This is a genomic window from Bacillus cereus group sp. BfR-BA-01310, assembly GCF_022664325.1.
Classification (GTDB): domain Bacteria; phylum Bacillota; class Bacilli; order Bacillales; family Bacillaceae_G; genus Bacillus_A; species Bacillus_A paramycoides.
Genome location: NZ_JAKUHD010000010.1, coordinates 57,672 through 115,342, shown reverse-complemented (window position 1 = coordinate 115,342; position 57,671 = coordinate 57,672). Strand labels below are relative to the sequence as shown.

Sequence of the window (57,671 nt, the reverse complement as noted above, 5' to 3'; positions counted from 1 at the left end):
GCAGCACCAGCAACGACTTTAGCGATTGTTATGGCATTTATAAGAGGGCTTGCTGGAAAAGAACTTGGGAACTTCTTCGTTGATTTTACGAGAGCTTTAACGAGAGTTTTTCTTCCAATTGCATTTGTTGCGGCGTTAGTCTTTGTCGCACTTGGTGTACCACAAACGTTAGATGGGGCAGTTACAGCACATACGATTGAAGGGGCAAAACAAAGTATATTACGTGGACCAGTTGCATCATTCGTTTCAATTAAGGAGCTTGGGAATAATGGTGGTGGTTTCTTCGGAGCAAACTCAGCGCATCCATTTGAAAATCCAGGTCAAATCAGTAATATTTTACAAATGATGCTTATGATGTTACTGCCAACAGCACTGCCATTTACGTACGGACGAATGGTTGGAAATAAAAAGCAAGGACGTATCCTTTTCGTGTCGCTGTTCATGGTCTTTTTACTAGGATTTATAACGATTACGACATCCGAATTACATGGGAATCCAGTGTTGAACCAAATGGGTATTGAACATGTGCAAGGAAGTACAGAAGGAAAAGAAGTACGATTTGGAACCGTATTTTCTTCACTTTATGCGACAGTAACGACAGCTGCTGAAACAGGGGCGGTTGATACGATGCATGATACATTAACACCAATTGGTGGTTTAGTTCCACTCGTAAATATGATGTTGAATACAGTATATGGCGGCGTTGGAGCAGGCTTTATCAATATTATCATGTATGCAATTATTGCAGTCTTTATATCTGGATTAATGGTCGGACGGACACCAGAGTTTTTAGGTAAAAAGATTGAAGGTAAGGAAATGAAATTAATTGCAGTAACGATATTATTTCATCCATTGCTCATTTTAGGATTTTCAGCATTAGCTCTTTCAACAAATCTAGGAACAGATGCCATTTCGCATTCAGGTTTCCACGGTTTAACGCAAGTTGTATATGAGTATACATCGTCAGCTGCGAATAACGGATCTGGATTTGAAGGTTTAGGGGATAATACACCGTTTTGGAATATTACGACTGGTTTAGTTATGTTTTTAGGACGCTATTTCAGCTTAATTACGATGCTAGCTGTTTCTGCTTCACTGAAGGAGAAAACGGTCGTACCAGAAACAGTCGGAACGTTCCGTACGGATAATAGTTTATTTGGTGGTATCTTCATCGGAACGATTGTAATCGTCGGTGCGTTAACATTCTTCCCGATGTTAGTATTAGGCCCAATTGCAGAATTTCTTACATTGAAGTAATGGAGGGTAAATGATGAAGCCGGTAGTAGTAAAAGAAAAACAAGTGGACGAGTCACAAATATATGTTATAGAAGATGAGGTTAGACAAGCGAAAACGCTGGATCGTGATATCGTGACGCATGCGATGAAACAATCCTTTGCGAAATTGAATCCGAAAGTAATGATAAAGAATCCTATTATGTTCGTTGTGGAAATTGGATTTATAATTACGTTAATTTTATCCTTTCTTCCAAGTAGTTCTAGTAGTGTACCAGGATGGTTTAATATAACAGTTTCTCTCATTCTATTATTTACAGTTTTATTTGCTAACTTTGCAGAAGCGTTAGCAGAAGGGCGTGGTAAAGCGCAAGCCGATTCTTTAAAACAATCGAAGAAAGATGTGTTTGCAAATGTTGTAAAAGAAAATGGAGACATCGTTCAAGTTTCAGCAACTGAGCTGAGAAAAGGTGACGTTGTTATTGTAAAACAAGGAGAAATGATTCCAAATGATGGTGAAGTAATTAAAGGATTAGCGTCTGTAGATGAATCTGCAATTACAGGGGAGTCAGCTCCTGTTATAAAAGAAGCAGGTGGCGATTTTTGTTCAGTAACAGGCGGAACGATGGTCGTAAGTGATGAGATTACAATTGTAATTACAAGTAATCCTGGTGAATCATTTATTGATAAAATGATTTCTTTAGTAGAAGGAGCTGCTCGTCAAAAAACGCCGAATGAAATTGCTTTAAATACAGTATTAACGAGTTTAACTCTAATTTTCTTAATCGTTGTTGTGACGTTGCCAATCTTTACAAATTATTTAGGATTTCAAATTGATACAGCTGTACTTGTGGCATTGTTAGTTTGTTTAATTCCAACGACAATTGGTGGGTTATTATCAGCGATTGGTATTGCCGGGATGGACCGCGTGACAAAGTTTAATGTATTAGCAATGTCAGGGAAAGCAGTAGAAGCTGCGGGCGATATTAATACAATCATTTTAGATAAAACAGGTACGATTACTTTCGGGAACCGGATGGCACATACACTACTCCCTGTAGGAAATGAAACGATTGAGCAGGTAGGGAAATGGGCTGCGATTAGTTCTGTTTTAGACGAAACGCCAGAAGGTCGATCTGTTATAGAGTATGTGCAAGCAAAATCAATATCATATAATAGAGAACTTGCAGAACAAGGTGAATTTGTTCCGTTTAAAGCAGAAACGAGAATGAGCGGTGTTGATTTACAGGATGGAACGAAAGTGAGAAAAGGTGCTGTTGGTGCCGTTATTGAATGGGTTCAATCACAAGGCGGAACGATTCCAAAAGATGTGAATCAAAAAGCAGATTTAATTTCAAAAGAGGGTGGAACACCGCTTGTAGTTGCAGTAGATGATCGTATTTACGGTTTAATTTATTTAAAGGATACAGTAAAACCTGGTATGCGTGAACGTTTTGAACAATTGCGCCAAATGGGGATTAAAACGGTTATGTGTACAGGTGATAACCCATTAACAGCAGCAACAATTGCAAAAGAAGCAGGGGTAGATGAATTCGTTGCCGAGTGTAAACCAGAAGATAAAATTGCGGTTATTAAAGCAGAACAAGATAAAGGGAAACTTGTAGCAATGACAGGTGATGGTACAAATGATGCTCCGGCATTAGCGCAAGCCGACGTTGGATTAGCGATGAATAGTGGTACAACAGCTGCGAAAGAAGCAGCAAATATGATTGATCTAGATTCGAATCCAACTAAAATTATTGAGGTTGTAGGAATCGGTAAGCAATTGTTAATGACACGTGGTGCGCTAACGACGTTTAGTATTGCGAATGATATTGCGAAATATTTCGCGATTATTCCAGCGATGTTTACACTTGCGATTCCGCAAATGGAAGCATTAAATATTATGAAATTAACATCACCGCTTTCAGCAATCTTATCAGCATTAATATTTAATGCAGTTATTATTCCGTTACTAATTCCGTTAGCGATGAAAGGTATTGCATATAAACCGATGAGTTCTAATGCACTGCTTAGCCGAAACTTACTCATTTACGGGCTTGGCGGAGTTATCGTTCCATTCATTGGAATTAAAGTAATTGATATGATTGTCGGCTTGTTCATATAAGGAAGAGGGGAAGAAAGATGGCGAAAAAACAAAGTATACTTTCACCAATTATTCGTATTACTTTTACATTCTTAGTCTTGTGTGGACTTGTATACCCGCTAATTGTAACTGGTATTGCGCAAGCGGTAATGAAGGATAATGCGGATGGAAGTCTTATATATAATGATAAGAATGAAGTAGTTGGTTCAAAATTAATCGGTCAAAATTTCACAGATCCACGTTATTTTCATGGGCGTGTCTCTAGTATAGAATATAAAGCAGAAGCATCAGGATCTAATAACTATGCACCGTCTGATCAAGATTTAGCGAAACGAGTAGAGAAAAGTATTGCAGATTGGAAGGTACAAAATCCAAGTGTGCCAGTTACAGAAGTACCGATTGATTTAGTAACAAATTCAGGTTCAGGACTTGATCCGGATATTAGTCCACAGGCAGCTTACGTACAGGTGGATCGTATCTCGAAATTAACAAATATTCCGAAAGAAAAGCTTGATCAGCTTATTAAAAATCAAACAGAAGGTGCTGCACTCGGTTTATTTGGAGAGGACCGTGTAAACGTCTTAAAGTTAAATTTAGAATTACAGAAACTAATAAAATAGTAACAGTGCTACCTCAATCTAATGGATTGAGGTAGCGTTGTTTCAAAAGAAAGGTTGTGCGTGTCTTGTATGCAGATGACTATAAACCAACGTTTCAAAGGCGAACACCGGAAGAGTATTTAGAATACATTCGTCAGCAAAATCGCGGAAAGCTAAAGCTATACGTAGGGGCTGCTCCAGGAGTAGGGAAAAGTTATAAAATGCTCTTTGATGCTAGAGAAATGCAAAAAGATGGTATTGATATTGTAATTGGTTTAATTGAAACACATGGAAGAAAAGAGACGGAAGAAGCAATTGCTGATTTAGAAAAAGTTCCTTTAAAAGAAATAGATTATAAAGGGAAAGTATTTTATGAACTGGATGTAGAAGGAATTATAAAGCGAGCACCACAAATTGTTGTTGTTGATGAACTCGCGCATAGTAATATTCCTGGTTCTAAACATAAAAAACGGTACATGGATGTTCAAGAATTGCTAGAGGCTGGTATATCAGTATTATCAGCGTTTAATATTCAACATTTAGAAAGCGTTCATGACATTGTAGCTCAAATTACGAATGTCAAAGTACGAGAACGTATTCCGGATTTTATTTTGCAAAAAGCAAATGAAATTCAACTCGTTGATGCAACACCTGAGGTATTAAGGAAGAGATTAATAGATGGAAAGATATATAAGGAAGAAAAAATTCAGCAAAGCTTACAAAACTTCTTTACGCTTAATAATCTAGGGGCACTAAGGGAATTATCGCTTCGTGAAGTTGCAGATGATATGGATGAAAAAATTAGTCAAACAGTTATAGAGCCGATTGGCGTGAAAGAAAAAATTCTCGTTTGTGTACAATACAGTTCAACAGCAGAGAAATTAATAAGAAGAGGATGGCGCATGGCTGATCGGTTAAACGCTGAATTGTATGTCTTAAATGTAGAAAGGGAAAATATAGATTCTATTTCAGCAGGGAAAAAGCAAACAATTGAAGAGTGGAAATCCTTGACGAATCAATTTGATGCGAGCTTTGTATTAGAAGAAGCGAAAGGGAGAAAGCCAGCTGATGTTATTATTGAAGTCGCGAACAGACTACAAGTAACGCAAATTTTACTCGGGCAATCAGCAAGAACACGGTGGGAAGAAATAAGAAAAGGTTCTATTGTAAATGAAATTATGAGACAAACGAAGCATATTGATATCCATATCGTTGCTGATCAAAGAGCTTAAAATAGAGACATCCTTTCGGGAAGTCTCTATTTTGCTTTTTACTTATTTTCTTTTTTGTAGAGTATGGGGATTTTATTCCCGTGAGAGAAAGACATTCACTTAGAAGTAGACCTAGGTTAAGAGAATGAAAATAATATAAACGAAGCCCCTCAACGTGGATGTATATTTATCTATCTTGGCGAAATATCTATTCCATATTTTTCTTATAATTGAGTTTTAATAAACTTTTAAAATCTAACTCAGCAATTAATACACTTAATAATATGAGAGTTGCACCTAAGTAGCCTTTAAGTGTGAGTGTTTCACCCGTGAAAAAGAAGGCAAAACCTGCGGAAAAAACAGGTTCTAATGAAAAAATAAGACCTGTATGTGTGGGAGTGGTGTATTGCTGGGCAATAACTTGAACAATGAATGCGACTGCTGTGCAAAATATACTTAAGGCTAAGGTGATTAGCCATGAGTCAATAGTGCTTGGAAGTTTTGGGGTTTCTATAATGAATGAAAAAATAAGACTAAATAGGCCAACAAAGCCGAGTTGTATTACCCCAAGAGCAATTGAATTCACATGTTTCGTTACTGTGCCCGTAATGATGACGTGAATCGCATAAAATAAAGCAGACAATATGCAAAATATATCGCCGTTACCGATCTTAAATTCACTATTTAATGTTAATAATCCGATTCCTATTATCGTTAAAACAATTCCTAATATAACTTTCTTTTCAGGAATGTGCTTTAAAAATATAGATGATAATATTGGAATGAAAATGACAGTGAGACTTAGTAAGAAACCTGCATTAGAAACACTTGTATACTTTGTACCGAAAGTCGCAAAGATATAAACTATAAATAAAACAGAAGCTAATATAAAAGCATATTTTACAGTTTTAAAATCAATTTTGAATAAGTGTTTGTAAAATATTAAACCTGATAAAAGAAAGGCAATAATAAATCGTAATGCGATTAAATTATATTCTTCTATGTCATCAAGGCCAACTTTTGTAAGTAGAATGGATGCACCCCAAAAAAATGTAACCAGTAGTAGCATTAAATCAGCTTTTAATTGTAATTTCATCCCTATTCCCTCGTTATCTATAATTTGTAATTTCATCCCCATCATCTTATTATATATTTTAATTTCAATTCTGAATATTTAAAATTAAAAAAATCTGGGATTATTTATAATAATTCATTTAAAGAAGTCGTAGGGATATTTTGTTAGCCTGATAGTGATGTGGTGCTATCGTTAGGAAGAAGAAATTCTTTTTCTCAAGCCTTTTGAATATTGTTTCTGAAAGAACTCATATATAATAGAAAAAGATACTTAACATAGTGAATAATTAAAGAGTCAATATATAGAAAGAGGAGAGAGTAACATGCTTGAAAATACGGGCTTAGTATTAGAAGGCGGCGGTATGCGCGGAGTATATACTGGTGGGATACTAGAATACTTTATGGAACAAAATTTATATTTTCCATATGTAATCGGTGTATCAGCTGGTGCTTGCCATGCAGCGTCGTATCTTTCCAGACAAAGAAATAGAAATAAAACAGTAAATATTGATTATGCATCACATCCACAGTATTTATCGTATAAAAACTTATGGAAAAAGCGTCAATTATTTGATATGGATTTCATTTTTCATGAAATTCCAGAAAAGCATGTACCGTTTGATTTTGAAACATACTTTAATAGTCCAGAGCGTTTCCTTGTAGGAACAACAGATTGTGAAACTGGACAACCTGTTTATTTTGAAAAAGAGGGAACGAATGATGATGCGTTAAATTTATTGCAAGCGTCTAGTTCATTGCCATTTATTGCACCGGTAGTAGACTACAGAGGTAAGCAATTATTAGATGGCGGGATTTCTGATCCGATTCCAGTTCGTAAAGCACAGGAAGATGGATTTGAAAAATCAGTCGTTATTTTGACGAGAAATCATGGTTACGCGAAGAAAAAATCAAAGTTTGGCTGGGTTGCAGCAAAGGCTTATAAAAAATATCCCAACCTTGTAAATACGATGTTGACTCGTTATGAAGTATATAATGAAACACTTCACTACATTGAAAAAGAAGAACAAGCGGGTAATTTATTTGTTATTCGTCCAGAAGTGCCGCTTCAAGTAGACCGTATGGAAAAAGATACAGCAAAACTACAAAATCTATATGAGCAAGGCTATGAAGATGCGAAGAGACAATTTGCAGATTTACAGGCGTTTTTGCAAAGGTAATATACGATTAGAACCTCTATATAGAGAGTTTTATTAGGCTGTGGAGAAAATTTTCTCCGCAGCCTTTTTTTATAAATGTATAAAAGTTGTGTAAATAATGGGTACTTGCCGATGAACCTACTGGTGCTCTTGATCAAGAAAACGGGAAAAAAATCATGAACATTTTAACTGAAATTAATAAACAAGGAAAAACAATACTAGTCGTTACACATGATCAAAAAGTGGCCGACTATTGCCACAGAACGATACATTTGCTTGATGGTAACATTCAATGGATATAAGAAAATTCAACTAATGATTTAGGTGGAAGGGGAAATTTTACTTATATGGAATACGTAATAAATAACTCTAAGGAGGGATTTATTTGTTTTTTGAGATAACAGTACAAATTCGTGTTCCTACTATTAAAGAAGGGCATAGCTGGTATAAAACTTTACTAAGTAGGGAACCTGACTTTATACCTCACGAAGGATTTATAGAATGGGAGCTTATACCAGGTTGTTGGCTACAAGTAGCAGAAGGGACACCTTCAGAAGGAAGTGGACCTCTTCGTCTAGCAGTAAAAGATATTGAAGTAGAACAAAAAAGAGTGGTTGAAGAATTGAATATTGAAAAATTCGAGATATTTTCTCGTGATGAAGTGCCTGTAAAATGGGGGACTTTCACAGATCCTTGGGGGAATCGTCTTGGTTTCTTTGAATATCTGGATAAGAATGAACAAAATGAACGTATCAAGACTATTTTAGGGCTAACTGAATCATTATAAATCAACCAAAGGATCTCATACAGGGGTCCTTTAACTTTGTAATAAAGCAACATTCTTTAAAAATATCGCCTTTTTAAAATAAAAAAACCCCTCACAACGAGGGATTTTAATGTGGTAAGAATATCAATTGATAAGCGAACAAGATTCCGAATAAATACACAAGTGGGTGAACCGAACGGAATTTACCTTTTGCCACTTTCATAAGTGGGTATGAAATAAATCCAAGTGCAATACCTGTTGAGATACTTGATGTAAGTGGCATGCTTAAGATTACTAAGAATGCTGGGAATGATTCATCAAATGCATCCCAATCAATGTGGCGAACAGAGCCCATCATAAGACTACCAACGATAATTAGTGATGGTGCAGTAATAGCTGATACACCAGAAATGGCACTTACTAATGGTCCGAAGAACGCTGCTAATGCAAATAGAACAGCTACTGTAACTGTCGTTAAACCAGTACGACCACCGGCAGCAACACCAGCAGATGATTCAATATAAGCTGTTGATGGTGTTGTTCCGAACATAGAACCGATTGTTGCTGAGAATGAGTCAGATAGAAGAGCTCGTCCTGCTTTTGGAAGCTTTCCGTCTTTCATAAATCCACCTTGTTGTGCAACGCCAAGTAATGTACCTGTTGTATCGAATAGTGTAACAAGGAAGAATGAGAAAACAACGCCGTATAATCCGTAGTTAATTACATCAGATACAGCAGTAATTGGATTTGAAACAATAATTCCTTCTGGTAATCCAGGCATTGATGTAACACCGTTTGAGAATGTTAATTGTCCTGTGAAGAAAGCGATAATACCAGTTAATAGCATTCCGATAAATAGCGCGCCATTTACATTTAAAGACATAAGGACAATTGTAATTCCAAGTCCAGCTAATGCTAGTAGTACTGGAGCAGAGTGAAGATCTCCAAGTCCAACTAAGTTTGCATCATTTTTTGTAACGATACCTGTTAAACGTAAACCGATAAAGGCGATGAAAAGACCGATACCAGCAGTAATTGCATGTCTTAAGTTTTCAGGAATTGCTTCCATTAATTTTGTACGGAAAGATGTAAATGATAACAAAATTAAAATCATACCTGCTACGAATACAGCAGAGAATGCAATTGCGAAAGTCATGCCTTCATGAGCTTTTACAACAGAGTAAGAGAAGTAAGCATTTAATCCCATACCTGGTGCAATTGCAATTGGTAAGTTTGTAAAAATTGCCATAAATAATGTTCCGACAACAGCTGCAATAATGGTCGCTGTAAATGCTTGTTCAAACGGAACACCTGCATCCCCAAGGATGACAGGGTTTACGACAATGATATATGCCATTGTTAAGAAGGTAATAATACCTGCCATAATTTCAGTTTTAATAGAAGTTTTATGTTTTGAAAGGTTAAACATATAAACATCCTTTCTTTTTACGAATAATTGCCACAACAGTTATATATAATATTCGTTTTTTATCTATTTTGCAATAGTTTTACATAAAAACTTTAGAACAATTCATATTTTATGTCTTAAATTCGAATATTAATCGTGAAGATGCGTGTGAATTACAGTTTTTTAATGTGTAAGTAGTTTTTATTATTGTGCACATTATAAGGAAAAGGAGTTGAAGGAAGTTATGCCACAGCAAAAAAACTTTTTAACAATGCCAGCGCAACATCAAAACAAACAGCCTGGTATTGAATCGTTAATGAATCCTCTTCCGCAATTTGAAGATCCAAATTATAAAGGAAGCGAAAAGTTAAAAGGAAAGAATGTATTAATTACAGGGGGAGATAGTGGCATTGGGCGAGCTGTGTCCATTGCTTTTGCAAAAGAGGGAGCAAATATTGCGATTGCTTATTTAGATGAGGATGAAGATGCAAACGAGACGAAACAACTTGTTGAAAAAGAAGGCGTAGATTGCATATTACTGCCGGGGGATTTGAGTAGTGAACAACATTGTAAAGATATTGTGGAAAAGACTGTTTCACAGCTGGGGAGTTTAAATGTTCTAGTGAATAACGTCGCACAGCAATATCCGCAGCAAGGGTTAGAGTATATTACAGCGGAACAGCTAGAAAAAACGTTCCGTGTTAATATTTTTTCTTATTTTCATGTTACAAAAGCAGCACTCTCTCATTTAAAGCAAGGGGATGTAATTATAAACACGGCATCTATCGTTGCGTATGAAGGAAATGAAACGTTGATCGATTATTCTGCAACGAAAGGAGCAATTGTCGCCTTTACAAGATCACTCTCTCAGTCCCTTGTACAAAAAGGAATTCGTGTAAATGGTGTTGCGCCAGGGCCAATTTGGACGCCGCTTATTCCATCAAGTTTTGATAAGAAAAAAGTATCACAGTTCGGGAGCAATATCCCGATGCAAAGACCTGGTCAGCCGTATGAATTAGCACCTGCATATGTATATTTAGCGTCTAGTGATTCGGCTTATGTGACGGGACAAATGATACATGTAAATGGGGGCGTTATTGTAAATGGATAGTTTTCATTTATAAGAGCAAAGTAAAGCTAATTGCATTTATTATGATGTTAGTGCTAGGGAGGATTTAGATGAAGAAAGTCTGGTTTATCGCAATCTTATTTTTCTGCCTACCAGCTAGCGCTTTTGCTAATACAGATCATCTAATATTAGTTAACCTTACGACGAATCAGCTATCTTTTTTTGAAGATGGAAACTATACGAGGACATTTCCGATAACGACAGGAAGAGACAGTACCCCGACGCCTGAAGGTAATTTTTGTATTATAAGTAAATATAAAAATAAAGACTACCATCGTAAAAAAATAGCTGGGGGTGCACCGAATAATCCTCTCGGTACGAGGTGGCTAGGTTTGGATAAAAAGGAATATGCGATTCATGGAACAAATCGGGAATGGACGATTGGAAGCCGGGAGTCGAATGGTTGTATTCGCATGCATGATCGGGACATACAATGGTTATATGATCGGGTACAATTACAGACAAAAGTAATTATTTCTCGTTTTTATACGAGTCCTGAATATGAAGCGTATAAGCTTGGTTATCGTGTTGTGAGCTGGAATGGCCGTAAAGTAGAAGAGGAACAAATCGGGAATCTTACGTTAGTTGATCGTTTAAATATATATTGGCAAGAGCCAAATGGACAGCTTTCGAAAGTAAAAACAGTATTGCCAAATGAAAGATATGTAGTATATTCGAAACGGAAAAATGGAGTATATTATATAGGGAATAATTTGTATATAATAGATGAAACTGGAGAAAAAATTCGTTATGAACAATTACCGTATTCGATTTTGAGTAACATCTATAAAAGAAAATATAATGTCCCGTAATAGCTACCGTAAATAGACGGTAGCTTATTTGTGCTTTGATTTTAACTGCAACTATTGTTTTTTCATGAATATAATACAGTACGGATTGGGGGGCGGTTATATTATGAAAAGTGAATTTGCATTTAAAATTTTCTTAGTAACGATTTGTTTATTTATCGTGTATTTGTATGCGTTACTCGTATTTTCCTTTTATGTTCCGTATATTGATTTAATATTGTTCGTCGGATTTATTTGGGCGTTTGTTAAAGCAAGGGAAGGAGAGAGGAGTATATATCGGCGTATCACTTTATGTGGGACGGTCATTCTCGTCGTTTTATACTTTTTTATGATGCATGATTCTTGGAGGGGAATGTAAAAAAGCATACGACTAATCGTATGCTTTTGTGTTTAATATTTTGGCTTGAATGTTTGACAACAAGTTTCTACACTCGTCGTTACAGAGCTTTCAAGCGTCTCATTTGTTAAAGTTGCGCTTGTATAAGAATCGTTTTCAATTTGATCTGCTTGTTGTGCATCGGGTTGAACAACGATTGCACTTGCTTGACAAAAGTTACCTTGTCCCCAAAATGAGCAATTGGAAACAGAGCATCTTACTTCTGGCATAAAACCCCCTCCTTATACATTAGTGTGGGATTTTACACCCATTTCATGTATAGAAGGAGTTTCCTATTCTTGTTTTGTTTTTTCGAACCATTTTGTAAATGCTTCTTTTGATTGTTTTCCGCTAACACGGCTCACTTCTTTACCGTCTTTAAAATGAATAATTGTTGGAGTGCCTTGAATTTTATAATCATCCCAAGGAGCGTCCAATTTTGCGATATCCATAACTTTCATATCGATATTTAAATCTTTTGCAAGTGGTACGACAATAGGAGATATTTTTTGGCAATGAACGCAAGTTGTTTGATAAAAGTATACTGTTTGTTCTTTTTTCTCTTCTAAATTTTTCTGAAGATCTGGAAGAGAGATTTTATTTGTATAGTAGTCCGTACCGTTTGTTTGGCTAGTACTATTATTATTAAGCTTTTGACTTGTCGATGCGTTTTTTTCTTCCATTTGTGTTACACCATAGATTGCTGCAAATAAGACGATAATAATACCGCCAAATATAAGCATTTTTTTCATTTTTTCAGCTCCTTATTTGTTTTTAATTACAATAAAGCTACAAATAGCGATTGTGATAAAGCCGATTAGTGCTAAAAACGGGATTGTCACAAAGCCGAACCAGTTTATGTATTCTCCCGTACAAGGTACGCGTCCGCAAGCTGCTCCTGCAGCTGATAGTGCTGAAATTTTTTGGATTGCATAGTGATATAAAGAAATACAAGCACCAATACTTGCAATTGGTAAGGAATAACTTGCAATACGATAATCTTTTTTTACTACAGCAATGCCGAGCCATAAAACGAATGGATACATAAAGATGCGTTGATACCAACAAAGGACACAAGGCTCAAATTTCATGATTTCGGAAAAGTATAGGCTGCCTAGCGTAGCAATAAAAGAAGCTCCCCATGCAGTAAATAAAGCATATTCTTGCTTTTTTTCTCGTTCCATATTTTATACCTCTCTTATAATAGTTACATACTAAATTATAGTATGAAGTGGTAGAGAAAAGAAAGAGAAAATATGTTTATCAATAAAAGTTTTGTAAAAGGAAACTTTTATTGATATGAAAATGTTCAAAAAAGCGCCATCCTCTTAGAGAGAATAGCGCTATATTTTACATTTGAATTTGCTCTACTTCTTCTACATGTGACTTTTGTGATGCATGGTCAATATATTGAAATAGAAGCTGCAATTGTTTATCAACTTCAGGTAATTCTTTGCTATATTGGTAAGCGTGAAGGAAATGTTCAATACGCTTAGAAAATAACTGATCATTCGTTTGAACCATTAGAACGAGTAATTTATCCCAATTACAACAATACGTGTAATAGAGCGCTTTGTCATAGTCGTTATATGTTTGCACTGTGTACCCTCCTTACCGAGGAGTTATATATAGTGTGTGACAAGCAAGGAGAAATACACTTGAAAGAATTTGTTAAGAAAAAAAGTGAATGAAAAGAAAAAACGAGGTATCTCCTCGTTTTTAAGCTTTTGGCATTGGCGTAGGGGTTGGTCTTCCATATCCTTCTTTATATTTATTATCAATGTATTTACGAATTTCAAGCGTTGATTTTCCTTTTTGTTTCATCGAAGCGGATTCAACTGCAATTTCTAGGCAATTTACACAAGTTGTTGCATGGGAATCCCAAACAACTTCACCATTCTTTTTGATTTCACGAATAAAGCAATTTTTATTATTTTTATGTCCTACACTTTCGCCGCAACCGCAGTAACAAGGAATCCAATCTAATAATTCAGTATTTTGTCCAGCGACAGTGTAGATGTCTTTCATTTGTGGATCAAGCTTGTCTAGGAAGGTTGGGAGTGTGTCGACTCCTTTTGTCTTTTCTTGAATGTCAGTTTGCTGAGTATGTGATGCGTGGTCATGCTCTTCTTTTGATTCAGAAGACTTTTTTTCATTTGTACCAGTACTCCCGCATCCAGTAAGAATTAGGCTCAGTACTGCAAGTAAAGAAAATACATATTTTTTCATCTGCTTGTCCCCTTTACAAATGTATTAATAAAATTGTATCAGACTGAAGCACACCTAGGGAGAAGTTTTTTTGGAACGATTTTTGAAGTGCCATTGCAGTGAATGGAATAGAAATAAAATCGGTATATAAACGTATACGATATATAAGCCAGCCTTTGATAGTACTGTATTTAATGTATTAATACTCTCACGGTTTGTGAAAAATAAGGATGAGATAAATACAGTTGCAATAAAAAGTGGCAATGTCATTTTAAATGGTATATGAAAAGAACGCTTAATAGTACGACAAGAAGACCAAATCGTTAAACAAAGGTTAGGTAAAATAATAAGGAACCATACGAATATAATTATGTATTCAAATCGCTGAATAAAGGGAATTTTAATGATTTTTAGCATCGTTAATGTAGGCCAAATTGTGTGGTGGAGTTGCCCTTGACTATAGTACATAAGGGAAACGACTGCTAATAATACGTATAAAATAGTTGTAAAAGCAATCCCGCCATGCGCCCATTTCTTTAGAGATTTATCTTTTTTAATAAGCGGATAAAAGATAAGTATTGCCTCGAACCCAAGGAATTCTAATGCTGATGCTTTAGCTGAAGTTAGAATTTCTACAGGTGAATGTGTGAAAATAGGTAAAATGTTACGGACATGTGCATATTTCATTGGGAAAACTAAGAAGAATAATACGAAAATAGGTATGATGACGCCCCAAAAACACATTCCTGTTACAGAGCGAAATCCACCTTTTATTACATAATAAATCACGAGTAAAAATAATAAAGTTAATTTCCAAGGCTTAATTGTAGGAAAGACCCAAACTTGAATGACTTCAATATATGTACGAAGAACAGTAAGGCAAAATAATAGAAGGTATGCGGCAAAGCATACGGAAAAAAAGGTTCCGATCCATTTCCCGAAACATGTCGTATGAATATTCATTAAATCATTATCTTTTTCTAACATTTTTAGCATGCAAAATAGCGCGATATGAGTCGCAATACCAGCGACAATAAGAGAAATCCAAGAATCGTAACCGGCATATTGCGCAATAATTCTTTGGTATCCTAGTACACCTACTCCGATTTGAAGGGAGTGTAATAAAAGAAATGCGAAATAAGGGGAAACAGTATTTGTTTTATTTTGCTCAGCCATTTTAGCACCTCATTATTCTCCGATACCAGATTGTACGATATTAATTTGCACATTAACCGCAACGTCTAGGCTAGGATACATTTCTTGAATTTGTTTCATACTCCATTTTCTCGAGTGACTACGAATTTCTTCACGTAGACCTATCGGATCAATTTCTTTTTCTTGAAATTGTTTTATTAATTCGTTTAAATGTTTTTCAAGTGTTTTTTCGACATGTTTTTTGACGTAAGTTATACTTTCATTTTTCGATAAATCAAGCCAATCTGGTGCGTTTTTTATGAGTCCGTTTAGTTTTAAACGGATGTGAACTTTCGGGATATCACCATCTTGAGTAACGTCACAAACACTATCTCCAGATAAGTTTTGAGTGGCGATTAATCCTTTATGTTTACCTTGGCGTATTGGAACTTCATAACGCCCATTTTTAGTGGGATTAATGAGTAATTTTAATAAAAAAGATCCTTGTTTATCTGTATACATAGCTACTTTATCCTTTTTTAAAAAAGCGAGACCTTTAATGGAAGCTGATTGGTCTTCATCCACTTGAATGTAAGGAAGAAATGAATCGCATCCTGATGAATAAAAGTTATATAGAAAAATATTTAAAGCGGTCCGAGGAATCGTCTCATTTTCTATATTTTGTTCAAGTAAATCAGAAAGATATAGTGATCCATTTGCTTTGACGTGTTTGAGAAGTTCTTCTGTTGAACCATCTACAAGTGCTAGCTGGACATCCCGGCCAATGTTAGGGTCACGCTGTAAGTTATTAATAACGTCACTAATTCCACGTTCACCAAATGATTTTCCAAATAGGACAACACGCATTTGACCTACAGCGACAGTATGTGGTGATTTGGCATTTAAGCGTGAAGATATTGTTTCAATTGTGTCTGCAGTTGTTGACTGAGTTTGTGGTTTTGATTGCACACCCTTTGTATAATCTGGATAGAGAATTGTCCCGCGGAATTGTTTATCTTTCGTTATATCGAATCCGCCCACATGAATAATTCGCTGCGTATCAACTATATTCGGTTGCGTACAACCTGATTGGAAAATAAAAATGATAATAGTAAAGCATAGTAAAAAAAATTTCATTTCTTTTCACCATCACGTTTCCTTTTTGCGTTGTTTGGATCATAGCGCCACTTCTTTTTCGGTCTCAGAAAAGAGGCACGCCCTGCAGTTTGGCTAAATGGTAAGCGCAGTAGTCCTTCTGCAGTACCTAAACCTCGAAATGGATATAACGGTAATAAATAAGGTGAGCCAAGTGATTTTAGACGAATTAAATGCGCTAAAATAAATACGAATCCGACAATAAGACCTAAGCCTCCAAATGCCCCGGCCAAAATAATGAGCGGAAAGCGCAATAACCGAATAGTAGAAGACATTTTTACCGTCGGTGTTGTAAAAGAAGCAAGTGCGGATAATGCAACCGCAATTAATAAAATGGTACTCGTTAAAGCAGCCTCTACCGATGCTTGCCCTATTACAATTCCCCCAACAATACCGATTGTTTGTCCAACTTTTGTCGGTAATCGTGCCCCGGCTTCGCGAAGTAATTCAATTGTAATTTCTAAAAAAAGAGCCTCTAAAACAGGTGGGAACGGTACGTTAGCTCTAGAATAAATAATTGGGCCAAGTAAATCAGCTGGAATCATTTGATAGTGATACGTTAATACAGCTGTATAAATAGCTGACGAAAATAAAGAGAATGCTGCTCCAAAAAAACGAACCATCCGAAGAAAAGAGCCCGCTATCCATGGTAAATAATAATCTTCTGGAGAGACAAAGAAATCGAGTAACGTCGCTGGTCCAGCTAATGCGTAAGGGGAACCGTCTGTTAAAATGACAACCCCTCCATTAATGAGTGCATAAACAGAACGATCTAAGCGCTCTGTAGGTAGTAAAACAGGGAAGGGAGAGTTACTGTTATCGCTAATAAATTGTTCAATCATAGTCGCATCGAAAGGAACATCAAAGTCAATGTCTTGTAGGCGCTGCATTGCGGTATTAACGTGCTGTTCATTCGTAATGCCTTCGATGTAAGCAACTACGACTTTTGTTTTTGATATAGAGCCAACTACAACTTCTTTGAAAACTAATTGCTCCGTTACAATATTTCGGCGAAGTAAGTGTGTATTCGTATCAATATTTTCAACAAATCCGACTTTTGGACCGATTACACTATATTCATTTTCGGTATCGTTATATAATCGTGTACCTACAACTGAACTTTCGGCACGAATAAGTGCATATTCTGCTGAGCGAGAATCATTTTTTAGCTGTATGAGTACATACCCACTTAATAATTTTTCACGAATATCATCAATAGAAGGGCCGGTGATAATCTCCTCAAGTGTGACGATATTTGCTATGTCACCTATATTTTTAATGTGATCTAATTCTCTTTTTATAGGTGTTAAAATGAATCGATTAATGAGGAGTGATTCAGCTGTAGATTTATAATAAAACAAACATAACGTCCCATCTTCTACGATGTTATAAGAAACGAAATCACTAGACCCTTTCATAGTGTGGATAAATTCTGGAATGGAACGGATTGTTTTTTTATTCTTTTTAGACGAAGAACGAAACATTTTCTCACCTCTTACATACATCATTTACTTATGTTAGTTTTTGGGAAAGGCGGGAATTTATACTTGAAAATTAGAAAGAAAAGTTAAAAGGAGCAGACTGATATAAAAAAAGGAAGAGTAATGAGTACCTCTTCCTTTTTGTCGTATTAATTTGTTTTCTTTTCTTTAATAGACTTCACTAATTTAATCATTTCTGCTCGTATATCTTCTTTTTTTACATTTAATTTTTCTGCAATTTGTTTAATGTTCATTCCATCTTTTTTCATTTTCAGTACATCATCGAGAGGGGTATTACTTTTTTGAGCGATGATTGTTAACACCGCGAGATGACGTAAGCCGATGTTATACTCTTTCATTTTTTGTTTTAGCTGATCCGGTGTAGATTTGTGTATGTTTGCTAGCTCTTGTAGCAATGCTTTTTTCGTTTCTTTATTCATATGATGCTTTTTCAATTTACTTGGGTCTACACCGAAATGCTGTGCCGTTTTCTCCCAAGATTTATTTTGTTTATAGTAAGTTAAAACGTCTTTAATTTCTTTTTTGCTTATTCTTGCAATGTGGGCAGCTTTCCATATTTCATGTTTGTTATAGCCGAGTTTTTCGAGTGACTTCATTTCTTCCTCTGAAATTGGTTTATGATGATGCATCATCGCTTCTTTTGATGGAACTGGCGTAGCAGCAGAAACAGGGAAGATAGATACTCCGCATAATAATGCTGCCATAGTCATACTTACTGCGATTTTCTTGTACATATAAACTCCTCCTAGATGGATAGTGGAAAACTTTACACTTATCATTTCCATAAAATGTGAAAAACTTGTGAACAAGTTAAGTTTTTTTATTCACAGTAGAAAAAGAATTTTTTATTAGTTTTCCAACATAAAACATTGATTAATAGTGAAAAACTAGGTTATAATCGAAATTGAAAATCAATATCAATAATAAACTTATACATATAGATAAAAATAAGGGAGAGAAAAATATGACTACATATACTTCCATCGCAAGCGTTATTAAAGAAAGACGTTCTGTTCGTACATTTACAGATAAAGCAGTAGAAAAAGAGCTATTAATTGAACTATTAAACGACGCAACATGGGCACCAAATCATAAACATCGTGAGCCATGGAATTGTAAATTATACATTGGAGAAGGCCGTCAGAAATTAGTAGACGCAGTATTAAACTCTTTCACAGAAGAAGAAAGAGCGAAACGCGGCAAAATTTTATCTGACCGTTTCTTAAGCACACCTGCACAAATCGTTGTTTACATTGATGAAGATCCACGTCAAATTCAACGTGACGAAGATTACGCTGCAACATGTGCATTTATGCAAAACTTCCAGTTGCTTGCTTGGGAACGCGGCCTAGGAAGTGTTTGGAAATCAGGTGGATTAAACTACAATCCACTATTTATAGAAGGAATCGGTTTAACAAGAGGCCAACGCATTGTTGGAATTCTTCATATCGGCTATTTCGATAAAGCACCAGAAGGAAAAGCGCGTACGCCGATTACGGAGAAGATGGAGATTATTGAAGGGTAATATTTGTTAACAAAAGAAGTACACGCCTAACTTTAGGAATGTGCTTCTTTTTATAGTTTAATGGAATATATATTAGTTCGGTAATAGTAGGAAAGCCTATACGTAAAAAGAAGAAAATCCCACCGCAACCAGAGAAAGACTTATTACTTTTTATCGAAGAATATAGCCGTGAGCTAGAAGAGTGGCAGTGCGACATATTAACGATGATGCGTGAAGAAATGCTGCATTACATTATGTTAAGAAAGATTAATGGGTAAGTTTCTACCTAGTTGTAATAAAGATATAATTAATTCAAATAGGTGCAGAGAGAATAATAAAAAAACAGCACATGCCTGAACTAGGATGCGCTGTTTTTTTATTTATTCATCAATTTGCTTAGTATCAATTCTATATGCGGAAGGGATGTTATGCATTTCTTGCAATTCATTATAGGCTTCCACATTTAACAGATAAAAATCTTTTTTTGACATGGATTTTTTAAAAAGCTCTTTATAGGCTAGTTCAATATTACAGAGGAGGGGACGTTCTTTATAAATTGTACATGAAAGATTGTCAGTATTGTAATGAACACAACAACCATCGCCTCTGTCAAAATGAGATAAGGAATCAATACCTTGTATGTTTTGACAACAGATTCCGCATTTAGTACAAGGAAAAGTAATCATAAAGTGAATGACTCCTCGCTTAGCATAAATGAATCGAATTCTTCTTGCGTCTTATATTTAAAAGAGACATCTAAAGTTTCAGCAAGTTTATGAATAGTCGCTTCTATATTTTCACCTGTATGAATCGTTTGTTTAACCAGCCCAGTTAAGTTTTCTATTTTGGCACCAGTTTCTTGATAAAAGTTACAAATACGTTCTTCTTCTTGTTTAATGTAATCTATGAGGACTTTACTTAATTCTTCAGCCTTTTTTCGTTCTTCAATTGTTAGTTCCAATTCTTGTTGAGCACGAGTGAATGCCCCATAAAGTTGTTTCATTCCTAGCATTGCGACGGTGGCGCCGACAGCTGCACCGATAGGACCGAGAAGCATTGCTCCTGCTGCGCTGAATACAATTCCTGAAAAAGTAGTAACAGCGTTTTCACCAACTGTCTGTAAAAACTCTTCAATAGATATTTTTCCCTTTATAAGTTGGTAGGAGCTTTCTGTTAATCTAACGGCTGAAGAAGCAAGAGCTGCTGCTACATTTCCTTTCATCATTACACTATCTTGACCGATAAATTTGATACCGTGAGCAATTCCTGCAACAGCGGCGCTTTTTCCAGCTTGCTTCCCACTATCTTTTCCTAGTTGCATAAATCCATCTTTTATTTGTTGTTCACCTTTACAAACCTCAACAGTCTGTTGTACGAGTGATACGCCCCCACCTATACACGCTCCTGCTAAAGCGCCATTCATCATAGAAGAGAATGTTCCTTCAGCAAATGTATATATTTTTTCTTTTAGTGCGTATGCTTGTGGTTGATTTGCAGCCTTTAAAGCTTCCTCATATGTAGTACCACCACTTGTAATATTGTTTGCTTCTAGTTGTCCTTTTATATGAGGACCAGCTTGTTCATAGTCTTTGGCGTAAATCCCCTGGGAATTTGCGCGTTTTTCAACCAATTCTTTTACTTTATTTGCTTTTTCACTGTTAACTAAACGATCCATGTCTCCATATTTTTCACTCGATACCATTCTTGCTAATCGTGAAGCTTTAGCACTAGACTTTGCTTGTACTTCTTTAAGTAATGTATCTCCATTCTTTACTATGATATCAGCGGCAGCATGTGGATGTCCTAAAGAGTCTGTCGTAAAAGCACACAAACTCTCACCCTTCAAGGCAGCATCTTTATTAAATTTAGTTGCCTCAATAATTTCAAAAAGCCGTCCTTGTGTAATAGTAGGTGAACAGTTCATATATTGTTTTGCTACTTTTGTTAGTGTGTCCATTCCTGCAAACGTTTCGATAGTAGCATTACCATATCTTTCAATTTGATCAGCTACAATTTGAGTCGCTAGAATATCTAGATTTTTCTTCATATGCAATCACCTAGTACATGTGTTGAATTGATTTTTCTGTGGTTTTAAGAACATTTTCTAAGCTTTTGGATCGGTTGCCATCTTCATCAATAACAGGTGTATCTAATAATTTTTTTAAAATAATTGCAAGTTCAGCAGTATAACGGATCGCAAGTTGTTCATCATCGGAGAAGTTACGATAGTCGATACCCTTTTCATCGATGATAGAACTCATTGTTGCAATATAATCAGCAAAAAGTGTAGTTGTTTCAGTTGTTAAGTTTGATAATTTAATAGTGTATAATTTTATCTCTTTTAAGATAGAAGTGGCACTTTGTAATTTTTGCATTTCTACTTTAACTTCTTCTTTTTTAATTTTCATTTCTTCTAGCTTCTTTTTAGTGGATGTAGCAAAAATGATACTTCCTAGTGCTAGGGCAGGCGCAAGAGCAATACCACCTAGTACAGCCATTCCACCAGCCATACCTAATCCGCCAGCAGCCAGTGATCCACCACCTAAAAATGCTAATGTTGCATTTGTGGCAGCTACTCCGCTTAAAGAAGCGATAGCAGTTCCTGTTGAAGCAGCACCAAATGTTGTGGCAGCCCCTAGTGCTCCCACTGCAGTAAGTCCACCACCAGCGATTGCAGCAACACCAGATTTTAATAAATCAGATGCAGCGATGACTTGTTTTTCTATTTCTTGCATGAAGTGTTTAGAATCAGATACATCCTCAAGAGAGTCAATAGTTGTTTTATCTGTAAAATCAACATTTTTTAATTTCTTGAATTCTGAAATGAATTCTTTCATTGTTCCACTAAGAATGTTCAGTTTTAATTCTCCATACTTTTCAAATTGAGTATTTGTATCTTGACGTGCTTGATCAAATATATTAAATACAGTTTTATATTGATTCTCCATTGATTCAGCAAGATTCTTTGTTTCTTTCATGTTTTTGTATGATTCATGTCCTTTTTTTCCAGCGACTGCAGTGGCAACTACAGCACCAGCAGCAACAGCTAATGGAATAAATGGTAATGGCATTGAAATCGTTCCTCTCCTGAGATATTTTTCCTTATAATTATAATTTAAATATCACAATATTAGCAATGAATGTTATGTTTTTAATTTGAATAAATAGATAAAATTAACATGCACTACTATGTATGTATTTGCTTTTTGATAATTTAATTGAGTAAGAGTGGTATATAAATTTATAAAGGATAAGGAATAAATGAAGTAACTATGTTTAGTTCTCATGAAAGCTTGTTCCTCATCATACACTTTCTTAAGGGAAAGTGTAAGGAGGGAAAATAATGAGAGCAAGTGACGATAAAGCACTGCAATATGCGATTGCGGAAATTACTGAAATTGCGACTGGATTTGGGCTTGATTTTTATCCGATGCGTTATGAAATATGTCCAGCGGAAATTATTTATACATTTGGTGCATATGGGATGCCGACGAGGTTTTCACATTGGAGTTTTGGAAAGCAATTTTTCAGAATGAAATTACAATACGATTTGGGACTTAGTAAAATTTATGAACTCGTTATTAACTCTGATCCATGTTACGCCTTTTTATTAGATACCAACTCTTTAATTCAAAATAAACTAATCGTGGCGCACGTTTTAGCGCACTGTGATTTCTTTAAAAACAATATTCGTTTCTCTAATACGAAACGTGATATGGTGGAGAGTATGGCGGCAACAGCGGACCGTGTGAAAGCATATGAGCATAAATACGGAAAGGCAGAGGTAGAAACATTTTTAGATGCCGTACTTGCCATTCAAGAACATATTGATCCGTCACTTATGCGTCCGAAATTGGCATGGAGTATTGATGATTTAGAAGAAGAAGTAGAAAAGAAAAAGGCATCACAATACGATGATTTATGGAATTTAGATAACCGAAATAAAAAACAAGAGCGCTCTAATATACGTAAAAAGAAGAAAATTCCGCCGCAACCAGAGAAAGATTTACTCCTCTTTATTGAAGAATATAGCCGTGAGTTAGAAGATTGGCAGCGCGACATATTAACGATGATGCGTGAGGAAATGTTATATTTCTGGCCACAGCTTGAAACGAAAATCATGAACGAAGGCTGGGCTTCCTACTGGCATCAACGCATACTTCGTGAAATGGATTTAACATCTGATGAAGCAATTGAATTTGCGAAATTAAACGCAGGTGTCGTACAGCCATCAAAAACAAGTATTAATCCATACTACCTCGGTATTAAAATGTTTGAGGATATTGAAGAACGCTACAACAACCCGACAGAAGAAATGAAGCGACGCGGTGTAAAACCAGGTTCTGGTCGTGAGAAAATCTTTGAAGTACGGGAAATTGAATGGGACGTATCATTCCTAAGAAACTACTTAAATAAAGAGCTCGTAATGCGAGAAGATATGTACTTATTCCAGCGCCAAGGAAAAGAATATAAAGTAATTGATAAAGAGTGGGAACATGTACGCGATCAACTCGTAAATATGCGCACAAATGGAGGTTTCCCGTACTTAGTAGTAGAAGATGGAGACTACTTAAAGAATGGAGAACTGTACATTAAACATAGCTACGAAGGAATTGAACTAGATTTAAAATACTTAGAAAAAGTATTGCCATACATTCATCAGTTATGGGGAAGAACGGTGCATATGGAGTCCTTTGTGGAGAGTAAGGGCGTTGTGTTTTCTTATGATGGGAAGATGGTGCATCGGAAGTATGTGTGATGTAATAAAAAGGACGGACAAAGAATTTCTTGTCCGTTCTTTTTATTATACAGAGTTCGTTTACCAAACAGGTCGTATGCTCGATGCTAATTTACCTGTATTTTCTTTAGTAACGAATGTTGTTAAATCTTCTTTGAGCAATTGCATTCTTTCTGCACCTATGTTTTCAATCCATCGCTGCTCTATTTCAGCTACTATTTCTTCTTTTGCTTTCATTACTGACAAACCACGTTCGGTTAGAACAATGATTTTACCTCTTTTATCAGTAGGGTGCGTTTTGCGTGTAACGTAGCCACTATTCTCAAGAGAATCGACCATTTTACTTACAGCTTGCTTAGAAACCCCTAAATACTCAGCTAATTCTATACCTGTTGCTCCATTTGGAAGGATGCGTTTGAACATAAAACCATGTGCTGGTCTAATATCTTCAAATCCCAATTCACTTAATCTGTCATGTAGTTCAGTAATTAATGTACTGAATGATAATGATAAAAGTGAAGTAAGGTCTAATTCGTTAAATGTTTGATGATCCATGTATATAACCTCCTTACTTATAGTCAATCAAATTGACTATATGTTAGTGCTAGAACAAATCATGATTTATTTAAATAGAAATAATGGAGGTTTCACATGGTTAATATCGTTAAAATTAGAGGGAGTGTATTTGCGCCGTATGCTTTGCTGAAACCTATTCAGGATTCTGCAACGGGAAGGGTTTTTGAATATGCCGGAGATGCATGTGAATTTACACCGTACGCTGTGAACACAAAGCGTTCAAGATTAGAGCAAGAAGTGAATATTGATTTTTATAAAAGAGAAATTTTCACATATGCAGATGCTTGTATCGTCACTGTGAAAATTACAAATCCAGATGGCTCAATTGAGTATCAAAAAGGACAAACAAGTACAGAAAACATTGTATGTACTAATATTGCATGGAGTGAGGATGAGGTTTCATTTGAAATGAGAGCAAGTGCCAGCAATCCGTTAGACGCGGCAGCACCTGCAGCTGATTATTTTTTGACTATACGAGTTAGTAAGAGTGGTGCTGTGCATGTTGAAGGTTTACATGATGGTTTCCCTTGCTATGAATTTTATAAACAAATAGACTTTGGTTCATTTGAATTAATATATACATATGATTTCAGAGAAACGGATGATACCCCAGCAGCACTAGCTGGAGAAATGGAATATAGCTTTAAAACGACAATCTAGATATAAATATAGCGCTATTTTTAAGAAGGAAGTAGCAAACGTAAAAGAGAAAGCATTTGATTATGGGGCCGAAATGGTGGTCTGTTTTATTCAATAGTATGCAGTATCTAAAATAAAATTATAGAGGTGTTTCTTATGACTAATATCGTTAAAATTAGAGCCAGTGTATTTATTCCAATGTCTTGGACTGAAGCTAAGAAGGATATGGAAACAGGAAAAGTAATTCAATTCGAAGGTGATTCACGTGAATTTACACCGCATGCGGTAAATGTTATGCGCTCTAGAGTTGAGCAAGAGGTAGTAGTAGATTTTTATAAAGAAGAAGTGTTTTCATATGCAAACACAGGTATTACGACGGAAAAGGTTACAAATCCAGATGGTTCTGTGAATAAAAGAACAGGAAAAGCAAGTACCGAAAATATTGTGTGTACTGATATTGTATGGAATTCTGACGGTGTACAATTCAAAATGAGTGCAAGCGCTAGTAATCCATTAAATGTATATGCACCTCCTGTAGATTATTTATTAACTGTATGTGTTAAAAAGGATGGTAGTATCGATATTCAAGGAGAACACGATGGATTCCCTTGTTTTGAATTTTATAAGCAGGTAGATTTCGGTTCATTTGAACAAATTTATAAACATGATTTTAGAGAAACTGGTGATACAGCTGCAGCGTTAGGTGGAGACATGGATTATAGTTTTGCAAAGAGATTATAGGAAGTATGACAAATTACTTCATTCGTAAATGAAATTCAGCCGTCAAAAATAAGTATTACCCCATACTACGTCGCCTTTAGGCATGGATTTAATCATACAGAAAGCTATAGAACTATACAGAAAAGAACTTGGAGATGTTTAAACAGACTATAATGAGAAGCGGATACTATGTCCAATATAAGGGCATATATGAGTTACTTCGGTAACTCTTTTTCTTCTTCAACTAACGAAGCAGGATAGTTGAAGAAGGAATTTCTCTAAAATTTGAAGAATTTATATTCAAAAATATGTTAAGGGGCTTGTGAATTATATGGAATCCATTAGCAAAAGCGAAGTGAAGCTACGAGATATCACAGAGGAAGATCTTCCTATCTTTTATGAACAACAACTAGATTCAACGGCTAACTATATGGCTGCTTTTACAGCTAAAGACCCCACTGATAAGGACGCATTTTTTGACCATTGGACAAAAATTATCGCTGACGAGACCATCACAATTAAGACTATATTATTCAATGGCATTGTCACTGGACACGTCTCGAACTTTGAACAGTTCAGCGAACCCGAAGTAAGCTACTGGATTGGGAAGGAATATTGGGGTCAAGGTATTGCAACTAAAGCGTTGTCAGAGTTTCTGGAGTATATTAAGGTACGCCCGCTCTATGCTCGTGCCGCTAAAGATAACCTCGCCTCCATCAGGGTATTGGAAAAATGCGGGTTTAAAATCACCTCTGAAGATAAGGGGTTTTCCAACGCAAGAGGCAAGGATGTTGAAGAATTTATTTTGAAGCTTGAACCTTTTGATATGTAATTTAATACCGTAATACTATTGGAGTGGTTCTTGACTAAAAAACCTTCTGTTATTTAACTAACGGGTGCGTTAGTTAAACAAGAATCAAAAAGGATCTTCAACGGAAGATCCTTTTTGATTTCTACATAATATACATGAATATTTTGTTAGAGTCCTTATAAATTAAGATTTTTTTCAATTTAGGTCTTGATAAAGATGTCTAGGTTCTTTTTTTATTTGTTTCGAATTTGTGAACGAAAGAGATATGTATTGAAAATAATTTTTGTATATTTTATTATATACCCATACGGGTATAAGTTTTCTGTATGTGATACATGAGGAAATTAAATAATAAATAATGTGGAGGTTTGAAATATGTCTAGAAAAATTGTTGTAGTAGGTGGAGTTGCTGGTGGAGCATCAGTAGCTGCAAGACTTCGTCGTTTAAGTGAAGAAGATGAAATTATTATGGTTGAGCGCGGTGAATATATTTCATTTGCAAACTGTGGATTACCATACTATATTGGCGGTGTAATTACAGAAAGACAAAAACTATTAGTACAAACTGTTGAAAAGATGTCAAAGCGTTTTAATTTAGATATACGTGTATTAAGTGAAGTCGTAAAGATTAATAAAGAAGAGAAAACAATTACCATAAAGAATGTAACTACAAATGAAACATATAACGAGGAATATGATGTTTTAATTCTTTCACCAGGGGCGAAACCAATTGTTCCACCTATTCCGGGTATTGAAGAAGCAAAGGCTTTGTTTACATTACGAAATGTACCTGATACAGATCGTATTAAAGCGTACATTGATGAGAAGAAACCACGTCATGCGACGGTTATTGGTGGCGGATTTATTGGAGTGGAAATGGTTGAAAACTTAAGAGAACGAGGAATTGATGTTACGCTTGTAGAGATGGCAAATCAAGTGATGCCACCAATCGATTATGAAATGGCAGCATATGTACATGAGCATATGAAAAATCACAATGTTGAGCTTGTTTTTGAAGATGGTGTGGATGCATTAGAGGAGAACGGGACTGTTGTGCGTCTAAAAAGCGGCTCAATTATAAAGACTGATATGATTATTTTAGCAATTGGTGTACAACCAGAGAGTAGTTTAGCGAAGGATGCAGAATTAGAACTAGGAGTTAGAGGAACGATAAAGGTAAATGAGAAATTTCAAACATCGGACCCACATATATATGCAATTGGTGATGCGATTGAAGTGAAAGATTTTGTTACAGAAACAGAAACAATGATTCCTTTAGCGTGGCCGGCTAATCGTCAAGGTCGCATGTTAGCAGATATTATTCATGGTCATACGGATTCTTTATATAAAGGTACGATGGGAACTTCTGTGGCTAAAGTTTTTGATTTAACAGTTGCTACGACTGGAGTAAATGAGAAAATATTAAAACGATTAAATATACCCTATGAGGTAGTACATGTACAGGCAAACTCTCATGCGGGGTACTATCCAAATGCTACGCCAGTGCTAATAAAATTAATATTTAATAAAGATAGTGGGAAAATTTACGGAGCACAGGCTTTAGGACGTGACGGGGTAGATAAGCGTATCGATGTTATTGCAACGGCAATGAAGGCAAATTTAACTGTAATCGATTTACCGGATTTAGAATTATCATATGCACCCCCGTATTCTTCTGCAAAAGACCCAGTAAACATGGTGGGGTATGTGGCAAGTAATATAGTAGATGGTTTTGTGGACACGGTACAATGGCATGAAATAGATCGTATTGTTGAAAATAGTGGATATCTTATTGATGTTCGAGAGCCTAATGAACTAAAACAGGGAATGATTAATGGTTCTATTAATATTCCGTTAGATGAATTACGTGATCGTTTGGATGAAGTGCCGGTGGATAAAGAAATATATATTACTTGTCAACTTGGTATGAGAGGGTATGTTGCAGCGCGTATGTTAATGGAAAAAGGATATAAGGTAAAGAATGTAGATGGTGGCTTTAAATTATACGGAACAGTATTACCAGATCGTATTGTATATTGATGTTTATCCCGCATTAACGGGCAGTGAATCTTCCAATTTAAAAATTGGTGGGAGATTGCTGCTCGTAAAATTTAGCTTTGTATAGGCTCAAAAAATAAGGATAGAAGTCTCACGATATGCTTTTTTCACATTTAGGTTAAAAAATTAAAATTAGGGCTTTACAAAATACCCTACAGGGTATAATATATTGTCATAAGTTATAAATAGTGACATAATGGTAATGAGGTGATTATAGAATGGAATATAATCAAGATATAAAAAATCGATTAAAGCGTATTGAAGGGCAAGTTCGTGGTGTGCTTCGTATGATGGAAGAAGGAAAAGATTGTAAGGAAGTAATCACACAACTAACTGCTTCTCGTTCTGCATTGGATCGCTCGATTGGATTAATTGTGGGAACAAATTTGGAACAATGTTTACGTGAACAGTTTGAAAAAGGTGATGGTTCCAATGAGGATCTTATTAAAGAAGCTGTTCAATTACTAGTAAAAAGCCGATAATCTGTCAAACTTATTTGTTGACAGATTTTAAATAACATTTTAATATACCCGTACAGGTATATGTATATATACTTTGAGGAGGAAGTCAATATGAGTATAAAGGTAGATACACATTTAGATTGTAAAGGATTAGCATGTCCGATGCCGATTGTGAAAACAAAAAAGGCGATGGAGGCATTACAATCTGGGCAAGTGATTGAAATAGAAGCAACAGATAAAGGCTCTACAGCAGATTTACAAAGTTGGGCCAATAATGTTGGTCATCAATATATAGGTACAAAGCAAGAGGGAGATACCTTAAAACATTATGTAAGAAAAGCGAGTGCGCAAGAAATAAACGAATTAGTAAAATACACTCATACAGTAACAAATGAGGAATTACAAGAAAAGTTACTAGCTGGCGAAGAATGCATCGTTTTAGATGTAAGGGAAGAAGCGGAATATACATTTGGACACATCCCATCTGCAATTTCAATTCCGTTAGGTGAGTTAGAAGAAAAACAAAGTGTGTTAAGTCAAACAAAACCAATATATGTTGTTTGTCGGACAGGAAATCGCAGTGATCTTGCTTGTCAACTATTGGAGAAGCAAGGGTTTAACAATGTTAAGAATGTTATTCCTGGCATGCTGCATTGGAATGGAAAGATAGAAAAAAGATAAGGAAAAAAATTTTAAGTATAAATATACCGTAGGGGGTAATAGAATGAAGGTTAAACATTTAGCAGCAAAAGATGTTGCAGAAAAGGTTATGTATGAGGAGTTATTTATTTTAGATGTACGTAATGAAGCGGATTATGAAAACTGGAAAATTGAAGGGAAAGAAGTTACTTCAATGAATGTGCCGTACTTTGATTTATTAGAGGGTGTAGATCATATTGTAAGTGAATTACCTAAAGATAAAGATGTTTTAGTAGTATGTGCAAAAGAAGGATCTTCTATATTTGTGGCAGAGCAATTAACAGAGGCTGGATTAGAAAATATTTATTATTTAGCTGGTGGTATGAAGGCTTGGAGTGAATATGTAAAGCCTATAAAAATTGGAGATTTAAAAGATGGCGGAAGTATGTATCAGTTTAACCGCCTTGGAAAAGGTTGCTTATCATATATGGTCATTTCTAAAGGAGAAGCAGCTGTTATTGATGCAGTACGAACAGTTGAGGCATATGAGGAATTTGCAAAGGAACAAGGTGCTGTAATTACAAATGTAATGGATACGCATTTGCATGCCGATCATATTTCAGGAGGTCGTAAGTTAGCTGAAAAAGTAAATGGGACGTATTGGTTACCGCCGAAAGATGCGGAAGAAGTTGTATTTTCTTACGAACCACTTGTAGAAGGTGCTGTAATTACTGTTGGGGAAACAAAGATTGATATCGAAGCAATCTATTCGCCGGGACATACAATTGGTAGTACTTCATTTATTGTAGATGATGAGTATTTATTATCAGGGGACATTTTATTCGTAGATTCGATTGGGCGTCCGGATCTTGCTGGGAAAGCTGAAGATTGGGTAAGTGATTTACGTAATACTTTATATAGCCGATATAAAGAACTATCTCAAAGTTTAATTGTGTTACCGGCTCATTATTCAAAAATAAGTGAAATGAACGAGAGTGGGATTGTTAGCGCAAAATTAAAAGATTTATTTGAGTATAATGCAGGATTAAATATTGAGGATGAGGGAGAGTTTCGTAAAGTTGTAACAGAGAATTTACCACCTCAACCGAATGCATATCAAGAAATTCGTCAAACAAATATGGGGCAATTAAACCCAAGTCAAGAAGAAGAGCGTGAAATGGAGATTGGTCCAAACCGTTGTGCTGTTCACGACTAATTCGATTCCAAATGAAATGAAAAGTGGAGGTATGTAAGATGAATGTGAAAGAAGTATTAGACGTAAAAGGATTAGCATGTCCAATGCCAATTGTAAAAACAAAGAAGGCAATGAAAGCATTACAATCAGGAGAAGTGCTAGAAGTACACTTAACAGATAAAGGTGCGATTAAAGATATCCCAGCATGGTCAAAAACAGGTGGTCATGAAGTGTTAAAGCATACAGAAGAAAAAGGCGAATTAAAGTTCTGGATTAAGAAGGCTTAATTATAAAAAAAGCGGAGGTATGTAAGATGAATGTGAAAGAAGTATTAGACGTAAAAGGATTAGCATGTCCAATGCCAATTGTAAAAACAAAGAAGGCAATGGAAGCATTACAATCAGGAGAAGTGTTAGAAGTACACTTAACAGATAAAGGTGCAATTAAAGATATTCCAGCATGGTCAAAAACAGGTGGTCATGAAGTGTTAAAACATACGGAAGAAGCAGGCGAATTAAAGTTTTGGATCAAGAAAGTATAATATTTCAATGATAAGTGGAGGGTATTCTCTGCTCATTATTAGAAGTGAAGAGGATCGTCATATATGTTTTATATGGTTATACCCATAATAGTATTGATAATAGGAAATATATTAAAACGTTACGTTCCTGTTTTACATGTTGCACATATTTCAATAGAGCAAGTAAGACAAAGTGAGGATGTTATTGTTATAGATGTGCGTGACTATACAGAGAGTCACGGTAATCATACGTTTAAAGTTATGTGTATACCGTATGCGTATTTAAGGCGGTACTATTATGAAATACCAAATAAACCGATACATCTTATTGTTCATAATAAAGTAGATCGAAATTTAAGTGTTCGGTTTTTAAACAAGAAGGGGTTTTGTATTCAAAGTTATAGTGTAGCGACGAATAAAGTGAAACTTTAATCAGTGGGGGTTTTGTTCATCCCCTACTGATTATCAGCCCTCACCAATCGGGCGTTTACGGGCAGTTGATCTCCCACCTAACTTCTTTGCTCTAGCCGAATTTTGAGGTGGGTGTCTTACTGCCCGTTAATGCGGGATAAAAAAATATAACAGAAAGAGGCTATCATTATATGGATGGAAAGACAATATTGAATATAATCTTAATTATACTTGTAACTTGGTTTATCATTTCTCGTTTCTTACCAGCTAGAGGAGTGAAAAATATTTCAGGAAAAGAATTGAAGCGTATGATGGGGCAAAATAATAAACAATTTATTGATGTACGTACACCTGGTGAATATAGAGGAAATAATATTAAAGGGTTTCGGAATATCCCATTAAATGAACTGGCTAATAAAGCGAAACAGTTAGATAAAAGTAAAGAAGTTATTGTTCTTTGTCAAAGTGGAATGAGAAGTAAACAAGCAGCGAAAATGTTAAAGAAATTAGGATTTCAGCATATTACAAATGTTTCAGGTGGTATGAATGCGTGTAATTAAAAAGGAGTTGAAAAAATGAAAGAAATGACTGCAAAAGAATTAGAAGAAAAATTGTTACGTAAAGAAGCAGTAAATATCGTAGATGTACGTGAAGTAGAAGAAGTAGCTGAAGGGAAAATTCCAGAAGCATGTAATATTCCACTAGGACTATTAGAATTTCGTATGCATGAGTTAAATAAAAATCAGGAATATATTATCGTTTGTCGTTCTGGCGGGAGAAGTGCAAGAGCAGTTCAATTTTTAGAGAGCTACGGTTTTCGAGCGATCAATATGGTAGGTGGTATGTTAGCTTGGGAAGGTAAAGTAGAATAGGGCGAAAATAAACGATTTTTTATAGGGGCTTAAATACCCCTATAGGTAATTTGGAGGAGGAACAACATGGAGCAACAGAAGAAAACAACAATTGTTTTATTTAGTGGAGATTATGATAAAGCGATGGCAGCTTATATTATCGCAAATGGTGCAGCGGCGTACGATCAAGAGGTGACTATTTTTCATACTTTCTGGGGCTTAAATGCCCTTAGGAAAGATGAGCATGTGGAAGTAAAGAAAACTTTTATAGAGAAAGTGTTTGGAAAAATGATGCCGCGCGGTGTGGATAAGATGGGATTATCAAAAATGAATTTTGCTGGTATGGGGCCAAAAATGATTAAAGGAATTATGAAGAAGCATAATGTGATGCCTTTGCCAGACTTAATTGATATGGCGAAAGAGCAAGGGGTTAAGCTTGTAGCTTGTCAAATGACAGTAGATTTATTAGGGTTAAAAGAGGAAGAGATTATGGAAGGGGTAGAGTTTGCAGGAGTAGGTGCATATTTAGCAGATGCTTCGGATGGGAATGTGAATTTATTTATTTAAATCACCTTCTTTTTAGAAGACGGGGGATAACATATGAGTTTAACAGTACTGCTTTTTATTATTGGGTTTATAGGATCGTTTATATCAGGAATGGTTGGGATTGGCGGGGCAATTATTAATTATCCGATGATCTTATACATTCCGGTATTACTAGGATTTGCTGGCTATACATCACATGAAGTGAGCGGTATTACAGCGGTTCAAGTGTTTTTTGCAACTTTTGCAGGTGCGTGGGCATATCGGAAGAGTAACGATATGGATAAAACGTTAGTTGTGTATATGGGAGCTAGTATATTAATAGGAAGCTTTGTAGGTAGCTTTAGCGCGAATCTATTAAATGAGCATACTGTAAATGTTGTTTATACAATATTAGCTACTATCGCGGCTATTATGATGTTTATACCGAAGCGAAACAACTGTGAGGATTCAGAAGGAACTATGTATAATAAATGGCTAGCTAGTATGTTAGCGTTTATTGTAGGCAGTGTTTCCGGCATTATTGGGGCTGGTGGTGCGTTTCTTTTAGTTCCGATTATGTTAGTTGTTTTAAAACTACCGATACGTACGACAATAGCAACATCTATTGCTATTACTTTTATTTCCTCGGTAGGGATTACTACTGGGAAAGTGATTACGGGACAAGTAGTTGTTATCCCAGCGCTTATCGTTGCGGTAGCAAGTTTATTTGCCGCTCCGCTTGGAGTGAGAGTAGGGAAGAGAGTGAATCAAAAAGTTTTACAATACGTATTGTCTACTTTAATTGTAGGAACTGCGATAAAGATGTGGATTGATATGATATCGAAATAAAAAGATGGTGCTGCTTGTAGCACCATCTTTTTATTTATCCCGCATTAACGGGCAGTAAAATTCCCACCTTAAAATTCGGCTGGAGCAAAGAAGTTAGGTGGGAGATCAACTGTCCGTAAACGCCCGATTGGTGAGGGCTGATAATCAGTGGGGGATGAACAAAACCCCCACTGATTATAGTTTCACTTTATGCCCAAATAACTTTCATTAAATTCTTATATTCATCATTCGCCAGTTTATATAGCATTCTCGTATGTTCAAAGACAAGTGCTGGATTAAAGTTTGGTTCTGAGAATGCAAGAGATGCTGAAATATCAATTGCATTTTGCTTGTTTAGTGTGAATTTTGCAAATCGATAAGATGTGTTCAATTCATTGATGACGTGTAAAATATCATTTGTTGATGTTGCATCAGGTACATGAGCAACATTGAAGCAGTATATATCCACAGTAGGATGTTCGTTTTGGAAAGCAGCGATAAGTTGAATTTTTGCGCCAGCTTCTGTCTCTAATCCTACTGAAAAATGAACAGAACCATCATTTTCATCTATATTTTCTTCCATGTATATATCGTTGGATTTTAAGTAGTCTTTAAAATCTGAAATGTTATGTTTTACTGCAGCTTTCATATGTATGAGCCCCCTGATAATTGGAATAGATTACTACTATTTATTATAATTTAAAAATATTAAAAAAGATAGTTAGAAAGTTCTGATTTTTTATCTTAAAAAAGAAACCGCACTCTACCTCCATAGAGTACGGTTTCTTTTTATTCATTGTCATTAGACGATGTTTCTGTATCTTCACTGCTATTATCATTATGCTTGTTGTTACTTGATTCATGTTTGTTTGTATCCTCAGAGTCAGTTTCTTTCGTTCTCTCTGAGTTTGTTTTTTTCGAATCGGATGTAGATTCTTTCGTTTTCTCTGAGCTTGTTTTTTTCGAATCGGATGTAGATTCTTTTGTTTTCTCTGAGCTTGTTTTTTTCGAATCAGAGTCAGATTTTGTATATGCAGGTAGCCCAAGGTGACTACGAAGTTCGTTTGTAAGATTAGCTAAGTCTTTTTTATCTGGATTGTAGTAGTACGTTCGACCACCACCAGGAGATTGACTACATGTGTCATCACCTTTTGCCATGTAACAGTCTTCACCTTGAATTTGTAATTTTTCAATAGTAGAATCTGATCCATATTTATAGAATGAAAGCATATCGTCGAATGTTAAGTTTGTAACGAATTGGCCGTTAATATCATCAATGATGTTACCAACTTTTGTTACGGACCCAACGCTTGTTAGTTTCTTTAAAATGGCTTCAATAACGAGTTGCTGACGTTGTCCACGCATCGCATCACTATCAATGTGTCGTGTTCTAGCCAGAGCAAGAGCCTCTTCGCCATTTAACTTTTGAACACCTTTTTTCAGGTGAATGGCCTCAGCATTATCATTGCTATCTTGTTCAGTGAATTCAACTGGTACATCAACTTCAATACCGCCTAAGTCATCGACGATTTTTATAAATGATTTAAAGTTAAATTTTACAAAGTAATCGACAGGAACATTCATTAAATTTTCAACTGCATCAATGCTTGCTTGTGGTCCACCATCTTTTCCATTTTTAGTAGAACCGAATGCATGAGCGTGTGTAATTTTATCTTTTTTCTTTTCTACTGGAATATAAGTATATGTGTCACGTGGAATACTTAATAGTTTAACAGTTTTGCTATCTTTATTAAACGTTGCAAGTAACAGTGCATCCGTTCTTATAGCTTCACCATATTCTTTCCCACGGACATCGCTTTCATCAACACCCATTATTAAGACAGAGACGTTATTTGTAATAGGTTTTACAGCTTTATCACGTAAATCAGATTTATCACCGCGCGCTAAATCGTGAGCGGCGTTTCGAACAGCAGAAGATGCTTTATTGACTAAAAACCAAGTATAACTGCCACCTACTATTAAAAATAATAGAATAACGCTTATAATAATTTTTGTTTTTTTCCTACTCTTATTCGGGTTGTTTCGTGTATTTTCTTGCAAAGATGGGTTTTGCTCCATTTCTTGTACTCCTTCATTTGGATTGAAATACGACACTCATATCCACTTATTATAATGAAATTTAGCGAAAAAAAACATTACAAATCATTTACATTTCGTAAAAATTCAATTTATTTATAAAAAGTCAGATTTTCTATATTTTATTTATAGGATGAAGAATAAGTATAAGCTGTTTTAGTAGAAATGAAAATATGTATTGTGAGAAAGTGATAGAGAAGTAAGATTTGTTGAAATATAGCCAAGAAGAAATGAGTAGTCGTCCTTATATTTTCTATATAATAAAGAAGAATTTTACGGATGAAGGAGAGAGCATAATGAATCATACATCATTCCGAGCAATGGTCGTGAAAGAAAAGGAAAATAATCAATTTGAAAGAACCTTTGTTGAGAGAGAAGTAAATAGTTTACCTGAAGGAGACGTATTAATACGTGTTCATTATTCTTCATTAAATTATAAGGATGCCCTTTCAGCTAATGGTAATAAAGGTGTAACTAGAACATACCCTCATACACCTGGTATCGATGCGGCAGGAGAAGTTGTTAGTAGTAGAACCGCCTCCTTTAAGGAAGGAGATCAAGTTATTGTAACCGGATATGATTTAGGTATGAATACTTCTGGTGGTTTCGGAGAATATATTCGCGTGCCATCATCTTGGGTCGTTCCTTTACCAGAAGGAATATCTTTGAAGGAAAGTATGATGTATGGGACAGCAGGTTTTACAGCTGCTTTATCGGTATATAAGCTTATTAGAGCGGGAATTACGCCTAATATGGGAGATGTTTTAGTAACTGGTGCTACTGGCGGAGTAGGTAGTGTAGCAGTTAGCATTTTAGCGATGCTAGGATATAACGTAGTAGGGGCAACTGGGAAAATGGAAGAGGAGCAGATGCTACTACGTCTAGGAGCGAAAAAAGCTATTCATCGTGAAGAATTGCATGATAAGTCTGGGAAACCGATGTTGAAGGGTGTATACGCAGGTGTTATCGATACAGCTGGTGGGAACATGTTAGAAAGTTCTTTAAAGGTAGTTAAGTATGGAGGTTGTGTAACGACGTGTGGTAATGTAGCAGGGCATGAGTTAAATACAACTGTATACCCATTCATATTACGGGGGATCAGCATTTTAGGAATAGATTCAGTTCACTGTCCGGTAGATGTGAGAAGAGAAGTGTGGGCATTATTAGCGACTGAGTGGAAAAATTCAAAGTTAGTACCTTATACAGAAGAATGTACATTAGAAAAATTAGATGAGAAATTTGCACTTATACTGCAAGGAAAGTTAAAAGGAAGAACAGTTGTAAATATGAAATGAAAAAAAGAGACGCTAATTAGAGCGTCTCTTTTCCTATTATAATGATTGTTTTAATCCCATCTTACCTTGTTCGCCTAAAACACCATCAGCAATATTTACAGCGTGATCACCGATACGCTCTAAGTTACTTACCATATCAACAAAAATGATGCTTGCATCACCTGAACAGCTACGTTCGTTTAGACGTAATACGTGACGTTTACGAAGAACACGTTCCATTTGGTCAATTTTACGTTCCTTTGCAATAACAGTTTGAGCTAGTTCAGTGTCAAAGTTTGTTAAAGCTTCAACTGCGTCTTGTAATGTTGAAATTGTTAACTCAAGCATTTCATTTAGTTCAGCTAGTGCTTCATCTGATAGTGAAACACGGTTTGAAATTTGGAAATCTACAAGTTCTACAAGGTTTTCTACATGATCACCGACACGTTCAATATCTCCAACAACACCTGCTAGAACTGAATGTTTTTCAGAGTCTGTAGATGAAAGTGGTTTTTCTGATAGTAAAACTAAATACTCGGTAATTTTTTTATCTAAATTGTTAATAGCTCCTTCTAATTGAGTAGCCATGTTAGCGTGTTTTTTGTCTTGTGTATTTAAAAATTGGTTTGCTTCTTTTAATCCATGTAATGAAAACTCTGCCATACGGATAACTTCTTTTTGAGCTTCTGTTAATGCGATAGCAGGAGATTGCTCAATGAAAATTGGATTTAAATGTTGCGGTTTGAAATTAATAGCAGAATCTTCGCCACGAATAATTTTTGTTACAATCCATGCTAATACAGCAATGAACGGGAATTGAATAATAGTATTTGTTACATTAAACGTTCCGTGTGCAAATGCAATTGTCATTTCTGGATTTAAGTTTAATGACGTTTGGAAGTATTGAATTAAACTTGTAAATGGTACTAATAAAATCGTAAAGATAATCGTACCGACGATATTAAAGATAACGTGAACTAATGCTGCACGTCTTGCTGCAATCGAAGTACCGATTGCTGCTAATACCGCTGTAATTGTTGTACCGATGTTATCACCGAATAATACAGGAAGAGCAGCTTGTAAATCGATAGCGCCTTGACCGAATAGTTCTTGTAAAATACCGATTGTTGCACTTGAACTTTGTACAATTAAAGTGAAGACTGTACCGACAACAATACCTAAAATTGGATTGTCACTCATGCTAACCATTAATTCTTGGAATGACTCTAAAGAGCGAAGAGGCTTCATACCTGTGCTCATTAATTCTAAACCGAAGAATAACATACCAAAACCGAATACAACTTGACCTACAGAATGTACTTTTTTATTTTTAAAGAAGAATAATAAGATAGCTCCAACTGCCATAATTGGGAGCGCGTATTCTCCGATTTTAATCCCGATAATAAATGCAGTAACTGTCGTACCGATGTTTGCACCCATAATAACACCGATTGCTTGTCTTAATGTCATAAATCCGGCACTTACAAGTCCGACTGTTAAAGCAGTTGTTCCTGAACTTGATTGGATTAATACAGTAACTAACATACCTGCTAGTACACCCATAAGTGGGTTTGTTGTAAAGCGATCTAGAATATCGCGAAGACGATCTCCAGCTGCTTGTTGCAGTCCATCGCCCATGTATTTAATCCCGAATAAGAAAATACCTAATCCACCAATGAACTGGAAGATCATATCTTGAATATTGTATTCCACGCATTCCACTCCTTAAATTTCATGTACGATGTAATTATTAACTAAACCTTGAGGCACTGTAAACGGTTCACCTGTAAAATTTACACTAAATTTACAAAGGGGTGAAAAGTTTACAAATCTTTAAAGAAACACCTGGATTTAATTGGTTTTCATATTCAATACATGATAATTTTATTAAGAAGTCACATTTATCACACTATTTATAGGTAGTAAAAATAGGTGAGGAAAACTATCGATTAAAATTTCATTGTTCTACATATTTTTTGATGAAAGTTAAAAAAATATGTAGGACAATCAATGATGTTTTAAATTAAAAAAGCTGCCGAATTATCCAGCAGCTTTTTCATTAGTTTTATCCTTCTGTTTTTGTTTCCGTAAGTTTGTGATGTAAATGAAAAGGAAAGCGATAAGTAATAGGGAGGAATAACGATATACAGTTGCATAGTTGGTAAAGTGTGCAATGAATCCAAATATAATCGCTCCAGCACCAATTCCAAGGTCAAATGCTGAGAAAAATGTTGCTGTTGCTACTCCTCGTCGATGTGGTGCTACTCGATCAATCATCCATGCTTGTAGTGCTGGTTGAATTGCTCCGAAACCACTTCCATAGCACGCTGCCGCAATAATTAAGCTCGGAATTGTAGTTGTATACGACAGTAATATAATACCTGTAAACGTTATAATAACTCCTGGAATAATGACGAATGTATGACCTTTCGCATCATATAATTTTCCGGAAAATGGACGAGTTACAGCGATTGCAAGTGCGTTAAATAAAAAGAAGAGACTAATGTCAGCAATGCCAACTTCCGTAGCAAATAATGTGATGAAGCTCCCAATTCCTCCGTACATTAACGTAATACATAATATTAATAATGAAGGAAGTAAAGCTTTACGCTCAATAAATCCATCCAGAAAGGTACCAGATGTTTGCTGTGGTGGTTGCGGCGTTTTTTTGATTTGAAGTAGTTTCGTTAATATTAATGAAACAATTGTACATGAGAGTGCACATAAAAAAAGAATCGTGAAGTTATATGTTTGCATAAGCCAAAGTCCGATAAGTGGACCGAGTGCCATTGCAATAGTGCCAGAAAGACCGAAATATCCCATGCCTTCTCCGCGGCGAGCTTGCGGAATTAAATCTGAAACGACAGTTCCGTATGTAGTCGTTGTAATGCCGAACCCAGCCCCATGTAAAATGCGAACGGCAAGCAGGAGGAAGACGGTTGAAGCGAAAAGGTAGCTACCCATAGCTAATAAACAAATGGCAGTACCAATCATTAAAATGATTTTTTTATTGAATTTTTGCAAGGCATTTCCAGTTAGGGGTCTAACAAATAGTGCCGCAACGGTAAACATGCCGACAACAAATCCGATATTTGAACTTGTGCCGCCAATTTCTTTCACATAAACAGGTAAAGTTGGAATTAACATTTGAAATCCTAAAAACATACATAAGTTTGCTAGAATTAACGCAATAAACTCTTTCGTCCATAACGGTTCTCGTTTTACGAGTACTGCCTCTCCCATATATTCATCCCCTATATAAAAGTTTTCTCTGTTCTTTCGAGTATATGTATTGGTCAATGTTACAGTCAAGGAAGGTGCATTGAAAACGCATAACAATTTTTAAGGCAGAAAAACTGACAAATTTGTGTAAAGGCTACACAACTATGAAAAAAAGATGTAAAGTATAGATGTATAGACTAGTATTTGTTATGAATGATAGAAATTTTTTTCTTTTCAGAAAGCGGATTCAAAAAGTGGTGAACGAGAAGGGGATACATACTTTTTCACTACATATATTTGAAAAGGTTTACAATATGATGAAGAAAGAGGCGTGTACATATGAGACGATTAGGTATTTCTATTTATCCAGAACATTCGACAGTAGAGAAAGATAAGGAGTATTTAACATTAGCAAGTAAATACGGATTTACACGTGTATTCACATGTTTACTATCTGTAGATGGCGAAAAAGAGAAAATTGTAGAAGAGTTTAAAGAAACGATTTCTCATGCGAATGCATTAGGGTTCCAAGTATTGGTTGATATCAGTCCGTCTGTTTTTGAGCAACTAGATATTTCTTATAATGATTTATCGTTTTTCCATGAACTAGGTGCTTACGGTATTCGTTTAGATGTTGGTTTCTCTGGTTTAGAAGAATCGATTATGACGTACAATCCGTACGGCTTAAAAATTGAGATTAATATGAGCAATGGCACAAAGTATGTAGATAACATTATGAGTTATAGACCAAATCGTGAAAATTTAATTGGCTGTCATAACTTTTATCCACACCGTTATTCAGGGTTATCATACGATCATTTCATTAAATGCTCGAAGCAATTTAAAGATTACGGCATGAGAACGGCTGCATTTATTTCATCATTTGATGCAACATATGGGCCTTGGCCAGTAACAGAAGGGTTATGTACGTTAGAGCAGCATCGTGAATTGCCGATGACAACACAGGCGAAGCATTTGTTTGCGACAGAATTAATTGATGATGTTATTATTGCGAATGCTTATGCATCAGAAAAAGAACTAGAGGCACTTGGTGAATTAAATAAAGATAAGCAAACTTTTGATATAGAAATTTATGAAACGACAACAGAGTTAGAAAGAATTATCGTGCTAGACGAACCTCATTTTTATCGCGGGGATGTATCTGAATATATGATTCGTTCTACTCAAAGTCGTGTGAAATATAAAAAAGAGGAATTCAAACCGCATAATACGCGCGAGATTAAGCGGGGGGATCTTTTAATTGATAATGAACAATACGGTCAATATAAAGGTGAATTACAACTTGCCTTAAAAGATATGGTGAATACGGGGAAAACAAATGTAGTTGGCCGAGTTGTAGAGGAAGAAATTTTCTTATTAGATTATTTACAAGCTTGGGATAAGTTTGGATTTACACTAAAGAAATAAATTAATGTGGAATAAAGAAGGTAGGAGGGGATGCTATGGCATCCTCTTTTTTCTGTTGAAATAGTAGTCTATCGTATATAGAATTCAAAGGGATAGATTTTAACTTGGACGGGAGAGAAGTAGAAGGAAAGAATATAAGAATCATAAAAAAAGAGTCAGCCTCAACGTTGAGACTGACTCTTTTATATAGTAATTAGTTTAAAATTTTCACTTTAACTGTTTGGCGTCCCCAGTTACTTGATGAACCTTTATCTGGCATTAAAACGTCAATTTTATTTCCTTTAATAGCTCCACCAGTATCACCAGCGATTGCTACTCCGTAACCTTCAACCCATACTTTTGAACCTAATGGAATCACGCTTGGATCAACCGCAATTAGTTTCATATTTGGGTTTGCTGTTAAATTATGACCCATAGATGATTTTACTTGGTCGCCTGCTTTGTAACCATTTTCAAGTGGATCTGCTGTATAAGCTGTTGCTACGACTGTGAACTCACGAGAAGAAGATGGTGCACTTGTTTCAGTTTCTTTTGCAACAGGTTGTTGTGTAGCTGGTTTTTGAGCTTTAGCTTTAGTTGCCTCTTGAGCTTCAGCTTCTTCACGAGCCTTAGCCGCTTCACGAGCTTTAGCTGCTGCCTGAGCTTCAGCTGCTTCACGAGCTTTAGCTGCCTCTTTAGCTTTAGCTGCTGCTTGAGCTTCAGCTTCTTCTTGAGCTTTAGCTGCTTCACGAGCTTTAGCCGCTTCTTGAGCTTTAGCTGCTGCTTGAGCTTCAGCTGCCTCTTGAGCTTTAGTTGCTTCACGAGCTTTAGCCGCTTCTTGAGCTTTAGCTGTTGCTTGAGCCTCAGCTGCCTCTTGAGCTTTAACTGCTTCACGAGCTTTAGCCGCTTCTTGAGCTTTAGCTGTTGCTTGAGCCTCAGCTGCCTCTTGAGCTTTAACTGCTTCACGAACTTTAGCTGTATCTTGAACTTTAGTTACTTTTTCAGCCTTAACTGCTGGCTGAACTTTAACTGGCGCTGTACCAGTTAAGTAAGGAACATGTACATAAGCTGTTTTGCCGTTATATTCAAATTGGATCCAATCATCTTGTACTTGGTGTGTTGTTTCGATTACATCATCTTTTTTCAACTTACCAAGAATCTCTGAATCTGTATTTGCTCCAGCACGTACGTTTAATACGTTTGCTGTTACGTAGTAAGTGTCTTTCGTATAGTCAGCGCTTACGAAAGCTTCTTTACCGTTATTTAATTTAACTTTTGACCATCCATTTTCTGTATGTAGAACATTTACTTTATATCCATCTAATAATTTTCCGACAACTTTTGATTCAGTAGTTGGGTTTTCTCGTACATTCAATACATCAGTTGTTACGATAGTTTCTGCTTTAGCAGATGTTGTGAAAATCCCAAGACCAAAAACCGCTGCTGTTGCTATACCCATAAATTTTTTCATAATAGCCTCCATTGCATTTGTTTTCGTTGACCTCATTATAGCAACCATTATTTTCTTATTTGCGGAAAACACAAAACTACAAAGCATTCGTAACGAGGCGTTAATATTCTGTAATAATTCCAGGAATATCCTGATAGCGTTTTCTTTGCGTTTTTCGGGGGATTAGAACATATGATTCATAAAATCAATACTTTTTTAATTACCAATGGATTAACAATGTGTCAATAATGTTACATAGTAGTTTCTGTGACATTACAAAAGAGAGGCGTTTAACTGTTTGAATCGTAATGTAGTTATGAAAGTATAATCTTTTTGTGTGTAAAGTCATATATATAGGGTAAATTTTAATGAAATAGAGATATAATTGTTACAAAATAAATTGTGGTATGGAAAAAATTACGCCTTGAATTTGTTCTGTTACATATTATTTTTGCAATAAGATGATTGCATGATGGCTTTAGTAAGAAGTGAAAGTTTAAATGATAAAAAGATATTCGTAACATAAAACATATATAATAGAAGAAACATGATTTGAAGGGACGATATCGTTATTAATTGGCTCGTGAATCGCTGTAGATTTATATAATAGAAGTTAGAGGTTCTTACTGCCCGTAAATGCGGATAAAATTGTATTTGTCTTCAACAAAATAAAAAACGTAGGAGTGTAAACTCCTACGTTTTTTATTTACTCGTATCGTAAACATTCAATTGGATCAAGTTTTGCAGCTTTGTTAGCTGGTAGTAAACCGAATGCAATACCGATTAGCATTGAGATTCCTACTGCAAGAAGTCCAAGTTCTTTTGAGACAACGAGTGGCCATCCGGCAAAGATTGAGACGATCCAAGCGAAGAAAATACCGAGCATGAATCCGATGAATCCACCGAGTCCCGTTAAAATACAAGATTCGATTAGGAATTGTGTTAATACTTTACCACGTGTTGCACCAAGTGCTTTACGAATACCAATCTCACGTGTACGTTCTGTTACGGATACAAGCATGATGTTCATTACACCGATACCACCAACAAGTAAGGAGATAGCAGCAATACCACCGAATACCATTTTCATCATACCGATTGATTCATCTAATTGCTTCGTAAATTCACCTAAGTCCTGTGCTTCGAATTTATGCTCAAATTTAGGAGCTTTCATTTCGTTTAAAACAGAAACGGCTTGTTTTTCTACACTTTTACGTTCTGTTGGAGAGGTCATTGTTAATTTTACAGAGTCATACTCATTTACTCCTGAAATGACAGGAGCGTTTTCAAGTGATGTATAACCTTCAGGCATAGCCATTCCGAATTCGTTTTTCGTTTCGTATATACCGACTATTTTATACGGCTTTCCTTTTATATCAGTGTATAAATTTGATTCCCAACCGTTAAATAATTTGTTGAAAGCTTCTTCATTTAATATAACAGCGGGAATTGCTTGGTTTAATTCGCTGTCGTTTAATTCACGGCCGTGAATTAATTTTATCTTTGAATCTGTCATAAAGGCGCCTGTGCCACCTTTTAAATCAAGAGAGACATCCTTTGAACCAGAAGATGCTTTTACTTTCATACTCACATCTGGATAAACATCTTTAACGCCTGGCACAGTTTGAAGACGCTTTAACATATCAGCTGTGATTTTGGCACTATCTGTTCCGTAATCAGGGTTGTTGTAGTAAATCGTTACTTCATTATCTTTTCCTTGGCCTAACTCTTTTTTAAACTTTGCGTTTGTACCATCACCCATTGAAATGATAGTAATAATGGCGCTAATACCGATAATAATACCTAACATCGTTAATATAGAACGCATTTTATGAGCAAAGATAGAGGAAAGGGCCATGCGTATATTTTCACTCGTGTTCAAAATTAACCTCTCCAATCTTGGACGATATTTCCGTCACGAATTACAATTTGGCGGGCTGCAGCTTCCCCGATTTCACGGTCATGGGTAATCATAATGATTGTTGAGCCTTGTTTGTTTAATTCGTAAAAGAGGTCCATAATTTGTGTACTTGTTTTCGTATCAAGTGCTCCCGTCGGTTCATCGGCTAAGATAAATTTCGGGTTATTTACGATTGCGCGTGCAACAGCGACACGCTGCTTTTGACCACCTGATAATTCGTTCGGCAAGTGGGTAGCGCGATCAGCTAAACCTACTTTTGTTAAAGCAGCTAATGAGCGCTCGCGTCTTTCTTTTTTATCAACTCCAGCGTAAATAAGAGGTAATTCAACATTTTGAAGTGCTGTAAGTCTCGGTAGTAACATGAAGTTTTGGAATACGAAACCGATCTCTTTATTACGAACGCGTGCAAGTTCTGTTTCAGACATGTTTGAAATATTTTGCCCAGCTAATTCATATGTACCGGTCGTTGGTTTATCTAAGCAACCGATAATATTCATTAACGTTGATTTACCAGAACCAGATGGTCCCATTATAGAAGTGAATTCTCCTTGGTTCAGTGTTACGTCAATTCCGTGTAATATTTGAACTGACTCTGCACCATTTTGGAAGGACTTCGTGATGCCTTTTAAGTTAATCATTCAACGACAACCTCCATACCATCTTTTAAGTCTTTTTCAGGTTTAGAGATAATTTGTTCTCCTTTTTTCACTCCAGCAACCTTTGCTTCGCTATCCGTTTCGAATTCAACCGTAACAGCTTGTTCTTTCGCTTTTCCATCTTTTACAACGAAGACAACATTTTTGTCGCCTTTTTTCACAATACTGCTTTTCGGAACAATCGTACCAGTTGCTTCGCCTGATTTACTCGTTACGTATACGTGGAATCCGTTTTGTAATCCTTCACTATTATCTAATGTGACAGTGAATTGATAATTAGAAACTGTTTTATTGTCATCCATGCTCTTTAATGGCGTAGAGCTGATTTCTGTTACTTTTCCTGTCCAAGTCTTACCAGCAACAGTTTTTGAAGAAACAGTTACTTCCTGCCCAACTTTTACACTAGCAAGCTCATATTCAGAAAGTTGACCTTTTACTTTAAATGGACCATCGTGACGAAGTGTAATTCCACTCATGCCTGTTTTTTCATCAGCAGTTTTAACGATATCATCAATTACGCCATCAGCAGGGCTCGTTACAGAAAGAGTGCTTAATTTCTCTTTTGCTGCTTTAATCATTTCATCAGCTTTTTCTACTTCAAACTTTTTCATTTCAAGTTGTGATTCTAATTGTTGAACTTCGATTTCCGATGCTTTTAATGCTTCCTGAGGAAGACCGGCATTTTTATCTTTTTGTAATTTTTGTTTTGCTAAATCAATTTGTTTTTGATGTAATGTTACTTCTTTTTGTGCAATTTTCTTTTGCATTTCTGCTTCCGTTACGCCTTGTTTGGAAACTGGATCATTATATTTAAAAAGAAGCTGTCCTTTTTTTACTTCATCACCTTTTTTAACAGCTAATTCATACGTACCTTTTGTTGGATCGAATGAGATTGTTTCAATACCATTAGGGATAACTTCGCCGCCAAATTTTTGTGCGTTTTCAATTTGTTTTTCCGTAACTTTATAACCGCCATATGCCATTGCTACTTCAGATCCACCGCCAGCAAATGCGAAATATGATCCAGCTGCAATTCCGATTGCTACTACACTAGTAATTAACACTTTATTTTTCTTCTTCATCTATTTATCACCTTTTCGTTCGTTTTAGTATCTACATTAAGTATAGAAGAGGTAGAGAATCTGACAAATCGTTTTAGCTTACAATAACCTTACAGTTTTGTAAGGTATGAATATGTAGATGTAAGGTAGAGGTTGTACTATTTTAAGTAGATGAATTGACTCTTTGTTTCTTTCTTACAATAATATTGTATGAAGGAGAGGAGGAAGGAAGATGGAAGCTTATTTTAGTGCGCAGCCATTAAAACCATTTATTCCATACTCAAGGCAACATGCCATTATATTATGTATTATGTTGGTGGGGATATTTTTTCTATATCAATACCAAGATTTATTACGTCAAAATGAGTGGAATATAACGGTTCGATATGCGATTGCATTTCTATTTATAGGAAGTGAAATTGGACTTCATATGTGGGAATGGAAAGCAGGTGTTTTTGAGCTGGGCACTTCATTACCATTTGAGTTATGTACGATTAGTTTGTTGTTAGCATCGATTATGATTGTAACGAAAAGTTATCGAATATATGAGATTGTGTTTTTTATAGGGATTATTGGTGCATCACAAGCCATCTTAACGCCAAACCTGCAATATGCTTTTCCACATTTTCGTTTCATTGAATTTTTTATCGCACATATATTGCTCATTTGGGCACCGCTCTTTATGACTTGGGTGGAAGGATATCGTCCTACTTTGCAGTCTATTAAACGGACGATGATATTTTTAAACGTATTAATTCCTATCGTTTCGTTTGTGAATTACAAAACGGGTGGTAATTATATGTTTTTAGCTCATAAGCCAGAAACTGCTTCATTACTCGATATGTTAGGGCCGCATCCTTACTATATTATTTCATTAGAACTTGCAGCGCTTATTGGATGTTTTATTGTGTATATGCCGTTTGTAAAAAGAGAAAAACATGTGCATAAAGAATCGCTAGGATCATAACCTAGCGATTTTTTATTGTGAATATTTACAATTCAGAAAATTAAGAATAAAATTAAAGGATAAATTATATAGAGAGAAGGGAGAAAATGGTCAGAAAAGTTTTTTTGAATGGGATGGAAATGACGATTCAATTTATCATTTCAATTTTGGGTATTATTTGTTTGGGGGCGCTACCAAAATTATTTTATGGATTTGAGTTGAATGTATCAGAGTACATAAAGAGTCTAAAAGAAGTATTTGCGAAATTAATGGATATTTCCAATATGCAATATGCAAGAGATAAATTTTTATTTCCTCAGTTGTTTGTCCATTATAAAGAAACAATGGTTATTTTTTTGGCCGCATTTTGCATTTCATTATTGGTAGCATTTTGTATCGTTTATATGATTATGAGTAGTTCACCGCGTATACAACATCGAATTAAATCGTTTCTCACCTTTCTAGAATCCATTCCAGACATTCTTCTTATTTTAGGATCACAAATTTTAGTTATATGGTTTTTTAAACAGACAGGTTTTTTACCTTTTCAAATTGCGGCAATTGGAGGCGAGTCCATTAGAGGATTGCCGATATTTTGTTTGAGTATCCCGACTACGATTATGTTCGTAAAGTTATTAGTGTTACGTTTTGAAAATGAGCTAGAAAAAGATTACGTACTCTTTGCTCAGGCGAAGGGTTTGGATCGCTTTCATATTTTAAATCGTCATATTTTACGAAATGTGCTACTTAGTACGCTTTTCTTTGCAAAAACGAATATTTGGTTTATGTTATCAAATTTATATATTATAGAATGGATTTTTAATACGAGAGGTATTTTTATATTTGTGAAATCATATCCGGATATGAAGATTGAGTTGTTCATTGTTAGTGTGCTGCTTATTTATATTCCGATTTTTATTTTATTTAAACTGTTTCATTATCTCGTTCCAGCTGCGATGAAGGAGAGATTATAATATGTGGACGTATATAAAACGTGATAAAAGGTTTTGGATAAGCATTGGATTTCTTCTCATATTAGTTCTTTTGAGCATCGGAAATACGATATGGAATGATGGACATATTAGGCAAGTAACATTGCAATATGATGCGGCTGACAATCCAGAAGTACCACCATTTTCACCTTCATCACAATTTTTACTCGGAACAGATCGGAAAGGATATGACCTTTTAAATTTAGTAATTGAGGGAGCGAAGTGGACGATTGGTATATCTGTTTTAATTGCAGCGCTTAGAATGGTAATAGGTGTATTTATCGGTGTTTTCCTCGGAACATACATAAAAAGGGGTTTTTCGAAGATTGAAGCTTTTTTTGACAGTTTTACAGTTATTCCGATAGTCATGATCGCTTATTTCTTCCTTCAATCTGTTAATAAATTTGGAAGTGGAGAGGAGACATCAACTTTTTTTGAGCGAGCTTCATTTCAAGTTGTATTACTTGTAGCGCTTGCTTTGCCAGTTATTGCACTTTATGTTGCGAAGGAAGTTCGTAAATTACAAACGGAAGAATTTATTGATGCCGCGCGCATATTAGGTGGATCGAGAAGGCATATTGTTATAAAGCATCTTTTTCCGCATCTTTATATGACGTTTATACTCGTATTTCTTCAGCAGTTTACTCAGACTCTTACAGTTTTACTGCACTTAGGGTTACTTGAAGTCTTTTTTGGAGGAACAGTTGAATTTGGAGGAATGATGGAGAAAGAGTTAGATTCCTACACACATGAATGGTCAGGATTAATCGGCGTATATTTTCGCTCTTTAACAGTGCATCCGTGGATTCCTCTCGTTCCAATTACATTTTTCGGGCTTACCATCTTTTCAGGAAATATGATTGCAAAAAGTATAGAAGAAGCAATGATGAAAGTTCGATTAGGTGGAGAGGTAAAGAAGGAAGTAGCAGAAGAGGAACAACCGAATTTGCAGTCAAAAGAAGAGTTATTTACATTTAAACATACGATGTGAAAATAAAAAAAGAAGCAAGCATGGATTTCATGCTTGCTTCTTTTTTTATTTTGTAGAAACTTCACCTTCAGCTTCTGTTTGCGGAATAAAGTATCCGATTATACCACCGATTATTGCTGGAACGATCCAGCCGATTCCTAAGTTATAAAAAGGAATTGTGTGTACGATATTCGCGATAAAACTTGGTATCATTCCCACATTATCAAGTGCATGAATACAGCTAATCATGAATGCTGCGATCATTGCCCCGATGTAGACAGAAGGTTTACGTTTCGTATATTTATCAATAAATGATACGAAAATTAAAATGATTGTAATTGGATATAAAATAATTAATACAGGTAATGTAATTTTAATCAATAAACTTAATCCTAAGTTTGAAATAACGAAGCTAAAGATACAAACGTATAGTACAAGCTTCTTATATGAAACATTTGTTAGTACTGTTGTGAAATAGTTGGCGAATGCACTTACAACACCGATTGCAGTCGTTAAACAAGCAGCTATAATCGCGATACTTAATAAAACATTACCGCTTGTCCCAAAGAATTGATACATAATTGTTGCTAGTAGCTGACCGCCATTTTCGAATTGTCCTAAGTTTCCATTTGAAGCCCCGATATAACCGAGTAAGAAATAAACAATTGTTAAGAAAAGGGCAGCAATGCTTCCGCAAATAATTGTATATTTCGCAATGGATTTTTTCTCTTGTATACCGTTTTGACGAATTGCATTTACAACAATTGTTGATAATACGAGAGCTCCGATTGCATCTAAAGTTAAAAATCCTTCAAGAAACCCTTTGAAAAATGGGATGTCTTTATAGTCACCGATAGGCTCAGCGAATGATCCTGGTGAAAGAATTGCTTTTGTTGCCATAATTGCAATAATTCCAAGTAAAATTGGCGTTAATATTTTACCGATATGATCTACTAATTTGGATGGGTTTAATGATAAGAAGTAGACGACTGTAAAGAAAATCGCACTAAAGACTAACATAGAATACCATTGATCAGGGAAAAGTGGTGCAATCCCAATTTCGTAAGATACAGATCCAGTTCGTGGAATAACAAATAGTGGGCCGATTGAAAGATAAATAATGATAGCGAATACTGCTGCGAATTTTGGATGAACACGGCTTGCTAAAGTGTTAAAACTACCACCGGCAAGGGCAACTGCGACGATAGCAAGTAAAGATAAGCCGACGTCTGTAATAATAAATCCTGTAATGGAAACCCACATATTTTCTCCAGAAGAGAGGCCGAGAAGGGGCGGGAAAATCATATTACCAGCACCGAAGAAAACTGCGAATAGTAGTAAACTAATCGAAAGTATTTGCGCTGGTTTTAAAGTTGTACGCATATAAAGAAAATCCTCCTAATGAGTGCTTTTGTCGAAAATTCAAACAATTTGTCGAGTAACTGTTATTATTTTAAAGGTCTGATGACTAGAAAGCAAGAGGGAATTTTATAAATATTAAAAAATGATGCATTAAATTGAATAAATATACTATTTATATGTTAATTAGGAAGGATTTAACTTTTAACGTAAAAAAACACATATCGTTAGGATATGTGTTTTAAAAATAAATTTTTCGATCACGCTCTTCTTTTAAAATTTCTACTGCTTCTCGGAATCGTTGTGAATGAACAATTTCTCGTTCGCGTAAAAAGCGTAAGCTGTCATTTATGTCTGGATCGTCGGATAAATCAATAAGCCATTGATAGGTTGCTCGTGCTTTTTCTTCAGCTGCAATATCCTCATATAAATCTGCAATAGGATCTCCTTTTGCTTGAATATAAGTAGCGGTAAAGGGAACGCCACCTGCATTATGATAAAACAAAGCGCTATCGTGATTAGCGTATTGCGCGTCTAATCCAGCAGCTTTCATTTGTTCAGGTGTTGCATCTTTTGTTAATTTATAAATCATTGTAGCAATCATTTCTAGATGTGCGAACTCTTCTGTACCAATATCGGTTAGTAAGCCAACGACTTTGTCGGGAATTGTATAACGTTGATTTAAGTAACGAAGGGCAGCGGCTAGTTCACCGTCCGCACCACCATACTGTTCAACTAATAATTTTGCAAGAGCTGGATTACAAGTACTCACTTTAACAGGATATTGTAATTTCTTTTCATAAATCCACATATTTTCTCTCCTTCATCTTGTGTTAATGGACAGTAATAAGCATTCTTCTAGGCGAAGAAATAGCTGGGAATGCATAGTAGGCTTCATAATGATTTGGATTAAAGAATTCAAAACTAATGAAAGTTTTACGTTATATTTGCCATGGCCAAGGTCCTTTGCTCCATTCCCATGGAGCGTTAGAATAACTATTTCCAAATTGCTGAAGTGGACCAAATTTCTCTTCAATTTTTTGTTTTAATACTCTTCGTTTATAGGAGAAATCGTTGAATTGATTTATAGCTGTAGTATCGTCGGGATGCGTATCTAAATAGAGGGTAAGTTCAACTAATACAAAATCAAGTTCTTGTAGTTCTTCAATCCATTTGTAATATTCATCAGGCAATGTTTGTGTCACGTTTTTGCTCACCGTCCTTTTTTGTGAGGGTTTTCATAAAAATCATAAAATGCAGGCCATAGAGTCCCTTTTCTTAAAGCCTCTTTTGGTGGGAATTGGGGTAAATTAGTTGGTTGAAAGCCCATGTATAAGTGGGGGGGAGTTGAGTAATATTTTTTTCCGATTGGAGGGCAAGGATCGTTTGGGCTGTGAAAAGGTATGTAGGATTTCATGAATTCATCCATGTTACACTCCTCCTTTATAAATGAAATATTCATCACTATGTATTGTATTCGTACATAATTGTAAATTATGACTCATATAGAAAACTAATAGAGACAGGGGGAGTGCGGATGGAAAGTATTACAACATGTATTGTATTAGAATCCAAAAACTTAAAGGAAACATTATATTTTTATGAAGGGATTCTAGGTTTTAAACCAAGCGAGGAGAGGCCACAATTACGTGTAACAGGTGTTTGGTATGATATTGATTCAACGAGAATTTGTTTTGTTGTAAATCGGAATTTTGGGGAGAATAGAGAGACTGTCACATCATCAGTTAAGGAAATATTTTTAAAAACTACAAATATCGAGCGAATAAAGAAAAAGTTAGAATTTTATCATATATCATTTACAGAAGAATGCTGTGGTGAAGAAGTAAGAATAACTTGCTATGATCCAGACCGTTTTAAGCTCCAAATTGTTTCAACAGAGAATATAGAATAGCGTCTTTTATAATGTAATAATCTTAATGGCAAATGAAAAAAATATTGACAAGCCTCTCCAAATATTTTAATGTGATTGTATAAAATTGTGTATATAAAGGGGAGTAACTTATTACAATAGAGTCGTCATTACAGGGAGAAACCCTCGGCTTTATTGGCAACGTTTCGTTGTTAGTGAGACCTTTACCAGCAATGGTAAAGGCCCCTTATTGTCTTTTTTAGGACCCTTACCATATTTGGTAGGGTCCTTTTTGTATACAAAGAGAGGAGAAATAAAATGAAAAAACTTATAAGTAGATTAAGAGTTGTATTTCATGTTCGCCGATTTGTTCCATTTTTATTTGACTTTTTCACTTCAAAAGAGGTTTCAATAAAGAAGAAAATCTTATCTATTGTTTTTTTAGTAGGGTATGTTGCTATGCCACTCGATTTAATTCCAGACTTCTTACCGTTTATTGGTATTTTAGATGATATTGGAATTGTTTTATTCATTTTGAACCGAATCGTAAAGATGGCACCAGTACATTTGCAAGAAAAGCATAATGTGAATATAGGATAGGAGTTAAACGTGTGGAGCAAATTATTTTAGATATAATTGAGTATTTAAAGCAGTTTTCTTATTTTGGAGTTGTGTTAGCTTTAACTTTTGAATTTATTCCAGCAGAGGTTGTTTTGCCGCTTGTCGGGTATTGGGTGTACGAGGGTGATATGAATTTTTGGCTAGCTGTGTTAGCCGGAACACTTGGTGGAACGACAGGGCCATTAACTTTATACGCGCTCGGTTATTACGGTGGTCGTCCTCTGTTGCTGAAATATGGGAAATACTTCTTTGTTAAAGAAGAACAAATTCAAAAAGCAGATGATTTCTTTGCGAAGTATGGCCCGGTTGTAGCATTTGTTGGACGCTTCGTTCCAGGGGTCAGAACACTTATTTCTGTTCCATGTGGTATGGCGAAAATGAACATATGGCAATTTATCATATATACATTTATAGCAATGTTCCCGTTAACGGCCTTGTATATTTATGTAGGGATGAAATTAGGACCGCATTGGGAAAAAGCAGGGGCTATTGTAGGGGAGTACATGTTACCTATACTAGTAGTTGTTCTTGTGATTGTGGGTAGTATCTTAATCTATAAATATATGAAAAAGAGGGACAAAACGGAATCTATTTAAAGATAAAGTGAAACTTTAATCAGTGGGGGTTTTGTTCATCCCCCACTGATTATTAGTTGAACCAATCGGGCGTTTACGGGCAGTTGATCTCCCACCTAACTTCCTCGCATTCTCCGAATTTTGAGGTGGGAGTCTTACTGCCCGTTAATGCGGGATAAAGGTGCATAATTTCTTGTGAATGCTCAGGAGCAGCGTTAACTTGTTGTCCAGATAAAAATTTTGTACAAGATAAAGTGTGTAGTCCATGGTCAGGAACTGTAGTTGCTACTGCAATTACAAATGTGCTGTACAACCACAAAGTAGCGGCTCGTTTACAGTAAGGTATTTTACTACAATTCAAATTGTAACAACAGGGACGGCAACGAGCCAAGGGCAATTATGCCTTACAGTGCGTTATCCGATTTCATAAGAAAAGGCATACCAAAATGGTATGCCTTTTCTCTATGGTTTGTAGGTTCATAAGTAAAGAAGAGGAAACTTATCTTATAAACAAAATGAAAACTGACAACAATATTTCCCCTCTATATAGGGGAGTGGATTATTTGGAATATTAATAATTGTAATGGATTGTAATGATTTCCCTGTGTACGACATCGTGTCGCTAGGAAAAACAGTAAAGGTGGTTGTATAAGATAGTACAAGTAATGTTGGATGTTACGTAAAATTGACTGTATATTTACAAAAGTAAAATAACTTTTAACTTTAATTTAAATGAAGTTAATATGTGTTCGGTACAATAACCATTGTAATTAATTCATTATATGAGGAGGATTCACGTGGAAAGAACTGCTTTACGAAAAGTAAAAGGCCTTATTGGATTATTGATGGTTTTTGTATTAGCATTTGTATCATTTCCGTGGAGTACATCGGTCAAAGCGGAAGAGAAAAAACAAGAAAAGGCGCCAAGTGAGAAGAAGCTTATTTTTCCAGTTGTAAGTGATGTGCATATTAAAAATAGTGGAACAGATGATACGTTTCGCTGGAAACGAGCGATTGAGCAATTTAATACGCTTGCACCAAAGCAAGATGCTTTTGTTATTGTAGGTGATTTCACGGATACAGGATCGCTGCAGCAATATGATCGTTTCATGCAAGTGTATAACGAAAATGCAAATAAAGATGCGGTACGAATGAATTCTCTAGGTAATCATGATTATTGGAATGGCTTATCTGTAGAGGGAGCGCAGAAGCGTTTCTTAGAAAAAACAGGAATGGAATCGATTTATTATCATAAGGTGGTAAAAGGGTATCATTTCCTTGTTATGTCTCCAGAGGATGGGACAACACATGGATATTATTCGGACAAGCAAATTAATTGGTTAAAAGAAGAAATGGCAAAGGCACAAAAAGAGGATCCAGAAAAACCGATTTTTGTGTTTTTACATCAACATATTAAAGATACAGTGTACGGTAGCCAAGAATGGGGAACACAGGATAGTGCAAAAATTAATGCGGTATTAAAAGAATATCCACAAGTCATTACGTTTTCAGGTCATTCGCATTATCCGTTAGATGATCCAAGATCGATTCATCAAAAAGACTTTACGTCCGTTGGAACATCTTCTGTAAGCTATATGGAAGTTGAAGGCGGTAAAGTACAAGGAAATATCCCGCCAGGAGCTAGTACATTAAGCCAAGGTTTATTAGTGGAGGTAGATGACAAAGAGGTAACAATTAATCGCCGTGATTTCCATACAAATTCTTGGACAGGCGAACCTTGGAAAATTAAGTTACCAACGAAAAAAGAAGGATTCAACTATGTAGAAGATCGTGATAAAGAAAAGCCATACTTTGCGAAGGATGCAAAGCTTGCTATATCAAATGTAACGGGAAATGCGGCAACAGTAACATTCCCGCAAGCGTTGGACAACCTTCTTGTTCATTCTTATCGCTTGCAAGCAAAGGATAAACAAACAGGTGAGGTTAAAAATAAGCTATTAGCGTTCTCTGAGTTTTATCGTGATCCAGTACCGAAAGAACTTACATTTACACTTGCAGGATTAGATGGCGGGAAAACATATAAGCTTGAAGTGGTTGCAATTGATTCGTTTGGCAATGAAAGTGAACAACCGTTAACAGCGGAAATTACAACGAAAAAAGATAATATTGATCCGAATGTGAAAGTGCCAAAGGCAGACGTTTTTGATGTGAATTTTTTAGATGGTACATTTACAGATAATTCACCATTTGGGACAAAAGGTGATGTGAAAGGAAACGTATCAATTGAATACGATAAAGCCTTGAAAAAACATGTAATGAAGTTAAATGGAAAAGCAAATACGTTTGGTTACATTCCGTTTTCAGCGGCACAAAAAGAAAAAGTAGCGAATACGTTTACGTTAGAAACTGTATTTTCGATGAATGAAATTCGTGGACAAGGGATTTTACAAAATACGGAGAGCGGTGGAATTGGTTTTGAATCTACAGGAAGTGGATATGTAGAATTGTGGGCTCATATTGGCGGAAGCTATAAGCGTGTTGGCGTTCAATTAGAAGCAAACAAAACGTACCATTTAACCGGAACGTATAATGGAAGTGAAGTAGCAATTTATGTAGATGGTAAAAAAGTAAATAGTCAGCCAGCTCAAGGGAAAGTATATCACCCGAACGTACCATTTGCATTTGGTGCTGACCCAGATAGTAATGGAAATGGCGGTATTCCGTTAAATGGACAAATTGCGCTCGCAAAATTATATAGTAAAGCGTTAAGCTCTTCAGAAGTATTAGCAGCGTACAATGAGTTTTCTAGTCGTACAAAATTAGAGCAAGTAAATGCGTTATATGAAGAGATTGGAAAAGTGAAAGAAGTATTGGCAGGTACTTATGAATTTGGTGAGAAGCCAGGTCAATATTCACAAGAAGCGTTTAACGAATTACAAAAAAGT

61 protein-coding genes and 4 pseudogenes (2 of these 65 cut by a window edge) are annotated in these 57,671 nt (G+C 35.7%); 37 read left to right on the top strand and 28 right to left on the bottom strand.

The window, feature by feature from the left end:
- The 4 genes in view from kdpA to kdpDN are tightly spaced (at most 56 nt apart) and all read left to right on the top strand, a layout consistent with a single transcriptional unit that may run on beyond the window.
- A protein-coding gene (gene kdpA / locus MR109_RS19425; RefSeq protein ID WP_098303737.1) for a potassium-transporting ATPase subunit KdpA crosses the window boundary here: on the top strand, positions 1–1,257 show its 3' portion. It extends 411 nt beyond the left edge of the window; only the last 1,257 of its 1,668 coding nucleotides appear in the window; its start codon lies beyond the left edge, outside the window; it ends in the stop codon at positions 1,255–1,257.
- A gap of 13 nt (positions 1,258–1,270) precedes the next feature.
- Complete coding sequence (kdpB, locus tag MR109_RS19420) at positions 1,271–3,361, top strand: potassium-transporting ATPase subunit KdpB (protein WP_242273575.1); 2,091 nt, start codon at positions 1,271–1,273, stop codon at positions 3,359–3,361.
- 17 nt (positions 3,362–3,378) lie between these two features.
- Entirely contained in the window at positions 3,379–3,960 is a 582-nt protein-coding gene (gene kdpC / locus MR109_RS19415; protein ID WP_002170456.1) for a K(+)-transporting ATPase subunit C, read from the top strand.
- Positions 3,961–4,016: 56 nt separating this feature from the next.
- Positions 4,017–5,171 carry a KdpD-like non-kinase potassium sensor gene (kdpDN, locus tag MR109_RS19410; protein ID WP_081806860.1) on the top strand — a complete coding sequence of 385 codons (1,155 nt, stop codon included), beginning with the start codon at positions 4,017–4,019 and terminating at the stop codon, positions 5,169–5,171.
- Positions 5,172–5,358: 187 nt separating this feature from the next.
- On the opposite strand, the gene MR109_RS19405 is transcribed toward kdpDN, so the two are convergent.
- Positions 5,359–6,246 (bottom strand): DMT family transporter, encoded by an 888-nt coding sequence (locus MR109_RS19405; RefSeq protein WP_025150205.1) that lies wholly within the window; start codon positions 6,244–6,246, stop codon positions 5,359–5,361.
- A gap of 301 nt (positions 6,247–6,547) precedes the next feature.
- Here MR109_RS19405 and MR109_RS19400 point away from each other — a divergent pair, with 301 nt between their 5' ends.
- The 3 genes and pseudogenes from MR109_RS19400 to MR109_RS19390 all read left to right on the top strand — a co-directional run bounded on the left by MR109_RS19400 (position 6,548) and on the right by MR109_RS19390 (position 8,168).
- Positions 6,548–7,402: a patatin-like phospholipase family protein gene (locus MR109_RS19400; RefSeq protein ID WP_242273574.1), complete on the top strand. Its 855-nt coding sequence runs from the start codon at positions 6,548–6,550 to the stop codon at positions 7,400–7,402.
- 101 nt (positions 7,403–7,503) lie between these two features.
- A pseudogene (locus tag MR109_RS19395) lies at positions 7,504–7,683 on the top strand (ABC transporter ATP-binding protein); the annotation flags it as partial.
- A gap of 83 nt (positions 7,684–7,766) precedes the next feature.
- Complete coding sequence (locus tag MR109_RS19390; RefSeq protein ID WP_242273573.1) at positions 7,767–8,168, top strand: VOC family protein; 402 nt, start codon at positions 7,767–7,769, stop codon at positions 8,166–8,168.
- A gap of 106 nt (positions 8,169–8,274) precedes the next feature.
- Here MR109_RS19390 and MR109_RS19385 read toward each other — a convergent pair whose 3' ends face one another.
- Positions 8,275–9,576: an NCS2 family permease gene (locus MR109_RS19385; protein WP_002170465.1), complete on the bottom strand. Its 1,302-nt coding sequence runs from the start codon at positions 9,574–9,576 to the stop codon at positions 8,275–8,277.
- Positions 9,577–9,799: 223 nt separating this feature from the next.
- On the opposite strand from MR109_RS19385, the gene MR109_RS19380 reads away from it, so the two are divergent.
- The 3 genes from MR109_RS19380 to MR109_RS19370 all read left to right on the top strand — a co-directional run bounded on the left by MR109_RS19380 (position 9,800) and on the right by MR109_RS19370 (position 11,851).
- Entirely contained in the window at positions 9,800–10,666 is an 867-nt protein-coding gene (locus MR109_RS19380) for an SDR family oxidoreductase (protein WP_242273572.1), read from the top strand.
- A gap of 68 nt (positions 10,667–10,734) precedes the next feature.
- Complete coding sequence (locus tag MR109_RS19375) at positions 10,735–11,496, top strand: L,D-transpeptidase (protein ID WP_071717811.1); 762 nt, start codon at positions 10,735–10,737, stop codon at positions 11,494–11,496.
- A gap of 103 nt (positions 11,497–11,599) precedes the next feature.
- Entirely contained in the window at positions 11,600–11,851 is a 252-nt protein-coding gene (locus MR109_RS19370) for a hypothetical protein (RefSeq protein WP_048373667.1), read from the top strand.
- A gap of 32 nt (positions 11,852–11,883) precedes the next feature.
- Here MR109_RS19370 and MR109_RS19365 read toward each other — a convergent pair whose 3' ends face one another.
- From MR109_RS19365 to MR109_RS19325, 9 genes are all read right to left on the bottom strand, one after another.
- A complete protein-coding gene (locus MR109_RS19365) occupies positions 11,884–12,099 on the bottom strand; it encodes a DUF1540 domain-containing protein (protein ID WP_002170469.1) in 216 nt (71 codons plus the stop codon).
- 63 nt (positions 12,100–12,162) lie between these two features.
- Positions 12,163–12,621 carry a thioredoxin family protein gene (locus tag MR109_RS19360; protein ID WP_242273571.1) on the bottom strand — a complete coding sequence of 153 codons (459 nt, stop codon included), beginning with the start codon at positions 12,619–12,621 and terminating at the stop codon, positions 12,163–12,165.
- Positions 12,622–12,633: 12 nt separating this feature from the next.
- A complete protein-coding gene (locus tag MR109_RS19355) occupies positions 12,634–13,053 on the bottom strand; it encodes a disulfide formation protein C (protein WP_025150219.1) in 420 nt (139 codons plus the stop codon).
- Positions 13,054–13,219: 166 nt separating this feature from the next.
- Positions 13,220–13,468 (bottom strand): YhdB family protein, encoded by a 249-nt coding sequence (locus MR109_RS19350; protein WP_001195459.1) that lies wholly within the window; start codon positions 13,466–13,468, stop codon positions 13,220–13,222.
- Between the two features lie 120 nt (positions 13,469–13,588).
- Positions 13,589–14,098, bottom strand: coding sequence for a PCYCGC domain-containing protein (locus MR109_RS19345; RefSeq protein ID WP_242273570.1), 510 nt, complete (start codon positions 14,096–14,098; stop codon positions 13,589–13,591).
- Positions 14,099–14,152: 54 nt separating this feature from the next.
- Positions 14,153–15,253: a GerAB/ArcD/ProY family transporter gene (locus tag MR109_RS19340; RefSeq protein WP_242273569.1), complete on the bottom strand. Its 1,101-nt coding sequence runs from the start codon at positions 15,251–15,253 to the stop codon at positions 14,153–14,155.
- A 12-nt stretch (positions 15,254–15,265) separates the two neighbouring features.
- Complete coding sequence (gene gerYC, locus MR109_RS19335) at positions 15,266–16,348, bottom strand: spore germination protein GerYC (RefSeq protein WP_242273568.1); 1,083 nt, start codon at positions 16,346–16,348, stop codon at positions 15,266–15,268.
- Positions 16,345–17,850, bottom strand: coding sequence for a spore germination protein (locus MR109_RS19330; RefSeq protein ID WP_242273566.1), 1,506 nt, complete (start codon positions 17,848–17,850; stop codon positions 16,345–16,347). The genes gerYC and MR109_RS19330 overlap by 4 nt, the downstream gene beginning before the upstream one ends.
- Positions 17,851–17,996: 146 nt before the next feature.
- Positions 17,997–18,602, bottom strand: a complete 606-nt coding sequence (locus MR109_RS19325; RefSeq protein WP_242273565.1) for a hypothetical protein — start codon at positions 18,600–18,602, stop codon at positions 17,997–17,999.
- 230 nt (positions 18,603–18,832) lie between these two features.
- Here MR109_RS19325 and MR109_RS19320 point away from each other — a divergent pair, with 230 nt between their 5' ends.
- Together MR109_RS19320 and MR109_RS30235 are read left to right on the top strand one after the other, a co-directional pair.
- Entirely contained in the window at positions 18,833–19,393 is a 561-nt protein-coding gene (locus MR109_RS19320; RefSeq protein WP_242273564.1) for a nitroreductase family protein, read from the top strand.
- Between the two features lie 98 nt (positions 19,394–19,491).
- Positions 19,492–19,623: pseudogene (locus MR109_RS30235) on the top strand (SpoVR family protein); the annotation flags it as partial.
- Positions 19,624–19,752: 129 nt separating this feature from the next.
- On the opposite strand, the gene MR109_RS19310 reads toward MR109_RS30235, so the two are convergent.
- The 3 genes from MR109_RS19310 to MR109_RS19300 are packed head-to-tail and all read right to left on the bottom strand — an operon-like array spanning position 19,753 to position 22,443.
- Positions 19,753–20,058 (bottom strand): YkgJ family cysteine cluster protein, encoded by a 306-nt coding sequence (locus MR109_RS19310; protein WP_242273563.1) that lies wholly within the window; start codon positions 20,056–20,058, stop codon positions 19,753–19,755.
- Positions 20,055–21,419: a hypothetical protein gene (locus MR109_RS19305; protein ID WP_242273562.1), complete on the bottom strand. Its 1,365-nt coding sequence runs from the start codon at positions 21,417–21,419 to the stop codon at positions 20,055–20,057. Before MR109_RS19305 ends, MR109_RS19310 begins: the two co-directional genes overlap by 4 nt.
- 10 nt (positions 21,420–21,429) lie before the next feature.
- Entirely contained in the window at positions 21,430–22,443 is a 1,014-nt protein-coding gene (locus MR109_RS19300) for a hypothetical protein (protein WP_242273561.1), read from the bottom strand.
- Between the two features lie 272 nt (positions 22,444–22,715).
- On the opposite strand from MR109_RS19300, the gene spoVR reads away from it, so the two are divergent.
- Positions 22,716–24,131 (top strand): stage V sporulation protein SpoVR, encoded by a 1,416-nt coding sequence (gene spoVR / locus MR109_RS19295; protein ID WP_242273559.1) that lies wholly within the window; start codon positions 22,716–22,718, stop codon positions 24,129–24,131.
- A gap of 60 nt (positions 24,132–24,191) precedes the next feature.
- On the opposite strand, the gene MR109_RS19290 is transcribed toward spoVR, so the two are convergent.
- A complete protein-coding gene (locus MR109_RS19290; RefSeq protein ID WP_071717802.1) occupies positions 24,192–24,665 on the bottom strand; it encodes a MarR family winged helix-turn-helix transcriptional regulator in 474 nt (157 codons plus the stop codon).
- A 96-nt stretch (positions 24,666–24,761) separates the two neighbouring features.
- On the opposite strand from MR109_RS19290, the gene MR109_RS19285 reads away from it, so the two are divergent.
- From MR109_RS19285 to MR109_RS19220, 14 genes are all read left to right on the top strand, one after another.
- A complete protein-coding gene (locus tag MR109_RS19285; protein ID WP_242273558.1) occupies positions 24,762–25,346 on the top strand; it encodes a DUF3238 domain-containing protein in 585 nt (194 codons plus the stop codon).
- Positions 25,347–25,481: 135 nt separating this feature from the next.
- A complete protein-coding gene (locus MR109_RS19280) occupies positions 25,482–26,066 on the top strand; it encodes a DUF3238 domain-containing protein (protein WP_002170481.1) in 585 nt (194 codons plus the stop codon).
- A gap of 310 nt (positions 26,067–26,376) precedes the next feature.
- On the top strand, positions 26,377–26,877 hold the full coding sequence (locus MR109_RS19275; protein WP_178940807.1) for a GNAT family N-acetyltransferase: 501 nt from the start codon (positions 26,377–26,379) through the stop codon (positions 26,875–26,877).
- A 354-nt stretch (positions 26,878–27,231) separates the two neighbouring features.
- Positions 27,232–28,896 (top strand): CoA-disulfide reductase, encoded by a 1,665-nt coding sequence (gene cdr, locus MR109_RS19270; protein ID WP_242273557.1) that lies wholly within the window; start codon positions 27,232–27,234, stop codon positions 28,894–28,896.
- Positions 28,897–29,132: 236 nt separating this feature from the next.
- Positions 29,133–29,396, top strand: coding sequence for a metal-sensitive transcriptional regulator (locus tag MR109_RS19265; RefSeq protein WP_002170484.1), 264 nt, complete (start codon positions 29,133–29,135; stop codon positions 29,394–29,396).
- A 90-nt stretch (positions 29,397–29,486) separates the two neighbouring features.
- Positions 29,487–30,056, top strand: a complete 570-nt coding sequence (locus MR109_RS19260; RefSeq protein WP_242273556.1) for a sulfurtransferase TusA family protein — start codon at positions 29,487–29,489, stop codon at positions 30,054–30,056.
- A 43-nt stretch (positions 30,057–30,099) separates the two neighbouring features.
- Positions 30,100–31,230: an MBL fold metallo-hydrolase gene (locus tag MR109_RS19255; protein ID WP_242273554.1), complete on the top strand. Its 1,131-nt coding sequence runs from the start codon at positions 30,100–30,102 to the stop codon at positions 31,228–31,230.
- A 38-nt stretch (positions 31,231–31,268) separates the two neighbouring features.
- A complete protein-coding gene (locus MR109_RS19250; RefSeq protein WP_242273552.1) occupies positions 31,269–31,496 on the top strand; it encodes a sulfurtransferase TusA family protein in 228 nt (75 codons plus the stop codon).
- Positions 31,497–31,522: 26 nt separating this feature from the next.
- Positions 31,523–31,750, top strand: coding sequence for a sulfurtransferase TusA family protein (locus tag MR109_RS19245; protein WP_242273551.1), 228 nt, complete (start codon positions 31,523–31,525; stop codon positions 31,748–31,750).
- Positions 31,751–31,813: 63 nt separating this feature from the next.
- On the top strand, positions 31,814–32,161 hold the full coding sequence (locus MR109_RS19240; RefSeq protein ID WP_048373626.1) for a hypothetical protein: 348 nt from the start codon (positions 31,814–31,816) through the stop codon (positions 32,159–32,161).
- A gap of 170 nt (positions 32,162–32,331) precedes the next feature.
- Complete coding sequence (locus tag MR109_RS19235; protein WP_048373624.1) at positions 32,332–32,700, top strand: rhodanese-like domain-containing protein; 369 nt, start codon at positions 32,332–32,334, stop codon at positions 32,698–32,700.
- Between the two features lie 15 nt (positions 32,701–32,715).
- Positions 32,716–33,012 carry a rhodanese-like domain-containing protein gene (locus MR109_RS19230; protein ID WP_002170491.1) on the top strand — a complete coding sequence of 99 codons (297 nt, stop codon included), beginning with the start codon at positions 32,716–32,718 and terminating at the stop codon, positions 33,010–33,012.
- Between the two features lie 66 nt (positions 33,013–33,078).
- Positions 33,079–33,558, top strand: a complete 480-nt coding sequence (locus MR109_RS19225; RefSeq protein ID WP_071717795.1) for a DsrE/DsrF/DrsH-like family protein — start codon at positions 33,079–33,081, stop codon at positions 33,556–33,558.
- A gap of 33 nt (positions 33,559–33,591) precedes the next feature.
- The gene (locus tag MR109_RS19220) at positions 33,592–34,365 is read left to right on the top strand and encodes a sulfite exporter TauE/SafE family protein (RefSeq protein WP_048373620.1); all 774 of its coding nucleotides are present in this window, start codon (positions 33,592–33,594) and stop codon (positions 34,363–34,365) included.
- Positions 34,366–34,552: 187 nt separating this feature from the next.
- Here MR109_RS19220 and MR109_RS19215 read toward each other — a convergent pair whose 3' ends face one another.
- Both MR109_RS19215 and MR109_RS19210 read right to left on the bottom strand, forming a co-directional pair.
- On the bottom strand, positions 34,553–34,993 hold the full coding sequence (locus MR109_RS19215) for a hypothetical protein (protein WP_000642361.1): 441 nt from the start codon (positions 34,991–34,993) through the stop codon (positions 34,553–34,555).
- Positions 34,994–35,133: 140 nt separating this feature from the next.
- Positions 35,134–36,423, bottom strand: coding sequence for an LCP family protein (locus tag MR109_RS19210; protein ID WP_048373716.1), 1,290 nt, complete (start codon positions 36,421–36,423; stop codon positions 35,134–35,136).
- 227 nt (positions 36,424–36,650) lie between these two features.
- On the opposite strand from MR109_RS19210, the gene MR109_RS19205 reads away from it, so the two are divergent.
- Positions 36,651–37,736 carry a YhdH/YhfP family quinone oxidoreductase gene (locus tag MR109_RS19205; protein WP_242273550.1) on the top strand — a complete coding sequence of 362 codons (1,086 nt, stop codon included), beginning with the start codon at positions 36,651–36,653 and terminating at the stop codon, positions 37,734–37,736.
- 36 nt (positions 37,737–37,772) lie between these two features.
- Here the strand turns inward: MR109_RS19205 and MR109_RS19200 are convergent, their stop codons facing one another.
- Both MR109_RS19200 and MR109_RS19195 read right to left on the bottom strand, forming a co-directional pair.
- On the bottom strand, positions 37,773–39,428 hold the full coding sequence (locus MR109_RS19200) for a Na/Pi cotransporter family protein (protein ID WP_242273549.1): 1,656 nt from the start codon (positions 39,426–39,428) through the stop codon (positions 37,773–37,775).
- 327 nt (positions 39,429–39,755) lie between these two features.
- Entirely contained in the window at positions 39,756–40,958 is a 1,203-nt protein-coding gene (locus MR109_RS19195; protein WP_025150244.1) for an MFS transporter, read from the bottom strand.
- A 318-nt stretch (positions 40,959–41,276) separates the two neighbouring features.
- Here MR109_RS19195 and MR109_RS19190 point away from each other — a divergent pair, with 318 nt between their 5' ends.
- Positions 41,277–42,365 (top strand): DUF871 domain-containing protein, encoded by a 1,089-nt coding sequence (locus MR109_RS19190; protein WP_242273548.1) that lies wholly within the window; start codon positions 41,277–41,279, stop codon positions 42,363–42,365.
- A 193-nt stretch (positions 42,366–42,558) separates the two neighbouring features.
- Here the strand turns inward: MR109_RS19190 and entC are convergent, their stop codons facing one another.
- The 4 genes from entC to MR109_RS19170 form a co-directional block, all read right to left on the bottom strand.
- Positions 42,559–43,938 (bottom strand): cell wall-binding protein EntC, encoded by a 1,380-nt coding sequence (entC, locus tag MR109_RS19185; protein WP_277931055.1) that lies wholly within the window; start codon positions 43,936–43,938, stop codon positions 42,559–42,561.
- A gap of 562 nt (positions 43,939–44,500) precedes the next feature.
- Positions 44,501–45,676, bottom strand: coding sequence for an ABC transporter permease (locus MR109_RS19180; protein WP_242273547.1), 1,176 nt, complete (start codon positions 45,674–45,676; stop codon positions 44,501–44,503).
- A 2-nt stretch (positions 45,677–45,678) separates the two neighbouring features.
- Complete coding sequence (locus tag MR109_RS19175) at positions 45,679–46,353, bottom strand: ABC transporter ATP-binding protein (RefSeq protein ID WP_000609103.1); 675 nt, start codon at positions 46,351–46,353, stop codon at positions 45,679–45,681.
- Entirely contained in the window at positions 46,350–47,453 is a 1,104-nt protein-coding gene (locus MR109_RS19170; protein ID WP_098307410.1) for an efflux RND transporter periplasmic adaptor subunit, read from the bottom strand. The genes MR109_RS19175 and MR109_RS19170 overlap by 4 nt, the downstream gene beginning before the upstream one ends.
- 211 nt (positions 47,454–47,664) lie before the next feature.
- On the opposite strand from MR109_RS19170, the gene MR109_RS19165 reads away from it, so the two are divergent.
- From MR109_RS19165 to MR109_RS19155, 3 genes are all read left to right on the top strand, one after another.
- On the top strand, positions 47,665–48,399 hold the full coding sequence (locus MR109_RS19165) for a YwaF family protein (RefSeq protein ID WP_242273546.1): 735 nt from the start codon (positions 47,665–47,667) through the stop codon (positions 48,397–48,399).
- Positions 48,400–48,485: 86 nt separating this feature from the next.
- Positions 48,486–49,352, top strand: a complete 867-nt coding sequence (locus MR109_RS19160; protein ID WP_242273545.1) for an ABC transporter permease subunit — start codon at positions 48,486–48,488, stop codon at positions 49,350–49,352.
- 1 nt (position 49,353) lies between these two features.
- A complete protein-coding gene (locus tag MR109_RS19155; protein WP_098307405.1) occupies positions 49,354–50,361 on the top strand; it encodes an ABC transporter permease in 1,008 nt (335 codons plus the stop codon).
- A gap of 45 nt (positions 50,362–50,406) precedes the next feature.
- Here the strand turns inward: MR109_RS19155 and brnQ2 are convergent, their stop codons facing one another.
- From brnQ2 to MR109_RS19135, 4 genes are all read right to left on the bottom strand, one after another.
- Complete coding sequence (brnQ2, locus tag MR109_RS19150) at positions 50,407–51,723, bottom strand: branched-chain amino acid transport system II carrier protein BrnQ2 (RefSeq protein WP_025150250.1); 1,317 nt, start codon at positions 51,721–51,723, stop codon at positions 50,407–50,409.
- A 217-nt stretch (positions 51,724–51,940) separates the two neighbouring features.
- Complete coding sequence (gene cotJC / locus MR109_RS19145) at positions 51,941–52,510, bottom strand: spore coat protein CotJC (RefSeq protein WP_002170510.1); 570 nt, start codon at positions 52,508–52,510, stop codon at positions 51,941–51,943.
- A gap of 130 nt (positions 52,511–52,640) precedes the next feature.
- Positions 52,641–52,904: a spore coat protein CotJB gene (locus MR109_RS19140; RefSeq protein WP_048373601.1), complete on the bottom strand. Its 264-nt coding sequence runs from the start codon at positions 52,902–52,904 to the stop codon at positions 52,641–52,643.
- Positions 52,905–52,912: 8 nt separating this feature from the next.
- The gene (locus MR109_RS19135; RefSeq protein WP_242273544.1) at positions 52,913–53,128 is read right to left on the bottom strand and encodes a spore coat associated protein CotJA; all 216 of its coding nucleotides are present in this window, start codon (positions 53,126–53,128) and stop codon (positions 52,913–52,915) included.
- A gap of 108 nt (positions 53,129–53,236) precedes the next feature.
- On the opposite strand from MR109_RS19135, the gene MR109_RS19130 reads away from it, so the two are divergent.
- The 4 genes and pseudogenes from MR109_RS19130 (at position 53,237) to MR109_RS19115 (ending at position 55,195) form a co-directional block, all read left to right on the top strand.
- Positions 53,237–53,611, top strand: coding sequence for a VOC family protein (locus MR109_RS19130; protein ID WP_242273543.1), 375 nt, complete (start codon positions 53,237–53,239; stop codon positions 53,609–53,611).
- A 276-nt stretch (positions 53,612–53,887) separates the two neighbouring features.
- Complete coding sequence (locus tag MR109_RS19125) at positions 53,888–54,169, top strand: YkvA family protein (protein ID WP_048373596.1); 282 nt, start codon at positions 53,888–53,890, stop codon at positions 54,167–54,169.
- Between the two features lie 11 nt (positions 54,170–54,180).
- Positions 54,181–54,786, top strand: a complete 606-nt coding sequence (locus MR109_RS19120) for a DedA family protein (protein ID WP_048373594.1) — start codon at positions 54,181–54,183, stop codon at positions 54,784–54,786.
- A gap of 167 nt (positions 54,787–54,953) precedes the next feature.
- Positions 54,954–55,195: pseudogene (locus tag MR109_RS19115) on the top strand (S-Ena type endospore appendage).
- A 74-nt stretch (positions 55,196–55,269) separates the two neighbouring features.
- On the opposite strand, the pseudogene MR109_RS19110 reads toward MR109_RS19115, so the two are convergent.
- Positions 55,270–55,413: pseudogene (locus tag MR109_RS19110) on the bottom strand (S-Ena type endospore appendage); the annotation flags it as partial.
- 149 nt (positions 55,414–55,562) lie between these two features.
- Here MR109_RS19110 and MR109_RS19105 point away from each other — a divergent pair.
- A protein-coding gene (locus MR109_RS19105; RefSeq protein ID WP_242273541.1) for a LamG-like jellyroll fold domain-containing protein crosses the window boundary here: on the top strand, positions 55,563–57,671 show its 5' portion. The gene runs 354 nt beyond the window's last position; 2,109 of the gene's 2,463 nt are visible here — the first part of the coding sequence; its start codon is at positions 55,563–55,565; its stop codon lies off the right edge, out of view.

Excerpts from the sequence above, each read along its gene's own strand:
- MR109_RS19210 (WP_048373716.1), bottom strand. The coding sequence starts at position 36,423 with ATGGAGCAAAACCCATCTTTGCAAGAAAATACACGAAACAACCCGAAT.
- MR109_RS19365 (WP_002170469.1), bottom strand. The coding sequence starts at position 12,099 with ATGCCAGAAGTAAGATGCTCTGTTTCCAATTGCTCATTTTGGGGACAA.
- spoVR (WP_242273559.1), top strand. The coding sequence starts at position 22,716 with ATGAGAGCAAGTGACGATAAAGCACTGCAATATGCGATTGCGGAAATT.
- kdpC (WP_002170456.1), top strand. The coding sequence starts at position 3,379 with ATGGCGAAAAAACAAAGTATACTTTCACCAATTATTCGTATTACTTTT.
- MR109_RS19230 (WP_002170491.1), top strand. The coding sequence starts at position 32,716 with ATGAAAGAAATGACTGCAAAAGAATTAGAAGAAAAATTGTTACGTAAA.
- MR109_RS19355 (WP_025150219.1), bottom strand. The coding sequence starts at position 13,053 with ATGGAACGAGAAAAAAAGCAAGAATATGCTTTATTTACTGCATGGGGA.
- MR109_RS19195 (WP_025150244.1), bottom strand. The coding sequence starts at position 40,958 with ATGGGAGAGGCAGTACTCGTAAAACGAGAACCGTTATGGACGAAAGAG.
- MR109_RS19290 (WP_071717802.1), bottom strand. The coding sequence starts at position 24,665 with ATGGATCATCAAACATTTAACGAATTAGACCTTACTTCACTTTTATCA.
- MR109_RS19310 (WP_242273563.1), bottom strand. The coding sequence starts at position 20,058 with ATGATTACTTTTCCTTGTACTAAATGCGGAATCTGTTGTCAAAACATA.
- MR109_RS19265 (WP_002170484.1), top strand. The coding sequence starts at position 29,133 with ATGGAATATAATCAAGATATAAAAAATCGATTAAAGCGTATTGAAGGG.
- MR109_RS19260 (WP_242273556.1), top strand. The coding sequence starts at position 29,487 with ATGAGTATAAAGGTAGATACACATTTAGATTGTAAAGGATTAGCATGT.
- MR109_RS19170 (WP_098307410.1), bottom strand. The coding sequence starts at position 47,453 with ATGAAGAAGAAAAATAAAGTGTTAATTACTAGTGTAGTAGCAATCGGA.
- MR109_RS19330 (WP_242273566.1), bottom strand. The coding sequence starts at position 17,850 with ATGTTTCGTTCTTCGTCTAAAAAGAATAAAAAAACAATCCGTTCCATT.
- MR109_RS19375 (WP_071717811.1), top strand. The coding sequence starts at position 10,735 with ATGAAGAAAGTCTGGTTTATCGCAATCTTATTTTTCTGCCTACCAGCT.
- MR109_RS19405 (WP_025150205.1), bottom strand. The coding sequence starts at position 6,246 with ATGAAATTACAATTAAAAGCTGATTTAATGCTACTACTGGTTACATTT.
- MR109_RS19155 (WP_098307405.1), top strand. The coding sequence starts at position 49,354 with ATGTGGACGTATATAAAACGTGATAAAAGGTTTTGGATAAGCATTGGA.
- MR109_RS19160 (WP_242273545.1), top strand. The coding sequence starts at position 48,486 with ATGGTCAGAAAAGTTTTTTTGAATGGGATGGAAATGACGATTCAATTT.
- brnQ2 (WP_025150250.1), bottom strand. The coding sequence starts at position 51,723 with ATGCGTACAACTTTAAAACCAGCGCAAATACTTTCGATTAGTTTACTA.
- MR109_RS19175 (WP_000609103.1), bottom strand. The coding sequence starts at position 46,353 with ATGATTAACTTAAAAGGCATCACGAAGTCCTTCCAAAATGGTGCAGAG.
- MR109_RS19280 (WP_002170481.1), top strand. The coding sequence starts at position 25,482 with ATGACTAATATCGTTAAAATTAGAGCCAGTGTATTTATTCCAATGTCT.
- MR109_RS19380 (WP_242273572.1), top strand. The coding sequence starts at position 9,800 with ATGCCACAGCAAAAAAACTTTTTAACAATGCCAGCGCAACATCAAAAC.
- MR109_RS19255 (WP_242273554.1), top strand. The coding sequence starts at position 30,100 with ATGAAGGTTAAACATTTAGCAGCAAAAGATGTTGCAGAAAAGGTTATG.
- MR109_RS19285 (WP_242273558.1), top strand. The coding sequence starts at position 24,762 with ATGGTTAATATCGTTAAAATTAGAGGGAGTGTATTTGCGCCGTATGCT.
- MR109_RS19385 (WP_002170465.1), bottom strand. The coding sequence starts at position 9,576 with ATGTTTAACCTTTCAAAACATAAAACTTCTATTAAAACTGAAATTATG.
- MR109_RS19370 (WP_048373667.1), top strand. The coding sequence starts at position 11,600 with ATGAAAAGTGAATTTGCATTTAAAATTTTCTTAGTAACGATTTGTTTA.
- MR109_RS19130 (WP_242273543.1), top strand. The coding sequence starts at position 53,237 with ATGGAAAGTATTACAACATGTATTGTATTAGAATCCAAAAACTTAAAG.
- MR109_RS19165 (WP_242273546.1), top strand. The coding sequence starts at position 47,665 with ATGGAAGCTTATTTTAGTGCGCAGCCATTAAAACCATTTATTCCATAC.
- MR109_RS19225 (WP_071717795.1), top strand. The coding sequence starts at position 33,079 with ATGGAGCAACAGAAGAAAACAACAATTGTTTTATTTAGTGGAGATTAT.
- MR109_RS19240 (WP_048373626.1), top strand. The coding sequence starts at position 31,814 with ATGTTTTATATGGTTATACCCATAATAGTATTGATAATAGGAAATATA.
- MR109_RS19305 (WP_242273562.1), bottom strand. The coding sequence starts at position 21,419 with ATGAAGAAAAATCTAGATATTCTAGCGACTCAAATTGTAGCTGATCAA.
- MR109_RS19245 (WP_242273551.1), top strand. The coding sequence starts at position 31,523 with ATGAATGTGAAAGAAGTATTAGACGTAAAAGGATTAGCATGTCCAATG.
- MR109_RS19340 (WP_242273569.1), bottom strand. The coding sequence starts at position 15,253 with ATGGCTGAGCAAAATAAAACAAATACTGTTTCCCCTTATTTCGCATTT.
- MR109_RS19325 (WP_242273565.1), bottom strand. The coding sequence starts at position 18,602 with ATGTACAAGAAAATCGCAGTAAGTATGACTATGGCAGCATTATTATGC.
- MR109_RS19360 (WP_242273571.1), bottom strand. The coding sequence starts at position 12,621 with ATGAAAAAAATGCTTATATTTGGCGGTATTATTATCGTCTTATTTGCA.
- MR109_RS19300 (WP_242273561.1), bottom strand. The coding sequence starts at position 22,443 with ATGCCATTACCATTTATTCCATTAGCTGTTGCTGCTGGTGCTGTAGTT.
- MR109_RS19125 (WP_048373596.1), top strand. The coding sequence starts at position 53,888 with ATGAAAAAACTTATAAGTAGATTAAGAGTTGTATTTCATGTTCGCCGA.
- gerYC (WP_242273568.1), bottom strand. The coding sequence starts at position 16,348 with ATGAAATTTTTTTTACTATGCTTTACTATTATCATTTTTATTTTCCAA.
- kdpB (WP_242273575.1), top strand. The coding sequence starts at position 1,271 with ATGAAGCCGGTAGTAGTAAAAGAAAAACAAGTGGACGAGTCACAAATA.
- MR109_RS19250 (WP_242273552.1), top strand. The coding sequence starts at position 31,269 with ATGAATGTGAAAGAAGTATTAGACGTAAAAGGATTAGCATGTCCAATG.
- MR109_RS19215 (WP_000642361.1), bottom strand. The coding sequence starts at position 34,993 with ATGAAAGCTGCAGTAAAACATAACATTTCAGATTTTAAAGACTACTTA.
- MR109_RS19345 (WP_242273570.1), bottom strand. The coding sequence starts at position 14,098 with ATGAAAAAATATGTATTTTCTTTACTTGCAGTACTGAGCCTAATTCTT.
- MR109_RS19320 (WP_242273564.1), top strand. The coding sequence starts at position 18,833 with ATGACTACATATACTTCCATCGCAAGCGTTATTAAAGAAAGACGTTCT.
- cotJC (WP_002170510.1), bottom strand. The coding sequence starts at position 52,510 with ATGTGGATTTATGAAAAGAAATTACAATATCCTGTTAAAGTGAGTACT.
- MR109_RS19235 (WP_048373624.1), top strand. The coding sequence starts at position 32,332 with ATGGATGGAAAGACAATATTGAATATAATCTTAATTATACTTGTAACT.
- MR109_RS19190 (WP_242273548.1), top strand. The coding sequence starts at position 41,277 with ATGAGACGATTAGGTATTTCTATTTATCCAGAACATTCGACAGTAGAG.
- MR109_RS19135 (WP_242273544.1), bottom strand. The coding sequence starts at position 53,128 with ATGGATGAATTCATGAAATCCTACATACCTTTTCACAGCCCAAACGAT.
- cdr (WP_242273557.1), top strand. The coding sequence starts at position 27,232 with ATGTCTAGAAAAATTGTTGTAGTAGGTGGAGTTGCTGGTGGAGCATCA.
- MR109_RS19275 (WP_178940807.1), top strand. The coding sequence starts at position 26,377 with ATGGAATCCATTAGCAAAAGCGAAGTGAAGCTACGAGATATCACAGAG.
- MR109_RS19400 (WP_242273574.1), top strand. The coding sequence starts at position 6,548 with ATGCTTGAAAATACGGGCTTAGTATTAGAAGGCGGCGGTATGCGCGGA.
- MR109_RS19220 (WP_048373620.1), top strand. The coding sequence starts at position 33,592 with ATGAGTTTAACAGTACTGCTTTTTATTATTGGGTTTATAGGATCGTTT.